The sequence below is a fragment of the Pseudomonas sp. VMV1 genome, assembly GCF_056790235.1.
This window is the reverse complement of record NZ_JBXGSE010000005.1, coordinates 113,835-170,273: the sequence shown is the minus strand read 5'-3', so window position 1 is coordinate 170,273 and position 56,439 is coordinate 113,835. Positions and strand designations below refer to the sequence as shown.

The following is a 56,439-nucleotide window of genomic DNA, read 5'->3' as shown; positions in this document are numbered from 1 at the left end:
CATGCACCTGCCCCTCCTGTTCCAGCCGTTCGCTGACACCTGCCTGGCGCAGCAGATCCACCGTACCCTGCTCGAGTACCCCGGCGCGGATGCGGCTGAGGACATGGTCCGCGGTCTGGCGCTCGACGATGACGTTATCGATCCCGGAGCGGGTGAGCAGCTGGCCGAGCAGCAGGCCCGATGGGCCGGCGCCGATGATGACGACTTGGGTATGCATGAAGCAGGTCCTCTTATCTGGCGTAATCGCCGTCTTCTTGTATGACTCCGGTATTTTTGAACGATTTTTTCGAGTATCGACAGGCGGTTCGTGCTGACTTTCTGGTACTTTCCAATGATTCGTGCGGCTATCGCCCAGGGGCTGACGGTGAACGACGCCTATCCACCCATTTTCAAGCTGTACGGCGAGGCTCAGGCCTGGCCGGCACCGGATCTGCTGCACTGCGAGACGATCGAGAGTCGAAGTCGGCTGCATGGCTGGTGCATCGAGAGCCATAGGCACGCGGATCTGGCCCAGTTGCTCTATGTACGCCGGGGCAGGGTGCGATTGCAGCTGGAGGATTGGCACGGCGAGCTGTCCGGGCCCTTGCTGGTGGTGCTACCCCTGCTGTGCGTGCACGCCTTCGCCTTCGATCCAGCGGTCGAAGGATTCGTGATCACCTTGCCGGTCCCGCAGCTGGAGCGCCTGAAGCAACGCTGCCAGAGAGCCGGACAGGGCCTGTTCGTCAAGGCAGAGCGCCTGGTGCTGGCCAAGGCCGACGCCCTGTGGATCGACCAGCTCGTCGGTCAGCTCGTCGCGGAATACGAAGGGCGCCGGCCTGGACGCGAAGTGCTGCTCGAAGCCCTGCTCGACAGCCTGGCGATCTGGCTCATTCGGCAACATCGACATGAGCAGGAGGTGGCCTTGCCACGCCGCGCCGAACAGCACCTGGGTCGCTTCCTGGCGCTGGTGGAGCAGCATTATCGCGAGCAGTGGAGTCTCGGCCGCTATGCGGCGGCGCTCGGTATCTCGGGCGTGCATCTGAACAGTCTGTGCCGGCAGCTGGCGGGTGCCTCGGCCCTGGCCATCGTGCACCAGCGCCTGTTGCTGGAAGCACGGCGCAGGCTGACCTATACCCAGGCATCGGTAGCGGAGGTAGCCGATCTGCTCGGCTTCGCCGACCCGGCCTATTTCTCGCGCTTCTTTCGCCGCGGCACCGGGCAGAGTCCGCTCAGCTATCGACGTCTTGCGGGCGAGGAATTGCGGCGCTGAGGCCGTCGCTGTCCGCGGCCAGGGTTTCGCCGACGCGAAGCGCCAGGGCATCCAGGTTGAAGGGCTTGGTGATCAGGGTCATGCCCGGGTCGAGATAGCCTTCCAGATGAGCGCCCTCGGCATACCCGGTGGCGAAGAGCACCCTGAGCCCGGGGCGGCGCTGGCGTGCGATCTCGGCCAACTGGCGCCCGTTCATGCCGGGCAGGCCGACATCGGAGAGCAAGAGGTCGATCGGACGCTGGCTTTCCAGCAGGGGCAGGGCGGCGCGGGCATCCTCGGCCTGCAGGGTGGCGTAGCCCAGTTCCCGTAGCAGATCCACGACCATCTGCCGCACGACGGGCTCGTCCTCCACCACCAGAACGGTCTTGCCGGCGCCGCTGGGGGTAGGGGCAGGGATGGCCACCTGGGGTGGCTCGACGTCGGCCCCCAGGTAGCGGGGCAGATACAGGCCTACGATCGTGCCCTTGCCGGGTACGGAATCAAGACGGACGTGCCCTTTGGACTGCTTGGCATAGCCGTAGATCATGGACAGGCCCAGGCCGGTGCCCTGGCCGATGGGTTTGGTGGTGAAGAAGGGATCGAAGGCGCGCGCCACGACCTCGGGCGGCATCCCGGTGCCGTCGTCGGTGACCAGCAGCGCCACGTAGTCACCGGCACTCACCGCATCCAGGCCATTGCCACTCTCGGCAAGGTAGACATTACGCGTTTCGATGCGGATGGTCCCGCCGTGGGGCAGGGCATCGCGAGCGTTGATGACCAGGTTGAGCAGGGCGCTCTCCAGCTGGTGCCCGTCCGTCAAGGCCTGCCAGAGATCCTCGTTCAGATCGAGCACCAGGACGATATCACCGCGCAGACTGCGCAGCAGCAGCTCCTCCATGGACCTGACGCTATCGTTCACGTGAATGGGCTGCAGATCGAGCGCCTGGCGCCGGGAGAAGGCGAGCAGGCGCTGGGTGAGAGCTGCCGCGCGCTGGGCGGAGCTCAACGCCGAGTGTAGGTATTGATCGAACTTGTCCTGGCGCCCGGCCTTGTGGTGGCGCTGCAGCATGTCGATGCTGCCCATGATGCCGGTCAACAGGTTGTTGAAATCATGGGCGATACCGCCGGTGAGCTGACCGACCGCTTCCATCTTTTGCGCCTGGCGCAGCTGCTCCTGCAGTTCCTGCTGCTCGGTGACATCCCGGCCCACGGCATAGATGAGGTCATCCTCGGCTGTGGCCGTCCAGTCGAGCACCCGGTAACTGCCGTCGCGCCCTCGCAGCCGTGCCCTCAGGCTCGCGGAGCCCTGCTGGCGCCCCAGGCAGCTCAGGGTATCGAACACCTGGCGCTGATCGTCGGGGTGAATCAATTCGGCCAACTGAACGCTGGCCAGGTCCGTCTCGCGTCGTCCCAATAGACGAGTGGCCGCGCTGTTGACGGTCTTCACCTCGCCGTCGGCCCGGCAGATCACCATGAGATCGTGGCTGATGCGCCACATCCGGTCGCGCTCGCGGGTCCGCAGTTCGATCTGGTGTTCGAGCTCCTTGCGCGAGCGGGTCAGGACCTCCCGCGCATCGACGATGCTCTGGATATCGGTGCAGGTGCCGAACCATTGCTCGATGCGGCCCTTGGCGTCACGTACGGGTTGCGCCCGGCCAAGTACCCAGCGGTAGCGACCCGAACGATGCCGCAGGCGGTATTCGATGTGGTAGGGCTCGCCCGTGCTGAGGCTGTGGTGCCACACCTTCCAGGTGCGCTCCTGGTCATCGGGATGGAAGACGTTGGCCCAGCCTTCGCCTTCCGTGGAGCCTTCGGGCACCCCGGTGAATTCATACCAGCGATCGTTGAAGTAGAAGTGATGGCCATCGGGCCGGGTGGCCCACACCATCTGGTCGATGGAGTTGATGATGGCGCGCAGCTGCGCCTCGTTGCGGGCCAGTTCCTGGGCTTGGCGGCGGTGGCCGCTGATGTCGATGAATAGCACCGCGAAGCGATCGCCCGGCAGCTTGTGGGCGCGTACTTCGTACCAGTGCTCGTGTTGCAGATGCAACAGGATGTCGAACTGGGTGAACTCGGCGTCGGAGTTCATGAAATCGATGTAGGCGGGCAGCAGATCGGCTTCCAGTTGCGGCAGCGACTGGCGCAGCGTCCTGCCCAGTACCTGGTCCAGCGGGATGCCGGTCAGGGTGGCGAAGATCGGATTGACCTCCAGGAAGCGGAAGTCTTCCATGAGGCCATTGGCATCCCGGATCGCCTGGGCGGTATAGAACCCCTCGCGCATGCCGTGGTAAAGCTCCTGCAGCCAGACATCCCGTTCGGTAATGGCCGCCTCATCGCGCTTGCGCTCGGTGATGTCGTAGCAGACGCCCAGGTAGCGCCCACCGCCCTGACTGTTCATCAACTGGCCACGGCGGCCCAGCCAGCGTTCCTCACCGGTATCGGCCCGACGAATACGGTATTCGAGATAGTCGAGGGCGTCGTCAGCGGGCGTCGCGGTCAGGGTACGCAGACTGCCGATGTCATTGGGATGCAACTGCCTGATCAACTCATCCAGGCCATAGCTGCGTCGCTCCGGCAGCCCCCACAGCTGGCAGAAGCCGGAAGACACGAGCAGGCGGGCTTCATCCGGCAGCAACTCGAAGGTGCCGACGCGCCCGACCTCCTGGGCCAGGCGCACGCGCTCCTCGGACACCAGCTGATCGGTTCGATCCTGCAGGACATGGGCGAAGCCGAGTACCGCGTCAGCGCTTCTCAGTGCCGTCGTGGCGACTTCCACCCAACGGGAGGCGCTGCCCTGAACGGCGATCCAGCCTGCACCGCGACCGTGGTCATCGACCAGCGACTGATGCTGGGCGGTCGCCAGGAAGGCGCTGTCCTGGCCAGCCGTCAGCAGTTCGAGCAGGAGCTGCCCCTGTGCCTGCGCAGCTGGCCAGCCGCACAGGAGCTCCGCTCCCCGGTTCCAACGCTCGATACGCCCATCGCGGTCGGTGATGACCAGGGCATGGGACGTCAGCTGCAAGAGTGCCTGCTGTTCGAGCGAAGTGATCGACATGCTGGGGTTCCGTTCAGCGAGCGCGCAATGCGGGTTATTAGGCTTCGATACCCTCGCTCAGCTGGACGTTCAGACTGCGTAGGGCATTCCAGTACTCAGGATAGGTCTTGCCCACGCATTCGGGATCCAGAATACGAATGCCCGCCACCTTGAGTCCGGCCAGGGCGAAGCACATGGCGATGCGGTGGTCGGCGTGGGTTTCGATCACGGCCTCGACCTGGCTGCCGGCCAAGGTGGGATCCGCGGCTACCAGCAAGTCATTACCTTCCACCTGGGCGAGACCGGGACGGATGGCGTTCAGGCCATCGTGCAGCGCGGCCACGCGATCGCACTCCTTGACGCGCAGGTTGGCCAGGCCCACGAAACGCACCGGGGTTTCGTTGAAAGCTGCTAGTACTGCCAGGGTAGGGATGGCGTCCTGCATCTGCGAACCGTCGATGACCGCTGGCAGCCGCGGGAAGGCCGCGATGTACTCGCGGGCCTTGGCGTCTGGCTGGGTAAAGGCAGCGTCGGCCACGCCCAGGTCGATGGTGCCACCGGTCAAGGCCTGCGCCGCCCATAGATAGGTAGCGGCAGAGGCGTCCGGCTCGATGAAATAATCCCGGGCGACGTAGCCGGTCGGTGCCACCCGCCAGGTCGCGGCGTTCAGTTGCTCGACCTCGGCACCAAAGGCGTGCATGGCCGCCACGGTGAGATCGATGTAGCCACGGGCGCCGATATCGCTGCCGAGCAGGGCAACCTCCACGGGCGCTTCACCCAGCGCTGCCAGCATCAGCAGCGCGGAGACGTATTGGCTGGAGAGGCCGGCATCCACCTCGAAGCGGCGCGCCGTGAGACGCCCTTGGCCAGTGACCGTCACGGGAGGGCAGCCCGTCGGGGCTGCCACCTGGATGCCGTTGGCACTCAAGGTGTCCAGCAGGGGCGCGAGAGGGCGCTTCTGCATGTAGGCGTCGCCCGTCAGGGTGACGGTGCCATCGATGGTGGCGACCGCCGCGGTCAGGAAGCGGACCGCGGTGCCAGCGTTACCCAGGAACAGGGGTTGCGTCGGCTGCTGCAGGCGCCCGCTACTGGTCACCACGAAGGTAGTGGCGTCCGGTTCATCGATGGTCACCCCCATCAATCGCAACGCCTCGGACATGTGCCGGGTATCGTCACTCTTGAGCGCGCCGGTCAGGCGGCTAGTGCCCTTGGCCAAGGCCGCCAGCAAGAGCGCCCGGTTGGTGATGGACTTGGAGCCGGGAGGGGCGATTCGTCCGTGCAGCGCGGATTTGGTAGGGGTGACAACGATGTAGGGTCTGGCGGACATGGGGGCTCCAAGCAACTTCGCGACAGCCATGGCGGCGGGCCGCAACAGGGGCGCCATGATGCCATTTCAGGGCATGCAACCCCAAGCATCTGATATTAATACCACCCCTATATGCAAACACCTATTATCCCTGAACCTTCCCTGTCACAAACAGGTAATCAAGGCAGGGTAGTGCTAGCAGCTTTCTACCAGAGGTTGCTGCCATGTCTCTTGTTCGTCCTGACCGTCGTCGTGTCCTGCAGGGACTAGGCGCTACGTTATTGCTACCTGCCTTCGGGGCTCGTACCTGGGCAGCGCCTGCAGGGCGACCAGCCATAACCGATGGGATTCAGGCCGGAGATGTCATGGACGGCCGTGCCCTCATCTGGAGTCGCACGGATCGGCCGGCACGGCTGCTGGTGGAGTGGGATACCCAGGCGAGCTTTCGCTCGGCGCACAAAGCGGCGGGGCCGGTCACCACGGCGGCCCAGGACTACACCGCCCGCGTCGATCTGGCGGGGCTGCCGGCTGATCAGCAGATCTTCTACCGCGTCCGCTTCGAGGATCTGGATACCGGTGCCCTCAGCGAGCCCATTGCCGGCCACCTACGTTCGGCACCCACTCAACGCCGCGATATTCGTTTCGTCTGGGGTGGCGACACCGTGGGGCAGGGCTTTGGCATCAACCCCGACATCGGCGGCATGCGTATCTATAGCGCCATGCGCGAGCGGCGTCCGGATTTCTTCCTGCACAGCGGCGACACCATCTATGCGGACGGCCCCGTACCAGCACAGCTGACGGTTGAAGAAGGGCGCATCTGGCGCAATATCACCACAGAAGCCAAGAGCAAGGTGGCGGAAACGCTGGACGAATTCCGCGGCAACTATCGCTATAACCTGATGGATACCCATCTGAAGCGATTCAATGCCGAAGTCCCGCAGGTGTGGCAATGGGACGATCACGAGACCACCAACAACTGGTCGCCAAGCAAGACGCTGGACGATCGCTACCAGGTCAAGGACATCAAGGTCCTGAGCGGTCGGGCACGTCAGGCGTTTCTGGAGTACGCGCCCATGCATGGCGTGTCGGCCGACGGGGCAGGGCGCATCTACCGCAAGATCGCCTACGGCCCGCTCTTGGACGTGTTCGTCCTGGATATGCGTAGCTATCGCGCGGGTAATGACAGCAACCTGGGCAGCGAGGAGGGCGGTCCTGGTGCTTTCCTAGGGGCTGAGCAACTGGAGTGGCTCAAGAAGGAGCTGCAAGGGTCCACCGCGACCTGGAAGATCATCGCCGCTGATATGCCCATCGGCCTGCAGGTCCCGGACGGCAAGGATGTGCAGGGTCAGGCGCGCTGGGAAGCCATCGCCAATGGCGATCCCGGTGCACCCAAGGGGCGGGAGCTGGAAATGGCTGACTTGCTCCGCTTCATCTCTCGCCAGAAGATCCGCAATACCGTCTGGCTGACCGCGGACGTGCATTACTGCGCCGCTCACCACTATCACCCCAACGGGGCTGCCTTCCAGGAATTCGAGCCTTTCTGGGAATTCGTGGCAGGACCGCTCAATGCGGGTAGCTTCGGCCCCAATCCACTGGATGCCACCTTCGGCCCCGAGGTCGTTTTCCAGAAAGCGCCGCCTCAGGCCAATACATCCCCCCTGGGAGGCTTTCAGTTCTTTGGCGAAGTGGAGATCGAGGGCGAATCCGCTGTTCTGACCGTCACCTTGCGTGATCAGGATGGACGCTCCCAATTCACCCAGCAGCTCCATCCCGTGCCAAGTAATACCACCCCTATATAAGCAATTTAGTTATCGAAACCCTACGCAGGGTAATCAAGGAAGAGGGTAAATTCGCGCAAATGCTACAATCTGGTAGTTATCAGGTTGGAGTCGGTTATGCACGAAGACATCAAGAGCGCGTTCGAAGATCTCAAGCGAAGTATCGAGACCTTCAATGAGCGGTGGCCCAGTAAAGTGATAGCCGCGCGGGCGTGGCGATTGCCCTTGCTGGCGCAGCAGCGTGTGCCTGACCACATCGCGGCGGAGTCTTTCGAGGGCGCCGCCGCCGTGGAACTCACCCGCGATGCCTTGCTGGCGTTCCATCTGCAACCGGGGCAGGCGCCGGGTACCGTCAGTCGTCTGCCAGGTTATATCGCCTTGGCCGAGCCCTTGATGGAAGAGATCCTGGCCATCAACACCTGCAAGGCTGCCTTTAGCGAGGCGATCGAGCAGACACGCCTGGAACTGGAACTGGCTCCTGAAGCGCGGCCGCGAATCATGCGCAAGGCCTTGGGTGGCGCTTTCAATACCAAGCAGCTGATCCGCAAGGTGCATGGCTTTCCCGACCCGGTGCGGCAGCTGACCTTTACCTGGGCCGGTCATACGGCGGGAGGAGAGCGGGTGAAGGTGGCCAAGGTACGGGAGCAGCTAAAGACCCTGGCCATGGCACGCGCCGACCGTGAGCGGATCGCCCTGGATCGCACGCCGGAATGGCAGGAACACCAGACGCTCAATCGCATGGCCGACGACGACATCCTGGTTCGGCACAAGAAAATCGCCCCGCATCCTCGGGCGATGCTTTGGTTCGGCGAGGAAAGCCGTTACGACGCCATGATCCACGCCAACCTGCCGGTCTTCGTGGTACCGGCCCAGGATGGCATGCAGGTCGTCGATCTGCGGGACTTCGACCGCACCCAGCGCGGGGCGCTGCGACCCGACATCAAGCCGCGTCGCGAAGTGCTGGCTACACGACTGTTGTACCTGCCGACCGATAATCCGGAGCGGCCATTGGCCCAGCGCAACAATGAAGCCACGCTCAAGCGATCGACCTACAGTCGCTGACCATTCCGGAAACCGATGGCGTTACCGGGCGGGTAGATGTCGTAACCAGATCCTTCATTTCCGAGTGAAAAGGTAACGAAATCCTATGGCCGGGCTAGCTTCGTTTTGGAGCTGAATTGATAAAAATCAGTAAATTCAGCAACTTACAAATGTTGGCACAGTGCCTGCTTTATTATTGGCACAAGAACAACAAGATGCGCCGCTAACAGCCCACAACAAAAACAAGATGGCCAAGGCTCGCGAACCGATCATTTTGGAACGCTCCAGAGCGACCAAAGTAATCTGTTCACTTCCCACCTCTGGTGGGGCGTACTAAAGATCGATGACGTTGACGTCCGACAACAAAAACAAGAGGACAGCAGACGTACTTGGATGAGGGAGCCCTAGGGCTCCCTTTTTTCATGCCTGCAAGAAAGCTTCGCGCCGATTTCAGTGGTGCTTACAGCGCACCGCAACCAGTCGGCTATGACTCCTATGGCGAAATCCCACGTTGCGCCTTTCAGAACAGTCCCTGGTCAAGGACCAGTGTCGCGCCTTGCTACCGGACCTTATCCGACACTCCGTACCTTGTTGACCTATGCTCCAGAAAGGGTGTCGCCAGGCCGCTGGTGGCAGATCTTGAATCGAGAGAGGACGGCTTCTGGTGAGTCTGAAGGTGATGGTAGTCGGCGCGTATGGGAATTTCGGTTCCATCATCAGCCGTCGCCTGGCGCGAGTGGACGGAATCGAGCTCACGCTGGCAGGGCGCGCGGCGCAGGTGGCTGTATTGGCTCAGGAGCTTGGCACCAGATTCTGGCAGGGTGATGCGTTGAGCCCCAACTTCGCTGAAGCCTTACGAACCTTTCAGATAGGTCTTGTCATTCATACAGCGGGGCCTTTCCAGGGACAGAGCTATGCGGTCGCCAGGGCTTGTATCAAAGAGGGTGCACACTATTGCGATCTGTCCGACGCTCGTGAATTCGTCGCGGGTATTACCCAGCTCGATGAGGCCGCTCGTGCCCGAGGGGTAGCGATTCTTAGCGGTTGCAGTTCCGTACCTACATTGTCTGCAGCCGTCATCGATGCCTACCTGGCCAGAACAGCTGGCGATTTTCGGCCAGAGGAGCTGTGCTACGGCATCACCTCATCAGCCAAAATGCCTGGGCTTTCCACGGTCCAGGGTGTGCTCAGCTACGCTGGGAGTCCCATTCCGCAGCAGCGAAATGGACGATTGGAGCAGGTACCAGGCTGGTATGGTCTGGAATGGGTACCTATAAGGGGTATTCGAGGTCGACGCCTCGTGGCGGATGTGGATGTACCCGACATGGCAGTCTTCCCGGAACGTTATGGCCTGCGGGACATCCGCTTCAAAGCTGGTCCCGGTCTGGCACTGGGTACGCTGGCCAACCACCTGTTGGCACGGGCTGTCCGGAGCGGACTGGTAAGCAGACCGAGGGAGATTGCCGGTCAGTTGCACCGCCTTGGGCAACGGTTCGAAACGTTCGGCACTGGCAAGAGCGCCTTCTTTCTGGAATTGGGCGGTTTGCTTGGCAATCAGCCGGCGAGTTACCGTTGGGAGTTGCTGGCCACCCACAACAAGGGACCCGAAATTCCATGCTGTGCAGCCATTGCTCTGGCTCGCAAGATGGCCGCAGGCTACCAGCCCACATCAGGGGCTCGGGTCTGTGTGGGAGAAATAGGCCTGCAAGAATACCTTGAGGCGATAGGGCCTTCGTTCATCACGATCACGGAGTGGTCGCGATGACCTACCTGTTGTTGAAGTACCTGCATATCCTGGCCGCGGTGTTTTTATTTGGCTTCGGCATGGGTTCCTATCTCTATTTGATCGCAGCTACACGCAGCCGCACACCGCAGGTCATCACCCATGTCGCGCGTATGGTGGTGTTCTTCGATACCTGGATCACCACGCCGGCTGGCTTCCTGCAGCTGGGTACAGGTATTGCGCTGGTTACCCTGATGGGGTTGTCACCATTCGCCAGCTGGGTATTCGCCTCGCTCGTGTTGTTTTTCGCGGTAGGAGCTCTCTGGTTACCGGTGCTCTGGTTGCAGGGCCGAATGTTGAAGCTGGCCCGGCAGGCTACTGAGCGTGGTGAATTGCTGGGCGCCGATTTCCAGCGAGCTTATGCCTGGTGGTTCTGGATGGGTATAGCCGGCTTTCTGGGGATGTTCATCATCCTGCTTATGATGGTCACCAAGCTCTATCCTCATCAGTTGCTGACCTTGTAGCGTCACCCATTTGGGACCGGCTTTGGCGCATCGCCCATCCTTGATCTATCGTGTTCGCAGCCCATCAGCTGCGGATGCCTCCCCATGAGCCCAACGAAGACCCTGCCTGCCCAATGGCTCAACGAGCCGACGCATTGGTCCGACACGGATGGCCTGCTGCACATAAGAACCGATAGCGGGACCGACTTCTGGCAGAAGACCCAATACGGCTTCGAGCGTGACAGTGGGCATTTCCGCGGCTTCACGGCCGGTGAGGATTTCACGGCGCAGGTACGGATCACCGGGACCTTTACCGAGCTGTACGACCAGGCCGGCCTGATGGTAAGGCAGGGGAGCGAGCGCTGGTGCAAGACGGGGCTCGAGATCAACGACGGCATCGCGCATCTGGGTAGCGTCCTGACCTTGGGGCATTCCGACTGGGCGCTCGGGCCGATGCCCGATGCCGTCCGGGGTTTCTGGCTGCGGATGACGCTGCATGAGCAAGTGCTGCGCATCCAGTATTCCCTGGACGGGGTGGCCTGGCCGCTGTTGCGGCTGTGCCGGTTCGCGAGCGGAGAGGGCGCGGCCCTGGAAGTCGGCCCCTATTGCTGCTCGCCGCAGCGTGAAGGTCTGGAGGTCAGCTTTGCCGACCTCCAGATCGGGCCAGCGATCGTCAAGGAACTGCACGACCTGAGCTGACCGCATGGCGATCAGCTCATCCAGTTGCCACCGTCGACGTTATAGGTCTGGGAGACTATGAAGTCGCTGTCACTGGAGGCCAGGAATACCGCCATGCCGACCAGGTCTTCCGCGGTTCCCATGCGGCCATAGGGTACGGCTTCGCCGACCAGACGTTTCTTCTCGCCCAGCGGACGCTGTTCGTAATGGGCGAAGAGGGCGTCTACGCCTTCCCAATGTTCGCCATCGACCACCCCTGGAGCGATGGCATTGACGTTGATGCGGTGCTTGATGAGATCGAGCCCAGCCGATTGGGTAAGGCTGATCACCGCGGCTTTGGTCGCGCAATAGATGGCGACCAGGGGTTCGCCGCGGCGGCCCGCCTGGCTGGCCATGTTGATGATCTTGCCACCGTGGCCCTGGGCGATCATCTGGCGGGCCGCGGCCTGCAGGGTGAAGAGAGGACCAGCCACGTTGATGGAGAACAGCCGGTCATAGCTTTCCCGGGAGATCTCGACGATGGGGGCCAGATCGAACAGGGCAGCGTTGTTGACCAAGATGTCGAGCTTGCCCGCAGTGGCGACCACCTGGGTGATGGCGGTATCGATCGAGGCCTGGTCAGTGACATCCATGGCCAGGGCATAGGCACCTTCGCCCAGCTCTTCGGCGGTCTCGCGTGCTCTTTCGATATTGATATCGGCAATGGCTACCGTCGCGCCTTCCCTGAGGTAGGCCTGGGCGAAGGCCTTGCCGATTCCGCGGGCGGCCCCGGTGATGAGGGCGCTCTTTCCTTCCAGTCTGTTCATGATCTTGCTCCGATCAGCGAGGCCGGCCGCGCGAGTCATTAGTGCAGCGGGCGGCGGCCTCTTGGGTAGAGGGGCGTTACTTGAAGTAGCCCGCGCGTTTCATCTCGCGTGTCGTCGAAGTCTGGGCGGCATTGAGGGCCTGTTCGACGCTCATCTGGCCGGTGAGGGCCGCGGAGAACAGCTTGCCGACCGAGGTGCCGATGGCCTGGAATTCGGGGATGGTCACGTACTGGATGCCGACATAGGGCACCGGCTTGGCCGAGGGATGGGCCGGATCAGCGTGCTGCATCATGTCCAGGGTGATCTTGGCGAAAGGCGCAGCGGTCAGGTAAGCCTGGCTGTAGGTGGACTGCCGAGTGCCCGGCGGCACATTGGTGATGCCATCCTGCTCGGCCACCAGCTGGATGTATTCCTTGGAGGTCGCCCAGGTGATGAAGGTCTTGGCAGCCTCCTTGTGCTTGGCACTGGCAGGAATCGCGAGCGACCAGGCATACAGCCAGGAAGATCCCTTGTCTGTTACCTCCTGGGGCGAGGCGGCGAAGCCGACCTGGTCGGCTACCTTGCTCTGGGTCCTGTCGGTGGTGAAGGAGCCGGCCACGCTCGCATCCACCCAAAGAGCGCACTTGCCGCTGTTGAACAGCGCCAGGTTTTCATTGAAGCCATTACTGGACGCCCCGGGTGGGCCGTACTTCTTCATGTTTTCGACATAGAAATTGGCCGCCGCGGTCCATTCCGGACTGGTCAGCTCGGGGTGCCATTGCTCGTCGAACCAGCGCGCACCGAAGGCGTTACCCATCAGGCTGAGCAGGGCGACATTCTCACCCCAGCCGGCCTTGCCCCTCAGGCAGAGTCCGTACTGGTCCTTGTCTGGCTGGTTGAGCTTGCTGGCGAAGTCGGCGAGTTGCGACCAGGTCGGCTTGTCCGGCATCTGCAGCCCGGCCGCCTTGAAAAGGTCCTTGCGGTAATAGGTGACCGTGCTTTCACCATAGAATGGCAGGGCATAGAGGTGGTCCTTCACCGACAGACCCTGACGAACTGCGGGGAAGATATCCTCGACGTCGTAGCTGGCCGGTAGGTTGTCGAGCGGCTCCAGCCAGTTCTTGGCGCCCCACAGCGGTGTTTCGTAGGTGCCGATGGTCAGCACATCGAACTGGCCGCCGCCGGTGGTGATATCGGTCGTCAGCCGCTGCCGCAACACGTTCTCTTCGAGCACTACCCAATTGAGCTTGATGTCGGGATGCTGCTTTTCGAATACCTGTGACAGACGCTGCATGCGCACCATGTCGCTGTTGTTGACGGTGGCAACGGTTACGGATTCGACAGCCTGAGCGACACCGGTCAATCCGAGACCGGCCAACAGCAGCAATGCGCAGGGGCGCTTCATTGTTTTCTCTCCGTGACTGCCGCAACGGCAGCTTGTTGTTGTTATGCATCGTGGGTCGCCGATGGAAATTTGATTTCAACCTGGCGGCTGGAGATGATTACAACAGCAGCACCCAAGCCCTTGCTAACTGGCCATTGACCGGGTGCCGATACTTTTTTGACCGGCAGTGCCTAGGTGTCGCAGATCAAAAAAGCATCGATAGGCTCAGGCAGGGTAGAACGGCCCATAACAAGCAGAGGTGGCACCGTGAAGGCTTCCGCCTTCCTCGAAGCGCGGCCGGCAGAGCTGGAAGTGATCCTGTCCGCGCCCGACCAGAGCTTTCGCTGGTACGAGCACGACTATCCCTATGCCTTGGCGCGCTGGAATCACCATCCGGAATACGAGATCCATCTGATCCGCCAGGGTAGCGGACGGCTACTGGCCGGCGACTATGTTGGGCCGTTCGCGGCCGGCCACGTGGCCATGATCGGTCCTGACCTACCGCACGATTGGATTGGTGATCTGCCGCCCGGTGAGATATTGACCGGTCGTGACGTGGTCATCCAGTTCAACGGCGAGCTGTTGCGCTCGCTGAGCGCCTTGGCTCCCGAGCTTGGCGACTATCTACCTTTGCTGGAACAGGCCAGGCGCGGCCTGGAGTTCAGCGGTGACACGGCCCGGCAGGCCGCCGAACTGATCGAGGGGATCGGCCAGGTACAGGGCGCCGCGCGGCTGCTCAAGCTCTTCGCCTTGCTTGGCTTGCTGATCAAGGCGCCGACCAGCGAGATGTCGGTCTTGGCGAGTGCCTGTTATGCACCGGCCCTGGATGCCCGCAGTTCCGCACGTGTCCATCAGGCGTTCGACTATCTGCTGAGCGAACTCACCGAGGATATCCGGCTGCCGGTGATCGCCAAGCGCGTTGGCATGAGCGAGGCAGGCTTTTCGCGGTTTTTCAAGAAGGTCACGGGCCACGGCTTCATCGAACTGGCGCGCAAGCTGCGTATTCAGCGGGCCTGTCGTTTGCTGCTGCAGGCGGAGCTGTCCATCGCGACCATCTGCTTCGAGGTGGGTTACGCCAATCTGTCCAACTTCAACCGGCATTTCCGGAACGAGATGGGACAGACGCCGAGCCAGTATCGACGGGCACTGGTCGGGAGCAGACGCCAGCCGTGAGCCGAATGGGCGAGGGCGGGTGAGGGTGGTTGCGTCTCAAGCTGGACGCTGGCGTACCTGATCGTCGAACGGCCAGGTACGCCAGATAGCGGCTTATTCCGCGCTGGACGGCTTCGCCCAGAGGTTGATGTCGCCTTCGACCGCATGGGTATCGATCTCGGCCAGTTCCTCGGCGGTAAAGGCCAGGTTGTCCAAAGCCGCCACGTTTTCCACGATCTGCTCAGGCCGACTGGCACCGATCAGAGCACTGGTGACGCGCGGATCGCGCAGGGTCCAGGCCAGGGCCAGCTGCGCCAGGCTCTGGCCACGGCGCTTGGCGATGGCATCCAGGGCACGGACCCGGGCCAGGTTCTCGGCAGACAGATGACCTTGCTGCAGTGACTGGCCACCGGGCTGGTTGACCCGGGCTTCCGCTGGTACGCCGTTGAGGTACTTGTCGGTCAACAGCCCCTGGGCCAGCGGCGTGAAGGCGATTACGCCACTGCCGATTTCCTCGGTCGCATCCAGCAGATCCTTTTCGATCCAGCGATTGAGCAGGTTGTAGGCCGGCTGATGAATCAGCAGCGGGATCTTCCAGTCGGCCAGCAGCTTGGCCATTTCGCGGGTCTTGGTTCCCGAATAGGAGCTGATGCCGATATAGAGCGCCTTGCCTTGCTGGACCGCCGTGGCCAGGGCGCTGGCGGTTTCCTCCAGCGGCGTGTGCTCGTCGAAACGGTGGGAATAGAAGATGTCGACGTAATCCAGCCCCAGGCGCTTGAGGCTCTGGTCCAGACTGGCCAGGACGTATTTGCGCGAGCCGCCACCTTGGCCATAGGGGCCGGGCCACATGTCCCAGCCGGCCTTGCTGGAGATGATGAGCTCGTCGCGGTAGGTGGCGAAGTCTTCACGCAGCAGCCGACCGAAATTGATCTCGGCGCTGCCGTAAGGCGGACCGTAATTGTTGGCCAGGTCGAAGTGATTGATGCCCAGGTCGAAGGCGGTGCGCAGCAAGGCGCGTTGGCGATCCAGCGGCGTGGTGTCGCCAAAGTTGTGCCACAGACCCAGGGACAGCGCCGGCAGCACGAGACCGCTGCGGCCGACACGGCGGTAAGGAATACGGTCATAACGATCGGATGCGGCTTGATAAGCCATTTAAAACTCCTCGGGATGAAATAGTTGTTGGAAGCCCAGGACGTTCGCGCATGGTGACATAGCAGAGGCGCGACAACCGCAACGAGGTCCGGCAAAAAGACGCTATCCGATTAAAGCGGCCGACGACGTCTTGCACAAATGAGTGCTGCGGAATTTGCGGTGCAGGTGTGTGGCAAGCGGCGATCCGAATCCCTGGAGGCGCAATGTCAGGCAAAATGGCCGGATCGTAGGGAATGGAAGAAAGCAGCCAACGTGAAAAGGCCGACACTCGGTGCAGCGCTCCATAACCACAACTTCGCATAATGTATATTATGTTAAATTGGATATGGAACGGTGCTGGCCACTGCCCTTTGCCATCCATTAAGCCACTGCCTTTCTCCCTTACTGCCAGACCAGTCTCGGCTTTGGCTTCCCTACCCTCACGTTGTCGATCAACGTGATTTTTCATTGCGGCGATTGCTGCTTGTGACGAATCTTCGCTGTGCGAACAAAACCGTCTTTGGCTTGCGAGGTTGCCTTCGCTAGTCAGGCCGCTGAAGAATCGCTGGACCTCTACACAGCTGCAGAACAATTTCCCGCCGGCATCCAGTATCACCCGCACGCATCGCTGCTCAGCTTTTCTACTCAAGATCGTTCAGCGACGATCCTGAAGACGTGCCGGTTACCGACCGCGTCTTCTGGATCTTTCAGTTCACCGCTGAGCGTTCTGGCTGCTTGCCGCCAGTCATCCTGCCAAGGTCTGCTCCAGGCGCTGCAAACGTTCCTGGTAAACCCGACGCGCCGCTAATGCATCTTCCAGCGTTACGGCGACAAAGCGTGCCTTCTGATTCGGCTGCAGCTGGCCGATCAGGTCCAGGTCACTGCTGATGACCGTGCCAATCATGGCGTAGCCGCCACCCGACACGGCGTCTCGATGCAGGACGATGGGTTCGAGGCCCGCCGGTACCTGGATCGACCCAATGGGATAACAGCTGTCGACGATGTTGGACGGATCCGAGCCGGCCCCAAAGGGCTGCTCGCGTGGCGTGAATTCCAGCGGTCGGCCGCCCTTGAAGCGATAACCGATGCGGTCGGCTTCGGAGCCTACTGTCCAGGTATCGGCGAAAAAAGCTTCGGCCGCGTCCGCGGTCAGGCGGTGATGGTAGAGACCAGGCACGACACGCAGGATCACCTCGCCACCGCAAGCCGGCACCAGATCGCCTGGCAACCGGGCTCCAGGCTTGGCGCCTGTCGTCGGGGTTCCGACAGTCAGTTCGTCTCCTGCGGCGAGACGTCTACCCTGGAAGCCACCGAGCCCACCCAAGGTATAGGTCGAGCGACTGCCCAGCATCTCGGGCACGTCAAAGCCTCCGGCCACCGCCAGATAGCCACGGGCGCCGGCCTTGAGATAATCGAACTTGAGCACCTGACCCGCTCGCACGGTGAAGGCCTCATCCAAGGGCATCTCGGCGCCGTCCAGGCGTGGCGTCATACGCGCGCCGCTCAAGGCCACCAGGGCGTCTTCGGCGAATTGCAGCTCCGGTCCGAGCAAGGTGCATTCCAATGCCGCAGCGCCGGCGGCATTACCCACCAGCAGATTGGCGACGCGCAAGGCATAGCTGTCCATGGCACCAGACGGCGGGATGCCCAGGTGATAGTAGCCTTCGCGACCGAGATCCTGAATCGCGGTGGCCAGGCCGGGTTTGAGTACCTTGATCATGCCGGCTCCTCCATCAGGGTGCGCGGATAGCCACGGGGATCGTCGAGAAAGGCGTCCAGGGAAAAGTCCACCGGACGGATATTCAGGGTGAAGCTACCCTCCTCTACCTCGGCCAGCATCCGGTCGTATTCGGCCCGGTCGATGGCGCGGAAGCGGACGATGTCGCCGGGCCGGAAGAACACCATGTGCTCCTGCAGATAGTCGAGACGTTGGGCTGGATCGTAGATGGGCGCCGGCGTCACACCGAACATCTGGTAGCCACCAGCGCCGCGTACCGAATAGATGCAGCCGAAGCAGCCGCCGTGACCGAGGGTCTGCTTGGGTGTATCGGTACGTGGCCGCAGGTATTTGGGTACCTGCAGCTGGCGCTCGCGCTCCACCATCTGGAACATGAACGGCAGTCCGGCCACGAAGCCCACCATGGACACGAACCAGGGCGCGCCGCTGTGGGCCGCGATAAAGGCCTCGACATCGGCCAGGCCGTTGATGCGGGCGGCATATTCCAAGTCCGTGGCGGACGGATCCTGGTGGCGATCGCGAAAGCGCATCAGCGTGTCGTGGGTCCAGGGATCGTTGTAGAGCACCGGGATCTCGATCATGCGGGTGGCCAGTTGGCGCTCGGCTACTGCCAGGGCCTCTACACCCTGGACCGCCGCCAATAGCTGGTCGGGCGGCAGCACATCGGGATCGAAACGGATCTGAAAGGAGGCGTTGGCCAGGCAGATGTCGTGGATGCCTGGCAGCTGCAGCTCCTGCACCGCGCGGGTCATGGCCAGGCCGCGGAAAAAGGCTTCCAGGGACATGCTGTCGGACACTTCGACGAACAGGTGCTCGTCGCCGCCGAAGCTGTAGCGGATATCGGTCGTCATGCGGGAATCTCCTCGGCCAGCCAGTGTTCCAGGGTACCGGTATCGAAGCGGGCTTCAATCACCCAGGGCTCGTCCAGCAGGCGTCGATGCAAGGTTGCGGTGGTAGCCATGCCGGTGAGGCGCAGTTCGTCCAACGCCTGACGCGCACGGGCCAGCGCCTCGCGACGGTCGGCGCCATGGGCGATGAGCTTGGCCAGCAGCGAATCGTAGTACGGTGGTACCCGGTACCCTGCGTAGAGATGACTGTCGACGCGGATGCCCGCGCCACGCGGCCACTGGAGACGCTCGACCGTCCCGGGACTGGGAAAGAAATTGCGCGCCGGGTCCTCGGCGTTGAGTCTCAGCTCGATGGCGGCACCCTGCAGGTAGATATCCTCCTGGCGCAGCGCCAGAGGTTCGCCCGCGGCGATGCGCAGCATGGCCTGGACCAGGTCGATGCCGGTGACCATCTCGCTGATCGGGTGCTCCACCTGGATACGGGTGTTCATCTCGATGAAGTAGAACTCGCCACTGGCTTCATCGAACAGGTATTCCAGGGTGCCTGCGCCGCGATAGCCAAGGCTTTCGGTCAGCCGTACCGCACTGGCACAGAGGGTTTCGCGTTGCACGGCGGTCAGAACCGGTGACGGCGCCTCCTCCATGAGTTTCTGGCGACGGCGCTGCAGTGAACATTCGCGTTCGAACAGATGCACCGCGCGCTGACCATCACCCAGGATCTGTACCTCTATATGGCGGGCACGCTCGACGAAGCGTTCCAGATAGAGGGCGCCGCTGCCAAAGGCGCTCTGGGCCTCGCGCTGGGCGATGGGAAATTCCCGGGCCAGCTCGTTGGCATCCCGGGCCAGACGAATGCCCCGGCCTCCTCCGCCTGCCGAAGCCTTGATCAGCAAGGGGTAGCCCACGGCCTCGGCGGCGACCACAGCGGCGTCTATATCGACCGGCTCGGTTTCAGAGCCGGGTACCACGGGGACGCCAGCGGCCAAGGCGGTCCGTCGCGCCTCGGCCTTGTCGCCCATGCGGCGGATGATGTCGCCCGAAGGGCCGACGAAGATGGCACCCGCCTCCTCCACCGCGTCGGCGAAGGCGGCGTTCTCGGCAAGAAAACCGTAGCCGGGATGGACCGCATCGGCGCCACTGTCCCGCAGGGCAGCGAGCAGCGCCTCGATATTCAGGTAACTGCGATCCGCCCGCGCCGGGCCGATCACCACCACGGCGTCGGCCTGCCGAGCTGCCAGCGAATCCTGATCAGCCTCGCTGCAGGCCAGTACGGTTTCGATGTTCAGGGCCTTGGCGGCGCGCAGGATGCGCACGGCGATCTCGCCACGATTGGCGATCAGCAGACGGCGGATCCTCCCTGCCGCCGAGCTCACGAGGCCGCTCCGGTCAGAGTGGCCACCAGCTGACCCGGCTCGACCGGATCACCGTCCTCGACCGCGAAAGCCGTCAGGGTCCCATCGACTTCGGCATGGACCTCCGAGAATTGCTTCATCACTTCGACGAGACCGATCACGGTGCCGGCGGTGACGGTTTCGCCGACATCCACATAGGGCGCGGCATCGGGCGTGGGTTTGCGATAGAACGTCCCGGGCAGGGGTGAAAGCACCGAATGTTCGGCCATGACGATTCCTCTTCTAGGCGATGTTGTCGGAAAGGCAGGCGTAGCCAATGGATGAAGGACCCGGCGTCTCAGGCGCCGGTGTCGAACGCGGAACTAGCCGGCGCTGGGTGCGCGGACGGCGATGCCGGCCGCGTCCAGCCGCTGGCGAATGGCCTGGGCCAGGCCTAGCGCACCAGGGGTATCGCTGTGCAGGCAGATGGATTCGAAGGCCACCTCGACCTCGCCCCCTTCCACCGTGGCGACTCGGCCCTGCTGACAGGCACGCAGTACCCGGTCTGCCACCGCCTGGGGATCGAGAGCACCCATGCGCCGCACCAGGACGATGGAGCCGCTGGCGTCGTAGTCACGGTCGGCATAGAACTCGCGCACCAGCGGCTGCCCCAGTTCACGGCCGACCCGCCAGGTGGCTGAGTTGGGCAGGCAATAGAGCAGCAGCTCGGGCTCCAGCCGCTGCAGCGTCTCCACCAGCAGCCGGGCGGCCACTTCGTCCCGCGCAAGGTGCATGAACAGTGCGCCATGGGGCTTGAGGTGTTGTAGCCGCAGGCCATGCAGCCGGGCGAATTCACGCAGGGCGCCGAGCTGGTAGACGATGTCGGCCACCAACTCTTCGGCGGGCATCTGCAACGGACGACGACCGAAGCCCACCAGATCGCGATAGCCCGGATGGGCACCGATGGCCACCTGGCGCGTCTTGGCCTGTAGCACGGTGCGCTGCATGAGACTGGGATCACCGGCATGGAAGCCGGTGGCGATGTTGGCGGAGCTGACCAGGTCGAGCAGTTGGTCGTCCACCCCGTCGCCCAGCGTCCAGGCGCCGAAGCCCTCGCCCATGTCGGAATTGAAATCCACTTCGATCATTGCGGTATTCCCTGGCAGCGGTGCGTTGTCCTTGACCTTAGGACTGCCCTGCCCCCTTGGGAAGATTTATTATCCAAAGCCCAGCGTTCGGAAAAATCGATACCCAAGGACGATCGCCATGGCCCTTACCCTGCGTCAGCTGCGTTACTTCACCGCGACCGCCGAACTGGGGCAGATCTCCCAGGCGGCCATTCACCTGAACATTTCCCAGTCGGCTGTTACCAGCGCCATTCAGGAGCTGGAGGGACTGCTGGGCGCCAGTCTGTTCGTCCGCTCGGCCCAGGGCATGGCGCTGACCGATGCCGGCCGGCACTTCCTCAATCATGCCTACGGCATCCTGCGCGGGGTGGATGACGCCCTGAGCAGCGCCCTGCCCGACCACCGTGCCAGCGGCGAACTGCGTATCGCCGCCAGCTACACGGTGATCGGCTACTTCCTGCCCCACCACCTGCAACGCCTGGCGCAGCTCTATCCCGAAGTACGAGTGGCGGTCCATGAGCAGGAGCGTCAGGCCATCGAGGAAGCCCTGCTGGACAAGCGTATCGACATGGCGGTGGTGCTCACCGCCAACCTGACCCACGAGGACATCGTTTCCGAAACGTTGTTCAACTCCGAGCGCCGCCTCTGGCTACCCAGCGGCCATCCGCTACGGGACCATCCCAACGTCAGCCTGGCCGACGTCGCCCGCGAGCCTTATATCCTGCTTACCGTCGACGAGGCCGAACAGAGCGCGAGGCGCTATTGGCGCCAGGCGGGTCATGAGCCCCAGGTACTGCTGCGCACCAGTTCGGTAGAAGCGGTGCGCAGCATGGTGGCCAATGGCAGCGGCGTGGCCATCCTCTCCGACCTGGTCTATCGTCCTTGGTCGCTGGAAGGCAAGCGGCTGGAAACGCGTACGCTGGTGGAGCCCATCACGCCGATGAGCGTGGGCCTGGCTTGGCACCGTGAACGGCCGTTGACGCCAGCCATGCAGGCCTTTCGCAGCTACTTCCACAGCGCCTTTCTCGCGCCCCAGCAGATAGGGGCGCGGCGTTGATTCCGGGCCTGATTTGAGCGAGTCCGTCCAATCGGCGCTCTAATCGATAAGGTAACTGCGTCGAGCCTAAAAATCCTCACGGTCGAAAGGATTCTAGAGAATATCCTTATCGGTTTAGCAGAATCCTCATGATCGTAAGGATTGTGTGGAACCAACCTATGGCGGTAGGATAATCCTCACGATCGTGAGGATAAATAATGCAAGTGACACTCAAGAATGCCGCTGATCTGGGACCCCTCGTTCGCCAGGCGCGCAAGGCTCAGGCGCTACGTCAGGACGATGCCGCGGGTAGTCTTGGCGTCAGCGAAAACTTCCTTGGCAAGGTAGAACGCGGCGGTGAAAGCGTTCAGTGGGGCAAGCTGTTTCAGGTGCTCGAAGGCCTAGGCGTGCGCCTGATCGTGGATCTGCCCCCTGAGGTGGACCTCCTCTCAGATGCCCGCAAACCATGAGGCGTGAACTGCTGGCCTGGATCGACGACCGGTTGGTAGGTCGGTTACGGGACGAGAACGGTATCTGGTCCTTCCAGTATGAGCCCGATTGGCAGGCCTTCGCACTCTGCCCGCAGCTCCCCCTGCAGTCTGAGCCACTAATCGACGGCAGCTCGCAGCGTCCGGTGCAGTGGTACTTCGACAACCTGCTTCCCGAAGAAGGCCAGCGATACCTACTCGCCCAGGATGCCCGCCTCGATGCGGCCGATGCCTTCGCGCTCCTGAGCTGGTACGGTGCCGAATCCGCCGGCTCTCTCACCCTGCTCGCCGACGACCAGCACCTTCCACCCGGAGATCGTCGTCCCCTGAGCGATGCCGACCTCTCCCGGCGAATCCGCGCCATGCCGCAGTTGCCGCTGACCCATGAAGCGCACAAACGCATGTCGCTGGCCGGCGCCCAACACAAGCTGGCGGTGATCCTCGATGAGCAGGGGCTGCAGGAACCGGTGGGGGCCTGGCCCTCGACCCATATCCTCAAGCCGGATCACCCTCACGAGGCCTTCGCTCATTCGGTGATCAACGAGTGGTTCACCATGCGCCTGGCGGGTACCGTGGGACTGATCGTTCCTGCCGTCGAGCGGCGCTACGTACCCGAACCGGTCTATCTGATCGAGCGCTTCGACCGGGTCCATACCGCCCGGGGCTGGCAGCGGCAACATGGCATCGACGCCTGCCAGGTGCTGGGGCTGGACCGTCACTTCAAGTACCAGGCCGGTAGCCTGGAGCGTCTGGCCGAGTTGGCCCGGCTGTGCGTGGCACCTGCCGTGACCCGTACGCGGCTGTTCAATTGGCTGGCGTTCAACGTGCTGGTGGGCAATACCGATGCCCATCTGAAGAATCTGGGCTTCCTGGTCTCCCCCCGCGGCCTGACCCTGGCGCCCTGCTACGACCTGCTCTGCACCGCCGTCTATGAGAGCCGTGCGTTCGATCAGCAGCGCTGGCCGGATGCGACCACCCTCGCCTGGCCGATCCTGGGTGAAAGCCGCCTGGCTGCCATCGACCGCGAGCGGTTGCTGGATGCCGCCGAGGCCCTAGGTATCAAGCGCTCGCCAGCGGCTGCCCAGTTGCAGCGGCTGCGTCAGCGCCTGCCGCAACAAGCTCAACTCCTGCTGGAACGGACCGAGCAGGAGAACCAGGTCCTGGCCAGCGCGCGACCGGAGCTGCGGGCCATCTTTGCCGGCGAGTTGCGTTGCCTGCGCGCGATCAAGGCGCTGATTGTCGAACAGGTCGAACGACTGGCGTGACGGACAGGGTCAAAGCGGCAACACCGCTAGTAGGCGTTCACGCCTGAGTTGTCGCAGCCGCGCGATCAACTCGCTCGTGGGGGTAGCGGTCGAGAAATGCTGCAGCCGTTGACCCGCGACCGATCCCAGCCACTCCAGCTCGCTCGCGCCTTCCGGCTCGACGACCAGCAGCAGGCAATCGCTCCCCAGGCGGGACAGCAGCCCCACGATCCGGCTGTGCGGGCCACGCGCCAGCCAATCCTCATGCAGACGGGCAGCCTCCTCCAGTTGCAACACGGGCAGGTCGCTGCAACCCGGTAGGCCGGTACGTAATTCAACTGTCACCGCCGGTTCGAGACCGCCATGCAGGATGACCAGCGCCACGGCCGGTCGGAGGTCCTCTACCGCTGTCCAGGGCTGGATCGTCATGCCGGACCTCCTGGTGACCGGACGTCGCCTGGGTTCAGGCGAAGGCGTTGTGGTAGGCGTTGAGCGCTGGTGCTCCCCCGAGGTGAACATAGAGCACCCGGCTGCCCTTGGCGATCTCGCCGCTGCGCGCCATGGCGATCAGCCCAGCCATGGATTTGCCCTCGTAGACCGGGTCGGTGAGCATCCCCTCCATCTGCGCGGTGTAGCGGATCGCTTCTACCGTAGGTGCGTCCGGCAAGCCGTAGTCAGGACCGCAGAAGCGCGGATCAATGATGACGTCCTCGTCTCTGATCTCCTGCTTGAGACCGATCATCTCGGCGGTGTTGCGCGCGATCTTGGTCACGGCGGCGCGGGTCATCTCGGCGTCCGCCGCCGTGTCGATGCCGATCAGGCGGCGTTCCCGCTCCTGGGCGCGAAAGCCCACCACCATGCCGCCCTGGGTAGAACCGGTACAGGTGGCTGTCACCACGGTATCGAAAAAGAGGCCCTGCTCACGTTCCTGGGCAGCCAGTTCATCGGTGAAATGAGCATAGCCGAGGCCGCCCAGGGGATGGTCCGAGGCACCGGCGGGAATGGCATAGGGCTTGCCGCCTTCGCGACGTACCTCGTCCAGCGCGCGCTCCCAGGTCGCCTTCACCGCGGTGGAATAGCCCTCGCCTTCCAGCAGCGTCTGGGCGCCCATCAGGCGCGACAGCAGAATGTTGCCGACCTTGTCGTAGACCGGATCATCCCACTTGGTCCACTCCTCCTGGACCAACCGGCACTTGAGGCCGAGCACGGCGGCGACGGCCGCCACCTGGCGCGTGTGGTTGGACTGGATATTGCCGATGGAGACCAGGGTGTCACAGCCCTGCGCCAGGGCATCGGCGGCCAGCCATTCCAGCTTGCGCACCTTGTTGCCGCCATAGGCGAGACCGGAGGAAACGTCGTCACGCTTGGCCCAGAGTTCGATACCAAGGTCCTTCGACATGCGCTCCAGCTTGTGCAGGGGCGATGGGAAGTAACCGAGCTTGACGCGGGGAAAACGCTTTTCGAGATCCAGGGACATAGCAGCGACTCCAGTGGTGAGAGAACGCCTTCAATGCTAGGGAAAACCCTGAAAAAGGTGCTTTCGAATGAGCGGTACGAAATCTGCTTTCCTTTTGAAGGACTCCCAGAATCCGCATGGATGTTCCTCCAATAACCGCTTTCCAAGGAGAATCTTTCGATGAGCGAAGCTGCGGAACTGACCTCGGTAGAACGCAAGATCCTGCGCGCCCTGCAGCAGGACGGCCGGCTGAGCAATGCCGAGCTGGCCCGCCAGGTTGCCCTGAGCCCGAGCGCCTGCTGGAACCACACGCGCAGGCTGTTCGAGAGCGGCGTCATCACCAGCGTCAGGGCCCATGTGGACCCCAAGGCGGTGCAACGAGAAACCGCGGTACTGGTAGGCGTGGTGCTGGACAGATCGACCCCGGATTCCTTTCAGGCCTTCGAAGCGGCCGCCCGCGCCCTGCCCCCGGTGCTGGAGTGTTACCTAGTGGCCGGCGACGTCGACTACTTCATCAAGCTCAGGGTCAAGGACATCGCCGCCTTCAATCGCCTGCACAGCGAACGGCTGATCGCCCTGCCCGGCGTGCGCCAGGTGCGCACCTTTTTTGTGCTGAACGAAGTCAAGACCGAGGGGCTGTTGCCTATCTGAACAGGTGGGTGGCGCCTAGGGAGGGACGGGTGCCGAGCGGCGCCCGTTCAGATAAGGGGTTTCACAGAGGGCGGCGTCCTGATTTGACGCCGCCTCAGGCCATTACACGACCACGTTCAACAGCAACACCACGATCAAACCGACCACGGCGACGATCGATTGCACCACCGAAATAGTCTTGGTGGCTTCGCCCATCGTCATGCCGAAGGATTCCTTCACCATCCAGAAACCTGCATGGTTGGCGTAGTTGAAGAACAGCGAGCCGCAGCCAATGGACAAGGCCAGCAGCGGCAGGTTGAGGCTGGGATCGGCACCGGCAAGCGGCGCCAGCAAGCCGGCAGCCCCTACGATACCGACCGTGGCGGAACCGGTAGAGACCGAAAGCAACATGGCGATCAACCAGCCGAGGACCAGCGGAGGGAACGCCGACTGCTGAGTCAGGTGGACAATCGCATCGCCCACCTTGGCGCTGGTCAGCAGCTGCTGAAAGGCACCGCCGCCAGCGATGATCATGATGATCGAGGCGATTGGCTTGAGGCTCTTGCCCAGCGATTCGCGCAATTGCTCCGCATCGCCGCCGCGCGCGAGTACCAGACTCGCGCCGGCGAACAGCACGCCCAGCAGCATCGCTATCAGCGGATTGCCGAGGAAACCAGCCATTTTCAGCAGCGCATTGTCCTTGGCCAATACCATCTCGGCGACGGCATGGATCAGCATCAGGATCGCCGGCAGCAAGGCTGCCAGCACGCCAAGGTATACGCTGGGGCCTGGTTTATCGTCGGCTTTTTCAGCCAGGGTGAACTGATCCAGCAACACCTGATCGGGCCGAGTGCTCATGCGCGGGGAAATGAAAGCGCCATACAGTGGGCCGCCCAGGATCATCGCCGGGATAGCCGCCAGGAAACCATAGAGCATGGTCGGCCCGACCGAGGTTTTCAGCGCGGCGATGGCCGTCAACGGGCCAGGGTGCGGCGGGACCATACCGTGCATCGCGGCCAGTGCGGCAATCACCGGAACGCCCACATAGACATAGGCTGAACCCTTGAAGCGCGCCTGACTTTCCAGCTTGCGCGCCACGCTGAAGATCAGCGGCAGCATGATCACCAGGCCGACCTCGAAAAACATCGGAATGCCGATCACGAACGCGACCATCATCATCGCCCACGGAATCATCCGATCCGATGTGCGCCTGAGGATGACCGCGGCAATCTGCTCGGTGACGCCGGCGTCCGCAAGTATCTTGCCGAGCATCGCCCCCAGCGCGATGACCACCCCCACAGCCCCCAGTGTCTTGCCGGCGCCGGTGACCAGCTGGGAGACGATGCGATCTGGCTCCATACCGGTTGCAAAGCCTACGCCGACGGAAACCACCAGCAACGCCAACAGCGGGTGCATTTTGAGGCGCGAGACGATCAGCACTACCAGCACCACGACGCTGATCAATGCAGTCAGTAACAGATCTATATCTAAGGGAGTCATGAAAGGTTCTCGGTTGGGCTGGTGCCAAACTCTTGTAGGAGGGTGAAATGAATGGCCTCTGCAACGGCCAGGTTGCAGCGTTCGTCTTCCTAGAAACCAAATAACCTGCGAGGCGCGTTCACCAGCAGCGCGGCGCTGGCTTGCGCGGAGAGCTCCAGGGCTTGCAACTGGTCGACGACGGTGGCGAAGTCAACGCTTTGCTCATGCTGGGTATGCGGCCAGTCGCTGCCCCATACCAACTGATGCAGGCCAACGCTTTTTTCCAGCAACGGTAATGCCCTTCGAGCGAAATCAATGTTCTGTCGTGGCGTACCTCCCAGACGATAGATTCCCGATACCTTGATCCAGATCGAGCCTTTCGATCCGGCCTCAAGCAACTCGCCAAAACCGGGCTGATCGAGACCCGCATTCGCGTCCGGCCGCCCCAGGTGATCGATCACCAATTTCACCCCGAACGGCGTCAATTGCCGGATCAAGCCCGGCAGATCCCTGACTTCCCGGTGCAACTCGACATGCCAGTCGAGATCGGCGATATCGCTGAAAAACCCTTGCCAGGCACTGTCACGAAAATCAGGTAACGCCTTGCCGATCAGGTTCAGGCGCACGCCGACCACGCCCAGTTGCGCCATGTCGTTCAAGGTAGAACGACTGATGCCTGGCTCCAGCACGACCACACCACGCAACTGCTGAGGTGCTTGCTTCAACGCCGCCAACAGGTAGCTGTTGTCGGTGCCAAGGAAACTTGGTTGCACCAGGACACCGTGACTCAGACCTTGGGTTTGCAAATGCGCAAGGTACTGGTCGAGCGTGGCGTCGTACTCAGGACTATAGCGGCGTGCACCGATCAGCTGCAGATCACGGCTGAACACATGGGCATGGGCGTCAATGCCGGTGATCGACTTGGAGCGGGGAGCTGACATGGGTTTTATCTACTGAAGGTTGGGACCATCACGCCCGAGCGCGCTGATTGCCGTTGATAGTGGCCGGAACGGCGGTGGCATTGGCTTCAAGATCCCTGCCCCGGGTTTCAGGCAGGCAAAGTGCGGCAAGCACCCCCACGCCGTAGGCGATTCCGGCATCGATACCGATCGCCGAACCCAGGGACATGGAATCACTCATGTGCCCGACCAGGAATGGAAATACAGCGGACAGCACCCGGCCAAAGTTGTAGCAAAAGCCAACGCCGGCGCCGCGTACATCGGCCGGGTAAAGTTCGTTGAAGAACGCTCCCAGACTGGCCGGAATACCGGCGGCGAAGAACCCTAGCGGGAACCCCAGGAACAGCATCTGCGTATTGGTCAGCGGCAAAAACACGTAGCACTGCACCGTGACCACGCAGCACAAGGCAAAGAGCACGATGTTTTTTCGACGGCCAATGCGATCGATCAAATAACCGCTGGCCACACAACCACACCAGAAGGCGAGGATGATCACCGCCAGATAGCCGCCCGAGTTCAGCACAGACAGATTGCGCTCGGTCTTGAGGAAAGTCGGTAACCAGGTCATTACCGCGTGATAGCCACCGTGCGCGCCCAGTCCCAGCAGCCCGCCAAACAGCGTCACGCGAAGCAGTTCCGGGCGAAAAATGCCCGCGAGCGACGTGAAGAAACCCTGCGGAATGGCGTTGCCTTCTTGCAGACGCCGGAAGCTGTCCGGCTCCTCAACGTTACGGCGTACCCAGAAGATCAGGAACGACGGCAGCAACCCGACAAGGAACATCACACGCCAGGCCATGTCCTGCGGCACAGAGGTATAGATCAGCGTGAACACCCCGACCGCCAGGCCCCAACCCACCGCCCAGGCACTTTGTACAGTGCCCATGACCTTGCCGCGATAGCGCGGATTGATCGTCTCGGCCATCAGCACCGCGCCGGCCGCCCACTCCCCGCCAAGCCCGAAACCCTGCAGCGCCTTGACCACCAACAGCTGATTGAAGCCCGTGACGAAAGCCGAGAGAAAGGTGAAGAACGAGAACCACAAAATCATCGACTGCAAGGTGCGTACACGGCCGTAGCGGTCAGACAATGTCCCACCTACCCAGCCACCGAGTGCCGAGGTGACGAGGGTAACGCCGCTGATCAATCCGGCATCGCCCTTGGTCAGCGCGAAAGCGGCGATCAGCGCCGGAATCGCCAGACCGAACATCTGTACTTCCAAGGCGTCGAGTGACCATCCGCCGAAGCAGGCCCAAAATGTCTTGCGCTCACGAGGAGTGATTTGGCGATACCAGCTGAACATGAGTCTTATCCTTATAGGTGTTACGCAAGGCAGCCGACGGCCAACCCCACCGCGACAGGGTCGACGTTGGCAACCAAACAAGCACTCGGCTGGCGATCTAGCCGCCGCAGAACGCTTCGCTACGCAGACAGGCGTTAGCGAATATCCACGCTGTAGCGGAAATGCTCCGCGTGGCCGCGTGAACGACGCCACTCCAGCGGGCTACCCGCGTAATCGCGGGCCAAGCGCTCGATCACAATCACCGGACTGTTGACCGGTACCTGGAGCAGGCGGGCATGCACGTCATTCACCGATTCGGCGGTCAGCGTTTCTTCGGCCGAGGCAACAACCTGTCCGCACACCTCTTCGTAGATCGGATACAGCAGCGGCCCTTCGCGACTGAGGTCGATCTCCAGCAGCGCCTGGAACCGCTGGCGGGGCAGCCAGATTTCTTCGGCGAGCACCGGCTTAACATCGAGCAGACGCACGCGGACAATACGAATGACCAACGCATCGGCGGGCAACCCTAGCGCTTGCGCTACGGCCGAAGGTGCGGCAACGGGCTCGATCGAGAGGATGCGACTCTCCGGGACCTGGCGCTCACCGGAAACCGTCTGGAATCGGAAGAAACGAAACAAGGAGGATTGAAACTGCGCCCGTCGAATGAACGTCCCGCGCCCTTGCTGACGTTCCAGAATGCCCTCACTGACCAAGGCATCAATCGCCTTGCGCACCGTGCCGGTGGACAGCTGATATTCCGCAGAAAGCGCCGCTTCGGTAGGGATCGCCTCCCCCGGACGCCAGCGATTATTGGCGATCTGCTCAGCCAATTGGTCACGCAGGCGTTGGTACAGCGGCAGTCGGGCATCACTGGATAAAGAATTCATCGACTTTATTCACCTTGTTATCTAGTCATCTATATGAATCTTGCAGCGAGTATTTGCCCAGACAACTTCGCTGTCAAGGAAGGGCCTTTTCTCTCGCTGACGAATGGCTGCCCTACCGCCCTTGTCATCGACAGGCAGGTCTTCGCCAGCAATATCAGATCCTGGCCGATTGCTGCCCCGAACCAAGGGCAGCTATGAATCGATAGCTCGAGGATCTAAAGCCGCCAATTGTGGCCCTCCCCGACCAGGAGTCGCACCTGTTTCGGAAACCGGCGTGAGGGTCAGGCCTTTACGGCCAGGGCCAGGATGGTCGCCACCAGCGCCTGGGTGCGTGGAACCAGGGTATCGAGCACCAGGAATTCGGCGTCGGTGTGTACCTTGCCGCCCACGGGGCCCAGGCCACAGAGGGTGGGCACGCCCAGGCTGGCGGTGAACCCGGAGTCGGCGCAACCGCCGGTGAATTCGCCCTCGACGCTGAAGCCGAGGTCCTGGGCCTCGCGCTGGTAGAGAGCCAGCAGGTCGTGGCTCAGGTGCGCCTCCATCGGCAGGAACAGGCAGGTGGGTTCGACACGGGCGGCTGTCCCCGGCACCTCCACCTCGGCGATGATGGCCTCGATGCGCGCCTGCAGCGCGGGCCAGTCGGCCAAGGCGACGAAGCGCACATCCAGGCGCGCGGTGGCGCTGGGCGCCACGGTATTGCTGGAGGTGCCGCCCTCGATGAGGCCGACGTTGGTGGTGATGCCGCGCTCGTAGTCGGTCAGGGCGTGCAGCTTGGCCACCTTGAGCGCCAGGGCCTGGATGGCACTGGCGCCCTCGGCGTGGCTGACGCCGGCATGGGCGGCACGACCGCTCACGCTGATAGCCAGGGTGGCGCCGCCCTTGCGCGCCTTGACCACGTTGCCACTGACCCGCCCGGGCTCGCAGTTGAGCACGGCCCGGGCGCCGCGGGCCGCCGCTTCCAGGTGCGGGCGAGCCGTGCCGGAACCGATCTCTTCGTCGCCGGTGTAGAGCACCCGCACCGGAAACGGCAACTCGCCGGCGCGCTTCAGCGCGCGCAGCGCGAAGCAACTCGCCACCAGTCCACCCTTCATGTCCGCGACGCCGGGGCCATAGGCCCGGCTGGCATCGCGGGTGAAGCCGCGGCTGGCCACGGTGCCCGGCGGAAAGACGGTGTCGCAGTGGCCCAGCAGCAACACCGCAGCGCCGGTGGCGGGCCCCACCTGGGCGGCGAGGACGTCACCGAAGTCGGCGATCGGCGTCCGGGCAACCTCGATGCCGTCTTCGGCCAGGGCGGCGGTGAGCACTGCACCGACGGCATCGACGCCGGCCTTGTCGTAGCTGTTGGAATCGGTATCGACCAGGCGTTGCAGGAGAAGGGTCATCGGCTCGCGCTGGGTGGCGAGCCACTCCAGGGCGGCGGTCTCGGCAAGGGACATCAGCTGCGACTCCAGCGATCGCCCAGGTCCCAGAACAGCCCGGCCATGAGTTGCAGCCCCTGCCGCACGACCGGGGCCAGGAGATGCTCGTTGGGCGCGTGCTGGGAGCAGGCGGGATAGGAATGGGGTACCCACAGGGTAGGCAGTTCGAGAATGTCGGCAAAGATGTCATTGGGCAAGCCACCGCCGAAATTGGGCAGCAAGGCGGGCTTTTCGCCCAGGGTGTGGGTCAGGGACGTCAGGGCCCAGTCCACCCAGGGATTCTCCGGGTCCAGCCGCGAGGCGTGGAGGATCTCGTCCTTGGCACGGGTGACGCGCACGGCGGCGAAACCCCGTTCGGCCAGGTGCGCCTCGATCAGCGGAATGAAGGTCGTGCAGTCGCAGCCGGCGACGAAGCGGATCTGGCAGTGGGCACGGGCACTGCCGGGAATGGCATTCACCGGCGCCTTGGGATTGCCGGTGGTGAAGGCCAGCAATTCGAAGGTGTTCCAGCCGTAGACGCGTTCGGCCGGGGTCAGCCCGGGCTCGCCCCAGTGGGGATCGATGGCGGGATCGCCCGGCGCGCCGCCCACCTCGATGTCGACCAGAGCACGGCGCACCGGTGCGGGCAGCTCGGTGGGCTTGAGCCCCGCGACCTGGATCTGGCCCCTGGCATCCACCAGGCTGGCCAGGGCATGGGCGAGGATGATGCCGGGATTGGCCAGCAGCCCGCCCCAGTTGCCGGAGTGATGGCCGCCTTCGCGCAGGTCCAGGTGCAGGTCGAAATTGAAGGTGCCCCGGGCACCCAGGAACAGCGTGGGCCGGGATGCCGAGACTCGCGGACCGTCGGAGGCGAGGAACAGGTCGGCGGCCAGGGCCAGGCGCTGCTCCTGGCAGAAGGTGCGCAACCCGACCGAGCCGATCTCCTCGCCCATCTCCAGCAGCAGCTTGACGTTATAGCCCAGGCGCCCGCCGCGCGCGGCGATCACCTGCTCCAGCGCCGCCAGGTTGAGCAGGTGCTGGCCCTTGTTGTCGGCGGTACCGCGGCCGTACCAGCGCTCGCCCTGCTCCACCAGCGTCCAGGGCGCAAGGCCCTCGCGCCAGCGACTGGCGTCGCCGCGTACCACGTCGCCGTGGCCATAGCTGAGCAGGGTCGGCAGCGTCGGATCCTCGATCCGCTCGGCGATCAGCAAGGGCCCCTTGCCGGCGACCGGGTTATCCAGCTGCCGGCTGCTGAAGCCGAGACTGGCGACATAGGGGGCGATGAATTCATCCAGGTAGCGCTGCAGCTCCGCCTGGCGCTCGGGTTCCTGGCTTTCGGTGGGATGGGCCACCGCGGAGGCGAGGCGCGTACGGAAGGCGCCGCTGTCGAAGTGCGCGGCGGCAAGCTCAAGGGCATGGGTACGGCTGGTCATGGCGGACTCCGGGGTCAGGCGGGTTCGGGCAGGTGGCAGCGCTTGCTGCCGCCGGGGATGGTTTCGCGTTCCGGATAGCGCTCGGCGCAGGGGCCGAAGCAGCGCGGGCAGCGGGGATGGAAGGCGCAGCCGCTGGGCGGCGAGATGGGATTGGGAAAGCTGCCACCCAGGCCCAGCGCCGGGAGCCCCAGCGCCGGATCGGGGGTGAGCACCGCGTCCAGCAGCGCCCGGGTATAGGGATGCGCCGGCTGGGCGAACAGCGCCGCCCGCTCGCGCTCCTCGACGATCTTGCCGAGGTACATCACCGCCACCCGGTCGGCCAGGTGTTCCACCACCGCCAGGTTGTGGCTGATGAGCAGATAGGTCAGGCCGAATTCACGCTTGAGTTCCAGCAGCAGATTGAGGATCTGCGCCTGCACCGAGACGTCCAGCGCCGAGGTGGGTTCGTCGCAGATCAGCACGTCCGGGCGCATCACCAGGGCGCGGGCGATGGCCACCCGCTGGCGCTGGCCACCACTGAGCTGGCCGGGATGGCTGTCGGCGGCGCGCCGTGGCAAGCCCACCACATCGAGCATCTCCGCGACCCGCTGTTGCTGTTCGGCGGGCGTGCCCAGGCCATGCACCTTGAGCGGCAGCGCCACGATCTCGCGCACCGTCTTGCGCGGATTGAGCGACGAATAAGGGTCCTGGAAGATCGGCTGGATGTGCCGGGCCATGCGCTTGCGATCCACCCCGCGCAGGTGCTCGCCACCCACCAGGATGTCGCCGCTGGTGGGCGCCAGCAGCCCCAGCAGCAGCTTGGCCAGGGTGCTCTTGCCACACCCCGACTCCCCCACCAGCCCCAGGGTCTCGCCGCGATAGAGCCGCAGGGAGATGCCATCCACCGCCTTGAGGGTGGCAGGCGGGCGGAACAGGCCGCGACCCAGGGTGAATTCGCGGCGGATGTCACACAGCTCCAGGGCGATCTCGCGGCTCATCGCACACCTCCTACCCGGCGCAGGAATTCGCTGGGCAGGGCAAAGTGGCAACGCGCCAGGTGCGCGCCCTCCTCCAGCAAGGGCACGCTGTCGGCGCAGGCCGCCACCGCCTGCGGGCATCTATTGCGAAAGGCGCAGCCGTGCTGCTCGCCAACCAGGCTGGGCACCAGGCCGGGGATGGCGCCCAGCGGCTGGCCGGGACGGGTCCGGCCCGGTACCGGGATGCTCTCCAGCAGGCCACGGGTATAGGGGTGCCGCGGCGCGGCGAAGAGTTCGGCGGCCGGTGCCTGCTCGACGATCTGGCCGGCATACATCACCGCCACCCGGTCGGCGATGCGCGCCACCAGGCCCAGGTCGTGGGTGATGAAGACGATGGCTGTGCCGAATTCCCGCTGCAGGTCGCGCAACAGGTGCAGGATCTGCGCCTGGATGGTGACGTCCAGCGCCGTGGTGGGTTCATCGGCGATGATGAGGTCCGGCTCGCACAGCAGCGCCATGGCGATGACCACGCGCTGGCGCAATCCGCCGCTGAGCTGGTGCGGATACTGGCGCAGGCGCTCGCCGGCGTTGCTGATGCCGACCTTTTCCAGCATCGCCTCGGCCCGCGCCCAGGCAGCCTTGCGATCCAGCCTGCGGTGGCGCCGCAGCACCTCGGCGAGCTGGTCGCCGATGCTGTAGGCCGGATTGAGGGCGGTCATGGGTTCCTGGAAGATCATCGCCAGGCGATTGCCGCACAGGTCGCGCATGCCCCTTTCACCCAGGGTCAGCAGGTCGTGTTCGCCCAGCGTCAGCCGCGCCGCCTGGCGCCGGGCTTGGCGCGGCAGGAGATCCATCAGCGCCAGGGAGGTGAGCGACTTGCCGCAGCCGGATTCGCCCACCAGGCAGAGCATCTCGCCCCGCTCCACCTGCAGGTCGAGGCCGCGCACGGCGTGTAGGGTGTCATCACCCAGGGGGATATCGATGCGCAAGTCTTTGACGTCGAGCAGTGCCATGGTCAGTCCTCCGCTTTAGTTGCGCCCACTGGGCGCGGCCAGGTCCCGGATACCGTCACCCACCAGGTTGATGGCCAGCACCAGCAGCATCAGGGCGATGCCGGGAATGGCGATCACCCAGGGCGAAAAGAACATGTAGGGCTTGCCCTCGGCGATCATCAGCCCCCAGGACGGCAGCGGCGGCTGCACGCCCACGCCGAGAAAGGACAGGGTCGCCTCCAGCAGGATGGCGTGGGCCATCTCCAGGGTGATCACGACGATCAGCGCCCCCAGCACATTGGGCAGGATCTCGCCGACGATGACCCGCCAGGGCGAACAGCCCAGCGCCTGGGCGGCGGCGACGTATTCGGCATCGCGGATCTGCTGGACGGCGGCGCGCACCACCACGGCGAAGCGATCCCACAGCAGGCAGCCGAGCAGGATCACCACCACCTGCAGCGAGCCGCCCACCAGGGAAGCGGCGGCCAGGGCCACCATCACCACCGGCAGGGCCAGGCGGGTGGTCACCAGGTAGCTCACCAGGGCATCGACCTTGCCGCCGTAGTAGCCGGCGAGCACCCCGAGCAGGGTGCCGATGGCGCCGGAGATGAGCGCCGCGGCAAGGCCGATGAACAGCGAGATGCGCGCCCCATAGAGCAGGCGGGAGAGGTAGTCGCGGCCGAGCTTGTCGGTGCCCAGCGGATGGGCCCAGGTGCCCTTGGCCATCCATACCGGCGGTTTCATCCGCTGCATCACGTCTTGGGCGTAGGGATCGTGGGGCGCCAGCCAGGGCGCGGCCAGGGCGGCGAACACGATGACGACGAGCAGCACGGCGCCGAGGGCGAAGCCGCGGTGGCCGAACCAGCGGCGCAGCTGGCGGCCCAGGGTCGGGCGCGGCGGGAGATAGTCGTCGAGCACGAAGGGATTGGCGACGGTCATGGAGTCTCCTAGCGCACGCGAATGCGCGGGTCGAGCAAGGCGTTGAGCAGATCGGCCACCAGCGTCAGCACGATGTAGATCAACGCGATCAAGAGGACGATGGCCTGCACCACCGGGAAGTCGTTGCGGGCGATAGCGTCCCAGGCCAGCTGGCCGATGCCCTGCAGCGAGAACACTGCCTCGATCACCACCGAGCCACCCAGCATGAAGCCGAACTCCACCGCGGCCAGGGCCACCACCGGGATCAGCGCATTGCGCAGGGCGTGCTTGAACAGCACCCGCGCCGGACTCAGGCCCTTGGCCCGGGCGGTGCGGATGTAGTCGGCGCCCAGCACATCGAGCATCCCGGCACGGGTCAGGCGCATCAGCGAGGGGGAAGCGTAGTAGCCCAGGGCGATCGCCGGCAGGATGAAGTGCTGCCAGCTGGTATTGCCGGACACCGGCAGCCATTTCAGGGTGACGGCGAAGATGACGATCAGCACCAGGGCGAACCAGAAGCTGGGCATCGCCTGGCCAAAGGTCGCCAGGGTCAGCGCCAGGCGGTCGATCCAGGTGTCGCGCCGGACCGCGGCCAGCACCCCGAGCGGGATGGCGATGAGTAGCGCCACCAGCAGCGCGATGGCGCCCAGGGTCAGGGTGATGGGCAGGCGGCTGGCGATGAGATCCCGCACCGATTCCTGGAAGAAGAACGACTGCCCCAGGTCCAGCTGCAGCAACTGCCCGATCCACTCGACGTACTGCGCCGCCAGGGGTTTATCGAGTCCGTGCTGATGACGCACCACCTCGATTTGCTCGGCGGTGGCCTCGGGGCCGGCGATGGCGGTAGCCAGGTCGCCGGACAGGTGCAGCAGGAAGAAGCTGATGAGGGAAACGGTAAAGGCCACGGCCAGGGCGATACCCAGGCGGCGCAGGAGATAGGCGGACATGTTCGGCTCCTCGGCTGAGAACCTGTTCAAGCGCTGCTGCGCGCTGCGCGTCGGCCAAACGGCGTTGAAAAGGCCTTTGGAATGCTCATTTACCATTCGTAAACTCCGCTTCCTCAGGCCTTTTCGCCTTGTTTGGCTCTAGCTCGCGAGCGCTTGAACAGGTTCTGAAGGCGCCCCCGTGCGGGGCGCCGGGACGGATCAGTTCCAGTGGGCCAGGGCGAATCGCGGCAACTCGTCCGGATAGGGCTGGAAGGCCAGGTCCGAGGTGAAGGCGTAGTTGATGGAATAGTTGAACACCGGTGCCCAGTAGGCCTGCTCGGCGATCCGCTGCAGCGCCTTGCGGTAGTTGTCCTTGCGCACCGCCGGATCCATGGCGGTGTCGGCCACCTTGAGCCAGTCGATCACCTGGGGATCCTTGGCCACGTCGTCGGCATTACCCTTGAAATACACGCCGGTGGCCGCCGAGGCATCGGCGATGGAGAAGGAACCCCAGGCGAGAAAGGCCATGGGCACCTTGCCGGCGCGCTGCTGGTCACGCAGGGCGGCGTATTTCAGATAGCGCAGCTTGGCGTCGATGCCCACCGCACGCAGGTCGCCGATCAGCGCCTCCACCACGTCGCGATCGCGGTAGGCGAAGATCTCGGTGCTGAAGCCGTTGGGATAGCCGGCGGCCTTGAGCAGCGCCTTGGCCTTGGCCGGATCGTAGGGATAGCCCGGCACCGCCTTGGCATCGCAGCCGAATTGCTCCGGATAGCAGGCCACCTGCAGCGGCTGGCTGCCGCCTCCCATGAGCTGACTGGCGATGGCTTTGCGGTTGATCGCGTAGTTGACCGCCTGGCGCACCTCGGCCTTGGCAAAGGGCGAATCCGGGCTGGAGGCGCCCTGGGCGTCCATGCTGAGGAAGCCGATCCTCATGCTGGCGCCGCTCTCCACGGTGAGGCTGGGCGCGGCCTTGAGTTGCTCGGCCTGGTCCGGCGCCACGCGCCAGGCCCAGTCGATGCCACCGGTCATGAGCTCGGCGAGCCGGGTCTCGGCGTCGGGGATGACGCGGAACCTGATGTGGCCGATGCGCGGCTGCCCCTGGGGGCTGTCCTTGAAATAGTCCGGATTGCGCTCCAGCGTGACCCCCTGGCCGCTGTTGACCGCAACGATGCGATAAGGCCCGGTACCCACCGGCTTCTGCGCGAAGCCCGCCAGGCCCACCTGCTGGAAATACTTGCCGGGATAGATGGGCAAGGGATTGGCCAGGTACTCCAGCGCTGCCGGAAACGGCTGTTTGAGGTGCAGGCGGACCTTGTATTCGCCCAGCTTCTCGGCGCTCTTGATCCAGTTGACGTTCTGCTGGGTGACCACCTTGCCTTCGGGCGAGGCCACGTAGTTGAAGGTGAAGACCACGTCGTCGGCGGTGAAGGGATCGCCGTTGTGGAAGGTCACGCCCTGACGCAGATCGAAGTCGAGGGTCAGCGGATCGACCTGCTCCCAGCGCGTGGCCAGCATCGGCCGGTATTCACCGGTCTGGGGATCGCGGTAGATCAGGGTGTCCCAGGCCAGGTGGGCGAGGATCACCCCTTCCCGGGCATCGTTGTGGTAGGGACTGACGTTTTCGGGTTCGGTGTCGGAGGCGTAGACCAGGGTGTCGTCGGCCTTGCCGGCGAAGGCCTGGCTCTGGGCCAGAAGAGTGGAAAGCGCGATGCCACAAGCGAAACCTTTGAGTCCCATGCCGTCTGTCTCCGGGGCGGTGGTTGGTCAAAGGCAGATCCGCGAAACGCGGGAAAGGAGGAACAGCTGACACCTGTTATTTGGTCTCTTGGCCCGACTCTAGGTCTTGCTATCCCATGCCACAAGCAGAATATTTAGATACGAGCCATGCCTTTTCGGCAAAGGAGGCCCCATGCAGCCCTACGGAATCCAGTCCACCGCCCTGCGCTATTTCCTCGAGGTGGTGCGTTGCGGCTCCATCAGCGAAGCCTCTCAACGGCTCAATGTCGCGGCCAGTGCCGTGAGTCGCCAGATCGCCAAGCTGGAGCGCGAGCTGGAGACGCCGCTGCTCGAACGCCGCGCCCGTGGGGTGGTGCCCAGCGCCGCCGGCGAACGCCTGGCGGTGCACGCGCGCAAGGCACAGCTGGCCAGCGAGCAGGTGGCGGCGGAACTGCGCGGCCTGGCCGACCTGCGCCGCGGCCAGGTACGCCTGGCCACCACCGAAGGCTTTTCGCTGGACTTCCTGCCCGAGGTGATCGCCGCCTTTCGCCAGGGCTACGCCGGCATCCACTTTTCCCTGGAAGTCTGCGCCCCCGCCGTGGTGACCCGGCGGGTCCAGGAAGGCGATGCCGATCTGGGGCTGACCTTCAGCCTGAGGCCCGAGCCGGATATCCGCGTCGAGGCCACCCTGAGGGGCGCCATCGAAGCCGTGGTGGCGCCCGACCACCCGCTGGCCGGCCGTACCGGCCTGAGTCTGGCCGATCTGCAGCCCTATCCTCTGGCGCTACCGATGCCCGATACCACGGTGCGCCAACTGTTCGACATCTGCTGCGGCGTCCAGGGACTCTCCTTCGAGCCGGTGCTGGTAAGCAACAACATGCAGGCGCTCTACCGGTTCGCCGCCCTGGGCGGCGGTGTGGCGCTCTCCAGCGAACTGAGCCTGCGCAGCCGGCTACGCGAAGGTCAGCTGCTGGCCTTGCCGCTGCAGGATGAAGGCCTCGCGGCCCGGCGGATCGAACTGCAGAGCATGGCGGGTCGCGAATTGCCGCCGGCGGTCAATGCCTTCCGCCAGGCACTGATCGCGGCGCTGGTTCCTTAGCGCCGCAGCACGAAAGGAACCGTCCATCCGGAGTGGTTGGCGACATCTGTTGTTTTAGCCTCCTAGCTGCAGGTCGCTTCCGCGATGAAAAGAGGCTGGTGTTGCTCCCCAAGCAATACATGTCGCCTGCCTCCCGCAAAACGGGAGATTGCGTTCCCGTGCCCGGGATTTCAGCGCATTCGTATTTAACAGAATCATTACAGTGACCGGAGGCGAGAACGCACGCAGCGCGATCAGGGGATAACAAAGGTTCCGCCATTCTCAAGCTCTGCCACTACGGGAGATAGACCATGTCTCACCTAAGCAACCAGGTCACCTCGCTGGTCGTCGCCCTCGGGCTGACAAGTCTGGCGACCGCCAGCAGCGCTGAAGAGATCACCTTCGTTTCCCAGGGCGGTGCCTATCAGGAGGCCCAGGCCAAGGCCATTCTGGAGCCGGCGGCGCGGAACCTGGGGTTGACGCTGAAGCAGGACAGTTCACCCAAGGCCTATCCGATCATCAAGACCCAGGTCGAAAGCGGTCGCGTCAGCTGGGACGTGGTGGACCTGCCCACCGGTGACTGCGTACGGGGCCAGGCCGAGGGGCTGTTCGAAAAGCTGGATCCTCAGCTCATCCCCAACCTGGCCAAGCTGCCCGCCGAGTTGAAAGACGACTACATGGCCGGCTACATCAGCTATTCCACGGTCCTGGCCTACCGGACCGACGCCTTCGATGACGGGAGCGCGCCCAAGACCTGGGCCGATTTCTGGAACACCAAGAAATTTCCGGGTGCTCGCGCGCTACGCAATCTGCCGCGCCCCACCCTGGAAATCGCGCTGCGCGCCGACGGGGTGCCGGCCGACCAGCTCTACCCGCTGGATGTCGACCGCGCCTTCAAGAAGCTGGAAGCCATCAAGCCGGACATCACTACCTGGTGGACCTCGGGCGGCCAGTCCGCCCAGCTCATCAGCGACGGCGAGGTGGACATGGTGCAGATCTGGAACGGTCGCGCCTCCGCCGTGCAGGCCGCCGGGGCACCGGTGGCCTTCACCTACAACGATGGCATCCTGGAAACCAATTCCCTCTGTGTCCTGAAGGGCACCAGGCACCGTGAGGCGGCGATGAAGTTCGTCAACGAAGCCATCAGCGCCAAGCTGCAGGCGGCCTTGCCGATGATCATCGACTACGGCCCGCTCAATCCGGAGGCCTTCAGCCTCGGCACCATCCCGGCCGCACGGCGGGCGGTGCTGCCCTCCTCGCCGGAGAACCTGGCCAAGCAAGCGGTGCTGTCCGCCAAATGGTGGGCCTCGGCCGAGGGCGTCAAGGCAGAAGAGCGCTGGCTGTCCTTCGTCCAGGCCAAATGATCGGAGGCTTCTGCGCATGACCCAGTCGACAACGATCCAGACCTTGCCCGGAGGCGCCTTGCAAACGTCGGAACAGGGGCTGTTCACCAGTCCCGCCGTGCTCAAGGAGGAGCGCAGGGAGCATCTGACGATGGTGCTCCTGCTGACCCCTGCGCTGCTGATGGTCGCCCTATTGCTGGTGCTCCCGCTGCTCTGGCTGGGCCTGCAATCCGTGCAGGGCGAGGAAGGCCTGTCCCTCGCCAACTACACCCGCATCTTCACCGAAGCCATCTACTGGGACACCTTCAGCACGACCTTGCAGATCAGCGTGATCGTGACGGTCCTGTCCATCCTGCTGGGCTTTCCCATCGCCTATGCCGCGGCCCGCACCCGCGGCTTGCTGTCGAGCCTCATCCTGCTTTGCGTGATCCTGCCGTTCTGGACCAGCGTGCTGGTCCGCTCCTATGCCTGGCTGGTGCTCCTGCAGCGCCGCGGCGTCATCAACCAGACACTCCTCGACCTGGGCATCATCAGCCGTCCCCTGGAGCTGGTGCACAATGCGACGGGTACCGTGATCGGTACGCTGCACGTCATGCTGCCCTTCATGGTGCTACCGCTGTATTCGGTGATGAAGAAGATCCCCAACGATCTGCTGCTGGCGTCCGACAGCCTGGGCGCCCGGCCCTTCTATACCTTTCGCCGCGTCTTCCTGCCGATGGCCGCACCCGGGGTGATGGCCGGCTCGATCCTGGTCTTCGTCATCTGCCTCGGCTTCTTCATTACCCCGGAACTGCTCGGCGGCGGACGCACCGTGCTGGTGTCCATGCTGGTCCAGCGCAACGTCGAGCTCTACCACGCCTGGGGCGCGGCCAGTGCGGTCGGCCTGACATTGCTGGCCGCGGTGTTCCTGATCTTCTGGGCGGTGAACAAGGTGATTCCCATCGAACGTGTACTGGGGGTGCGCTGATGAACATCCGGCAAGGGCTCAAACCGTCGCGCCTCCTGTTCACCCTGCTGGTCGGGCTGATCCTGCTGTATCTGGTGCTGCCGATCCTGATCGTGGTGCCGATGTCCTTCTCCGAGGCGCGCTTCCTGCAGTTTCCGCCGAAGGCCTACTCGCTGACCTGGTACCAGGCCTTCTTCGACAGCATCGAATGGATGTCCGCTACCAAGGTGAGCTTCATCACCGCGGTGGCCACCACCCTGATCAGCCTGCCGATGGGCATCGCAGCGGCCTATGCGATCAGCAATTCGTCACTCCGGGTCATGCGGACGCTGCAACTGGTCCTGCTGCTGCCCATGATGGTGCCCATCATCCTGATCGCCGCCGGGGTCTTCTTCGTCTACGCGCGGGTCGGCATCATCAGTACGCTGTCTGGCCTGGTCCTGGCGCACATCATGCTGGCGCTGCCCTATGTGATCATCGCCGTGCTGGCGGGGCTGCGCAATTTCGACATGACCCAGGAAATGGTCGCCCGCAGCCTGGGCATGAATCGCTTCCGTGCCTTCATGGCGGTGACGCTGCCGCAGATCAAGCCCAGTGTGGTCTCGGCCGCGCTGTTCGCCTTCATCACCTCCCTCGATGAAACCGTGGTGGCCCTGTTCATCTCCGGTGGCAACAACGAGACCATCACCAAGCGGATGTTCACGGCCCTGCGTGATGAAATCGATCCGACCATCGCCGCCATCAGCACCATGCTGGTCGCCATCACCCTGCTGATGGTGTTGATCGCCGGTCGCGGCGGCAAAGAGCACGCCTGACGGGAAGGCGTGCAGCGGCGCAACTGTCTTATCGCGGCCCATGGCAGCGATAAGATCTGGACGGTAAGCGCCAAGTGGTCTATGAAAAAGCCGGCATTGGCTCAGTGCCAATGCCGCTGGGCCCAGCCTTTGTCAGGCTGCGCGGGGCACCACGATGGTGTCTTCCGGATGCAGTCGCAAGGACAGCGACGCCCCTACCTGGGGCAGCTGCAGATTGCCTTCGTGATGACTGGACTGGCGGAAGCTGATCCGCTGCTTGTTTTCCAGCTCGACGAAGATCTTCAGGCTTTCGCCCTGGAAGACGATGTCGATCACCTGGCCGCGCAGGCGATTCCAGTCGCCGCCGGCGATCTCGCTGTCCAGCAGCAGCTTCTCCGCCTGGACGGCGAGGAAGAGCTCGCCGGAAAGCGGTACGGGCCGAGCCGTGCGCAGGGGCGTCTGGCCCAGCAGCAACTCGCCGCCGACACCCCGGGAAAGGGGTACCAGGGTGCTCTCACCGATGAAGCTGGCGACGAAATCATCGCTCGGGTGATCGTGCAGGCGACGCGGGGTATCCACCTGCACCAGCTTGCCACCCTTCATCACCGCGATACGGTCGCTCATGGTCAGGGCTTCGCGCTGGTCGTGAGTGACATAGACCATGGTGGCGCCGAGGCGCCGATGCAGGGCGCGCAGCTCGATCTGCATGACGTCCCGCAGCTGCTTGTCCAGCGCCGACAGGGGTTCGTCCATGAGGATCAGCCTGGGCTCGAAGACGATGGCGCGGGCGAGCGCCACCCGCTGGCGCTGTCCACCCGATAGCGCGGCGATGTCGCGATCTTCATAGCCTTTCAGCTCGACCGTGGCCAGCGCCCGCAACGACCGTTCGCGGGCACTGGCCGCCTTCTCCCCGCGCGCCTTGAGCGGGAAGGCCACGTTTTCCAGCACGTTCATATGAGGGAAGAGCGCGTAGTTCTGGAACACGACGCCAATGTCGCGCTTGTGCGGTGGCATCAGGGTCACGTCGCGGTCGCCGAAGAAGATCCTGCCGGAACTCACGCGATTGAAGCCGCCAAGGATGCTGAGCAAGGTGGTCTTGCCCGACCCGGAGGGGCCGAGCAGGGACATGAACTCACCCGCCTCGACCTTGAGGTCGACATTGTCCAGCGCCTTGAGGGTGCCGTAGTGCTTGCACACCTTGTCGATGGTGACCGACTCGAAGCCTTCGTTGAAGCCCTGCATGGTTCCTCCTGCGGCGCGATGGCCGTGAGTCTGCGATGCAGCCATCTCACCATAGTACCCACTGGTGGAAATGCTCTTTTCAGCGCCGCCGGTATCGCTTCCTGCTGTTCTGGAAGAGTCGACGCACAGATTGTGTTTGGCGGGCCGCGCGGCCTGGGCTCAGCGCCCGACCGCGTCGAGGAACTGCTGCCAGCCGGCCGCCAGGCGGACACCGGGGGCGCGAAAGGCATGCAGCGGAATGGGGTTGAAGCCCTGGCTGACCATGAGGCCCAGTTCCGGCGTCTCCCCCAGGCTCAGGGCTGCGACCTGCTGGCCCAGATAGGTCGAGAGCGCCACGCCCCCGCCGTTGTAGCCAACGGCATAGAACTGGCCGTCGTCCAGCTGACCGGCGTGGGGCAGATAGTCCAGGGTCATGGCGACCAGCCCGGACCAGCGATAATCGATGCGTGCTTCTGCAAGCAGCGTAAACACCGTGCCCAGACTGCGCTGCAGATCGCGAAAGGCAGCGTCGGAGTCGGTGCTGCCAAAGGCGCCACGGCCGCCGAAGATCAGGCGATTCCCGACCAGGCGGAACCAGCGCAGCATCCTTTTGGTATCGCCGCAGACCTGTCCGCCCGGCAGGATCCGGGCAAGGACATCCGGCGCCAGTGGTTCAGTGGCGATGATCGCGCTGCGGAAGGGAATCAGCCGCCGATGCAAGGTGGCGGTCGCCGCCGTCTGGTTGGAGTAGCCGTTGGTGGCATAGATCACCTGTCGAGCCAGCAGGCTACCGGTTGGGGTACGCAGGCGAAAACCGCCCTGTTCTCGCTGTACCGACGCGACCGGACTGTGCTCGAAGAGCCCGACCTGGCGCTCGACCAGGGTCCGCGCCAGCCCCCGTGCGTAGTTGAGCGGATGGATGCCGCCGGCTTTGGGCGTCAGCAGGCCACCATGGTAGAGGTCCGATCCCGTCAGTTCACGGACCTGCTCGCGGGAGATGATGACCGAAGAGGCACCACCGGTCTCCCGACTGATCCACTCGGCGGTGCTCCGCAGGCCGGCCAGCGCGCGCTCGGTATGGGCAGCGGCGATGTGCCCGCAGAGCTTCAGCTCGGCCTCGTGCAGCCCCAGCCGTTCGATGTTTTCCGCCAGCGCATCGATGGCGGCATAGCCGAGATGGTACATCTGCAGGGCGGCCTCGCGACCGTGCCGGGCCATCATCCCGGCGAAGCTGAAGCGGAACTTGGGCGATACCACGCCACCGTTACGGCCGCTGGCGCCCCAGCCCAGGCTGTTCGCCTCCAGCACCACAGGCTCCTGGCCGGCCTGCACCAGGCGATGGGCCGCCGCCAGCCCGGTGAACCCTCCACCGACGATGGCCACATCGCAGCGGTGGTCGCCCTGGAGCGCGGTCAAGGTCGGCGCCGGTAGCGCAGTGGCGTTCCAGAGGGAATCGGGAGTCATCAGGGCGTCCGCCAGCGAGGGTTATGGCCGTGCTCAGGCCGACTGGCTGAGCAGCTCGGCGTCGACGGCGTCAGCCAGTTCCGCCAGCGAACGAAAATGATGGGTCGGCTCGGTGCGTTCGGACTCGAGGGTGCCACCGGAACCCTGCTTGTCGTAGCGCCGCTCGATCCAGCAGGTCGGATAGCCCAGGCGCATGGCGACACCGATGTCATGGTATTGGCTCTGGGCGGTGTGGATGATGTCCTCGAAGCGGATGCCGTCGGTCGACAACGCACCCCGCACGAAGGCGAAGTACTGCGGATCGGGCTTTTCGTAGCGCGAGTCATCGATGGTGAATTCGTGATCGAAGGGGTTTTCCAGGGTCTTGGCCATGAAGTCCAGCGCCCAGCGCTGGGCATTGGTCATGGCCACCAGCTTGAAATGCTTGCGCAGGCGCTTGAGGGCTTCGACCGAATCCGGGAACGCCGGCCAGTTCCTGACCGACTGCGCCAGTCCTCGGGCCTGATCCTCGCTGTCCGGCAGCCCGAGTTGCGCCGCCATGAGGTGATAGCAGCGCTCCAGGTCGTCCGGGAACCAGCCCGCATCCTTCTTGGCCCGGGCATAGCGGTATGCCTGAAGAATGTCGTCATCGCCGTGCGCCTTGCCGGCTTCTCCACTGACCTGCCGCACGTGATTGAGGATGCCGGCTTCGAAATCGATGAGCGTGCCGACGACGTCGAAGGTCATGGCTTTGAACGAGCGGAAGGACATGGGTGAAGGCTCCTGGGTCTGAAGTGTCTTCAGTATCCTCGCCCCTACTCGACAGAAGTTTCGTTTTGGCCCAGGGGTGAAACACAATCGGCCGTTTGCGGGCGCTTGCTCGTCTTAATATGGGGTGACACTAATCGTGCCCTGGCGCAGCGCGCGCGCCTTGAGTGACTTCCGCGCCTGACGCAGACAGATCCGTTCCCGACGATGAGACTCACTCATGTCACCTTGAGCGACGGGCGCTATCCAGCACCCGGCCTGGCTGCTATTCATGGCGCCTGACAGCGCGCCGGCGCCCGAGCCGCGGCACCCTTTCCCGGATGATAGACACACACGATGCCCACGCCTTATACCGACCGCTACGACCTGCCACTGTCCACCTCTTCCGCCCTCGCCGCCGACCGCTATCGGGATGGCGTCGATTTGCTGCTGTCGCTTTGGCCGGGGGCATCGGAAGCCTTGGACGAGGCCATCGCCGCTGACCCCGACTTCGCCCTGGCCCACGCCGCCCGGGCACGCCTGCAGTTGATCGACAACCAGGCGGGTGCAGCACGGGATGCCATCGCCCTGGCACAACGGTTGGTCGAGCGACGCGGCACACCGCGTGAGCGCAGCCATGTGCAGGTCCTGCAGCGGCTGATCGCCGGCGAATCCGCCCAGGCGCTGCAAGGCGCGCTGGCGCATGCCGACCGCTGGCCGCGGGACATCCTGATCCTGGGCCTGCCCCTGGGAGCCTTCGGCCTGCTGGCATTTTCCGGACGCGCCGATCATGACCAGGCGCGGGTCGACCTCTGTGAACGCCATGCCCGCCAGTTCGCCGCGGATGACTGGTGGTTCCTGACCTACCGCGGCTGGTCACTTGGCGAGAACGGTGACGTGGTGCGGGGCCGGCAGATGACCGAGCGGGCGCTGGAGCTACGCCGACACAACGTCAATGCAGTCCATGCCCTGACCCATGTCCTGCATGAATCCGGTGACAGCCAGGCGGCTGAAGCCCTGATCGCCGGCTGGCTGCCCGAGTATCCCCGGCACGGTACCCTGCATGGCCATATCGCCTGGCATGGTGCCCTGGTGGCGCTGGAACGGGGTGACAGCCAGGGCGCACTGGATCTCTATCAGCGGTTCGTAGCACCGGCGGCGTCCACTGCCGGCCCGCTCAATCGGGTCAGTGACAATGCCTCCTTTCTCTGGCGCCTCGGCCTCTATGGCCACGAGGTACCAGCGGGCCTCTGGCAGGCCACGGCCACCAGCGCGACCGGACTGTTCCAGCAGCCTGGCCTGGCTTTCGCCGACATCCATATGGCCCTGATCGCCGTGGCAACCGGTGATCGCCAGGCGGTGCAGGAGCGGGTCGCCGGACTCGAAACCCGTTTGCGCGCCGGCAACCTGCCAGCCGGTCCGGTCGCCCCCCTGCTCTGCCGCGCCCTGCTGGCCTTCGCCGACGAGGACTATGAGGGCTGCGCACGGCTGCTGGAGCCGTTGCGCACGGATGTCGCCCGCATCGGGGGCAGTGGCGCCCAGCGCGAAGTCATCGAAGACACCCTGCTGGTCTCCCTGCTACGTGGGGGCGATCACACCAGGGCCGGCGCGCTGCTGGACGAGCGCCTGCACCGACGGCCTTCACAGCGGGACTGGCGCTGGCAGGCCAACCTGGCGCTTTGAAGAAAACGCTCAGGCGTGGGTCAGATACCAGCGCCAGTCCTGCTCCCCTACCTCGGCCATGAACTGCAGGTATTCGGCACGCTTGATGGCGAGATACACCTCGATGAACCGGTCCCCCAGCGCCTCCTTGATCCATGCAGAGCGTTCCAGCGCCTGCAGCGCGGTGAGCCAGTCGGTGGGCAGGAAGGCGGTGGCCTGCTCGTAGCCGTTGCCGACGATGGCCGGTCCGGGGTGGCGTTCGTCACGGATGCCTTCGTGGATGGCCGCCAGGATGGCCGCGGCGGCCAGATAGGGATTGGCATCGGCGCCGCAGATGCGGTGCTCGATATGGCGGCTGCTGGCCGGACCACCCGGTACGCGCAGGGAGACGCTGCGATTGTTCACGCCCCAACTCTTGGCCAGGGGCGCGTAGCTGTTGGCCTGAAAGCGCCGGTAGGAATTCGCGTTGGGGCAGAAGATCGCCAGGGCATCCAGCATCCGGTGCAGCATGCCGCCGATGGAATGGCGCAGCAACGGCGTGCCTTGCGGGTCTTCGCTGGCATAGAGGTTGTTGCCCTCGGCGTCGGCCAGGCTGACGTGCAGGTGCAGACCGCTGCCGGCCTGGTCGCCGAAGGGCTTGGCCATGAAGCAGGCCTGCAGCCCATGGCGGTTGGCCACGCCCTTGACCAGGCGCTTGTAGCGAATGCCTTCGTCGATCGCCTGGAGGGCATCGGCCCGGTGCAGCAGGGTCAGTTCGAGCTGGCCGGGGGCGTATTCGGAGATGGCCGTACGCACCGGCAGCCCCTGCACTTCGCAGGCGGCATAGAGGTCGTCGAGAAAAGGCTGCAGCTGTTCCAGTTCATAGACGCCATAGACCTGGGGCGAACCCGGCCGCACGCCATTCATCTGCACGGCCGGTTGCGGACGGCCCTGGGCATCGCGGGCGCGGTCGAGCAGATAGAATTCCAGCTCCACCGCCATCACCGGCTGGTAGCCATCCGCCTGCAGCCGCTCGATCACCCGCACCAGCGCATGCCGGGGATCGGCGGGCGTGGCCGGCAACCCCTGGGTCGGGTGCATGCTCACCTGCACCTGACCGGTAGGGGTGCTGCGCCAGGGTTGCAGGGTCAGGCTGCCGGGTAGCGGATAGGTCCAGCAATCGACGTCGGCCACCTCCCAGACCAGGCCGGTGGCTTCGACGTCTTCGCCCTGCAGGGTCAGCGCCAGGATGGAGCTGGGCAGCGGCCGGCCCTGCTCGTAGATGGCCAGCAGTTCGTCGCGGTGCAGCAGCTTGCCGCGCGGCACACCATTGGCGTCGATCAGGATGAGTTCGATGCTGCGCACCTCGGGGTGCGCTGCGAGAAAGTCCCGGGCTTCCTGGGCGTCGGCGAATTTCATGGCTGCACCTTCCGGGCGCCCGGCAGCGCCAGCAGTTCGGCAAGCCCCTGGTCGAGGGTGGCGAGCAGCAGATCGACGTCTGCGGGCGCCAGGTCCGGGCAGCACAGGGTCATGTTGTGGAACGGCGTAATGAGGATGCCCCGGTTGATCAGGTAGAGATGCAGCGCCTGTTGCAGGCTGTCATGGAAGGCTGCCTCGGCCTCCGCACCGGTACGGGGCGGTGTGGCGCAAAACTGGAATTCGCAACGTGCGCCCAGTTCGGTGACCGACCAGGCAAGACCATGGCGGGCGATCACCGCGCGCAGGCCGGCGGCGAGTCGCGCCGCCAGCGGCAGCATCCGCGCATAGGCGGCCGGGGTCATCACCTCTTCGAGGCAGACACGCAGGCAGCGCATGGCCAGGGCATTGGCCGACAAGGTGGTCCCCATACCGCTGTGCCCATGGCCGTGGCTGGTCTCGCTGGCATGCTGCTGCGCCAGGCGCATCGCCTGGGCCATCTCGTGGCTGCAGCCATAGGCCGCACAGGGCACGCCCCCGGCGATGGGCTTGCCGAAGGTGATGAAATCCGGTTCCAGATTCCAGGCGCGGGTGCAGCCGCCAGGGCCGGTGGACAGGGTATGGGTTTCGTCGAGGATCAGCAGGGTGCCGTACTGGCGGGTCAGGGCCCGCACCCGATCCATGAAGCCCGGTTCGGGCAGCACCATGCCGATGTTGGTCATGGCCGGCTCGCACAGCAGCGCGGCAACGTCGCCCTTCGCCAGCGCTGCCTCCAGCGCCACGAGGTCGTTGAAGGGCACGGCCCGGCTGGTCTCGGCCAGGTTGTGCGCCTGCCCGATCAGGCCGCCACGGTGCACGGTGCGGCCATCCTGGTGGCGCACCATCACGTCGTCGACGGTGCCGTGGTAGCAGCCGTCGAACACCAGCAGCATCTTGCGATTGGTAATGGCGCGCGCCCAGCGGATGACATAGCGGTTGGCGTCGGTGGCCGTGGTCGCCACCTGCCAGAACGGCAGGCCGAAGCGCTCGGCGAGCAGTTCCCCGGCAACGACCGCATCCTCGCCCGGCAACATGGTCGTTAGGCCACGCGCCCCCTGCTCGGCCAGAGCGCGCGCGATGGGCTCGGGCGAGTGGCCGAACATGCTGCCGGTATCGCCCAGGCAGAAGTCGACGTAGTCGTGACCGTCGACGTCATGGAAACGCGAACCCTGGGCATGGCTGACGAACAACGCACTGGGCATCGACCAGTCGCTCATCCAGTGCATGGGTACGCCGCCGAACAGCGACTGCCTGGCCCGCTCGGCCAGCGCAAGGGATTGGGGGTTGCGCGCAAGAAAGCGTTCGCGCTCGCGCGCGGTGAAGGCCTCGACGGCCGCTTCGCTGATGCCACTGGTAGTCATGTCGGATTCCTCTTGAGGTGAAGGGCGGATCGGCCCGGGCTCAGTGCCCGGCCGAGACGCCGCAATCGATGGCCATGTCGGCGCCGGTGATGGAGCGGGCGGCGGGTTGGCAGAGAAAGAAGGCCAGCTCGGCGACTTCCTCGGGCTGGATGAAGCGCGCCTGCTCGCCTTGCGGATACTTGGCCAGGAGGTCCTGCAGGTAGCCGGCCGGATCGCCTTCGCCATAGCGCTCGGCCTGGAAGCTCAGCATGGGCGTCGCCACGTCCCCGGGCGAGACGCTGTTGCAGCGCACCCCGCTTGGCGCCAGGTCCAGCGCCAGGGCCTTGGTCATCAGGGTCACCGCGCCCTTGCTGGCGCAGTAGACGGCGGCATTGCGATTGCCCTGGCGACCGGCATCGCTGCTCAGGTTGACGATGGCGCCGCGGGTGTCGCGCAGCGCGGGAATGGCCGCGGCGCAGAGAAAGAAGCTGGCCTTGAGATTGACGTCCAGCACCAGGTCGAAGTCTTCCTCGCTGAAGGTTTCCGCCGGGCCTTCGCGCCAGACACCGGCGCAGTTGACCAGGGCGTCGAGGCGACCGAGGCGGTCCAGGACGCTGGCGACCACTTCCCGGCTCGCGCGGGCCTGGCGCAGGTCGGCGGCGTGCTGGCCGGCAAGGCGGCCGTCGGCCTGGAGCGCCGCCAGGGCTGCGCCGTCGAGATCGGTGCCGAAGACCTGCCAGCCCGCCTGCAGGAAATGCTCGCGCACCGCCCCCCCGATGCCACCCAGTACCCCACTGACCAGTACGACCGGCTGCATGTCAGGCCCCCTTGTTTTCGATGCGGCTGTTGCCGCCGTCCACCACCAGGTATTCCCCGGTGATGTAGCTCGCCTCGGGCGAGGCCAGGAAGGCCACCGCCGCGGCGACCTCGGCAGGACGACCGGCGCGGCCCACGGGGACCCGGGTCGCGGCCAGCAATTCTTCCGGCAGGCTGGAAGCGGTCTCGATCCAGCCGGGCGCCACGGCATTGACCGTGATGCCCTGCCCGGCCACTTCCAGCGCCAGGCTCATGTTCATGCCGACCATGGCGGCCTTGGCCGCGCTATAGCCTGCTTCCCCGGGATTGCCCGCCCGGGTGCCGGTGGCGGAACTGACATGGACGATGCGGCCATAGCCGCGCGCCTGCATGCCGGGCAATACGGCACGAGTCAGCAGGAAGGCCGTGGTCAGGTTGCGCGCCAGGGTCAGATTCCAGTCGGCCAGGGTCATCCGCGCCACCTCCACCAGGGGCTCGGGACTGCCCTGCATGGTCATGCCGGCGTTGTTGACCAGGATGTCGATCCGCCCCCAGCGGGCCTCGGCCCACTGACCGAAATCCCTGACCGCCGCCTCTTCGGTCAGGTCGAGTGCCCGCCCCTCCACCGTGAAACCGGCAGCGCGCAATTCCTCCACCCGTTCGGCGATCCGGGCACTACTGGCGGTGACGATCAGGTGTGCCCCCGCCGCGCCCAGGCGGCGGGCGATCGCCATGCCGATGCCGGATTCACTGCCGGCACCGCTGATCAGGGCCACCCGGCCCGCCATCGACTCGCTCATGTCGCTGTCTCCGTTATTGTCTGACTGGACTCTAAGCCTGTCTGGCTGATACAAAAAGACGATCGTTATCAGTGAAATTGACAACCATGGCCTTTACCAGCGAAACGCTTCGGGTCTTTCTCGCCGTGATCGACGAGGGCTCGTTTTCCGCGGCTGCCCGCGTCCTGGGGCGGGTGCCGTCAGCGGTGAACATGGCGATCTCCCAGCTGGAAGCCGAGCTGGACCTGGTGCTGTTCGACCGCGCCACCCGCAAGGCCCTGCCCACCGCTGCCGCCCGCGCCCTGGAACCCCAGGCGCGGCAGGTGGCCAGCCAACTCAATCTGCTCGACGCCCATGCCCTGCAGTTGCACGCAGGGCTGGAACGGCGCTTCGTGCTGGTGATGGCGCCCGAGCTGCAGACGGGCGCCTGGAGCCGGCCACTCGCCACCCTGGCCGAGGAGTTTCCGGCACTGGAGATCGAGATCCGCTCGGCGGCGCGCGCCGAGGCGATCCGGCTGCTGCACGAGGGTAGCGTCGACATGGCGCTGATCTTCGAGCGTCCGGGGATCGACGAGCACGAGGGCTTCGCCGAGGCGGGCAGCCAGTTGCTCACGGCGGTCGCAGCGCCCGGCTATCCCTCGACTCGCGCGGGCCGACCACTGGGTGAGACGCTCATGGCCGATACCCGCCAGATCGTGGTTGCCGGCGGCGACCGCAACGCCTCGGACCCGCAGATCGTGCTATCGCAGCGGGTCTGGCTGACCGACAGCTACCTGGCCACCCTCGACTTGGTCCAGGCCGGCCTGGGCTGGGCCTATCTGCCCCATCCGCTGGTACGCCCCCTGATTGCCGCCGGCCTGCTCGAACCAGTCGGGTTCGATAACATGGCCAGCCAGATCCGCCGCTGGATCGACGTCATCTGGATCAAGAACCGCCCCCAGGGCCTGGGAGCACGGCGCTATCTGCAGCTGTTGCGCGAGCAGATCGGGACCAAGCCGGAGTAGCCTGCCCCGCTGCCTAGGCCTCCCGGGGCCTGATCAGCGGGCAGTTGGAGCAGTATTCCGCCGGCGTCGTCGCCTGGTAGTAGAAGCAGCAGGTACGCCGAAAGCGAACCGCGCGGCCCACGCTATTGGCGGTCGCGGGGCGGCGGAACTGCGCCAGCGGATTGGTCTCCAGCCCCAGCTCGCTCGGCGAGGCGGCCAGCAGCCAGGCGAAGTCCTCGGCGCAACGGGCGCGGATCGCGGGATCGGCCAGCTCGGTGAGGCGGCGGTCGTACAGCGCGTAGAGCCGCACCGCGGCATTCTCCCAAAGGATGCGTGGCGAGACGCGGCCGACCCGCGCCAGGGTTTCCCAAAGCGGTCGCAGCAGATCGCCGAACAGGGTGCGGGCCAGCAACGCCCGTGCGGTGGCGTGATCGTTCGGCCTATGCGTCTGAAGGGGTGAATGCCGTCGAATACGCCGCCCGCCTGATCGTCGAACTCGGCCGACTGGGCGAGGCGCTCAAAGCGCCGGAATGCCGGGATGCGCGCTTCGATCCGCCCTTTTCCACGGTCCAGACCGGACTCATTGGCGGCGGCCAGGCGCTGAACATCGTGCCCCAGGACTGCACCTTCGATTTCGAGATCCGCGCCCTGCCCGCCCAGGATCCGTACCAGGTGATCCATCAGCTGCAGGCCTATGCCGAAGCGACGCTGCTACCCGCCATGCGTGCCATCAGCGGTCAGAGCACGGTGAGTTTTGCCGAACTCTCCAGCTACCCTGGCCTGGATACCGACGTCGAAAGCGAGGCGGCCAGTTGGGTCGCACAGTTCTGTGGCTCCCGTGAGTTCGGTACGGTGGCCTTCGGTACCGAAGGGGGTCTGTTCGCTGCGGCCGGCATCCCCACGGTAGTCTGTGGGCCCGGCAGCATGGCCCAGGGTCACAAGCCGGACGAATTCATCACCCAGGCGCAGCTGGATGGCTGCGATGCCATGCTGGCGCGGGTGCTCGCCTTTGCCCGTCGATAGCGCCATCATTCCATTTTGCGGAATGCTGAACTGACCAGAAGGCCCATTCCCTCGCAAAGGTTCTGATTCCAAGCTGGTAGCACCTATCGGGACCGCCCTCGGCCCCGAGGCCTGCCAGGAGTTGGATCATGAAGCTCTATCACACCCCGTTGTCCGGTCATGCCCATCGCGCCGAGCTCTTCGCTTCGCTGCTGGGGTTCGAGGTCGAGCTGATCGATGTCGATATCCCGGGCGGTGCCAATCGCACGCCCGAATTTCTCGCCCTCAACCCCTTTGGCCAGGTACCGGTACTGCAGGACGGCGAAACGGTGGTCGCCGACTCCAGCGCCATCCTCGTCTACCTGGCGAAAAAGGCCGGGCGTACCGATTGGCTACCGGAAGACCCCGCTGGCGCGGCCGCGGTGCAGCGCTGGCTATCGGTGGCTGCAGGCGAACTGGCCTATGGCCCGGCATCGGCGCGACTGATCACGGTGTTCGGTGCCCGCCTGAATCCGGAAGAAGTCATCGCCCGCGCCCATGTCCTGCTCGAACGCCTGGAGGCGCACCTGACCACGCGCGAGTGGTTGGCTGCCGATCACCCGACCATCGCCGACATCGCCCTCTACAGCTACCTGGCTGGAGCGCCGGAAGGCAATGTGGAGCTGGCGCCCTATACGGCGGTGCGCGCCTTCCTGCAGCGGGTGGAGGCCCTGCCCGGCTTCGTGCCCTTTCCCGAGATCGTGGCCGGCCTCCGGGCCTGATCGAGCCCTCACCCTGCTGGAGGTCAAGGTCATGCATGAGCCCCTACCCACCTGGCACGCCGGGGAAACCTTCATCCAGGAACAGCTAGGCCTTCGTGAACGCCTGGAGGCCCTGGGGCCGCGGGTGATCCGGCCGTTCATGCCCGACCAGCATCGGCAGTTCTTCGCGCAGTTACCCTTTGTGGTACTGGGCAGCGTCGATGCCGAGGGCGCGGCCTGGGCGACCATCCTGGAAGGCCAGCCGGGCTTTCTTGCCTCGCCCACGCCTACCACCCTGGATATCGCGGCCCACCTTTCAGCTGAGGATCCGGCAACACCGGGACTGGGCGACGGCGCCGCCGTGGCGCTGCTCGGCATCGAGCTGCACTCGCGTCGGCGCAATCGTATGAACGGCATCCTCAACGCCACCGCCCAGGGTCTGCGCGTGACGGTGGACCAGAGCTTCGGCAACTGCCCGCGCTATATCCAGCTGCGCGATCCGATGTTCGCCCACGCGCCGGGCGCGACCCCGGTCGCGACGGTGGAGCACCTTGCCTGCCTGGACGCCGATGCCCGCGCGGTGATTGCTGGCGCCGATACCTTTTTTGTCGCCTCCTATACCGACCAGCAGGGCCAGCGGCGGGTCGATGTCTCCCACCGCGGCGGCAAGCCGGGTTTCGTCCGGGTCGACGCCGAGGGCTTGCTGACCATTCCCGACTTCAACGGCAACCTGTTCTTCAACACCCTGGGCAATGTCGTCGCCAACGGCCAGGCCGGCCTGCTGTTCGTGGACTACGAACACGGCGATCTGCTGCACCTCAGCGGCACCGCCGAGGTGCTATTCGACTCGCCGGAGATCGCGGCGTTCGAAGGGGCCGAGCGGCTCTGGACCTTCCGCCCGCGGCGGATCGTCCGCCGCCGTGCCACCCTGGCGCTGCGCTGGAAGACGCAGGCCGGAGGCGCATCGGACAGCAGTCAGCTGACCGGCAGCTGGCTGGAAGTCGAGCGGCGCCTAGAGGCTGGGGCCCGGGCGCGACACTGGCGACCGCTGCGCGTTACCCGGATCGTCCAGGAAAGCACCACCATCCGCTCCTTCCATCTGGAGCCGGTGGACGGCGCAGCGCTGTCTCCCTATCAGGCCGGCCAGTTCCTACCGATTCGGATGATACCCAGGGAAGGCCAGCCATCCTTGGTGCGGACCTATACCCTGACCTCCCTTCCCGCAGATGGCCGCTACCGCATCAGCGTCAAGCGCGAGGGTACGGTCTCGCGGCTGCTGCACGACCAGTTGCGCGAAGGCGATCTGATCGAAGCGCGGGCGCCCGCTGGTGACTTCACCTTGACCTGCCGGCACCCGTCCGCTGGTGCTGCTTGCCGCCGGAATCGGCATCACCCCGCTGCTGGCCATGTTGCGGCAGCTGGTCCATGAAGGTCAGCGAACCGTCACGCTGTTCTATGGCGCCCGCACCAGGACGGAACGGGCCTTCGACAGGGAACTCGCCGAACTGACGGCCCTGGCCGCCGGCTCGGTGCAGGTAATCAGGGTACT

The 56,439-nt window shown here is 64.5% G+C and carries 50 protein-coding genes and 2 pseudogenes (2 of these 52 running past the window's edge); 20 read left to right on the top strand and 32 right to left on the bottom strand.

Going from position 1 to position 56,439, the window contains the following annotated elements; all coding sequences use genetic code 11:
- A protein-coding gene (gene pobA / locus ACUCV0_RS16990; protein WP_482213222.1) for a 4-hydroxybenzoate 3-monooxygenase crosses the window boundary here: on the bottom strand, positions 1–217 show its 5' portion. It extends 968 nt beyond the left edge of the window; only the first 217 of its 1,185 coding nucleotides appear in the window; its start codon is at positions 215–217; its stop codon lies off the left edge, out of view.
- 114 nt (positions 218–331) lie between these two features.
- Between pobA and ACUCV0_RS16985 the strand changes: the two genes are divergently transcribed.
- Complete coding sequence (locus tag ACUCV0_RS16985) at positions 332–1,249, top strand: helix-turn-helix domain-containing protein (protein WP_482213221.1); 918 nt, start codon at positions 332–334, stop codon at positions 1,247–1,249.
- Here the strand turns inward: ACUCV0_RS16985 and ACUCV0_RS16980 are convergent.
- Together ACUCV0_RS16980 and ACUCV0_RS16975 are read right to left on the bottom strand one after the other, a co-directional pair.
- On the bottom strand, positions 1,209–4,280 hold the full coding sequence (locus tag ACUCV0_RS16980; RefSeq protein ID WP_482213220.1) for a hybrid sensor histidine kinase/response regulator: 3,072 nt from the start codon (positions 4,278–4,280) through the stop codon (positions 1,209–1,211). The two genes, ACUCV0_RS16985 and ACUCV0_RS16980, sit on opposite strands and share 41 nt — an antisense overlap.
- Positions 4,281–4,317: 37 nt before the next feature.
- A complete protein-coding gene (locus tag ACUCV0_RS16975) occupies positions 4,318–5,586 on the bottom strand; it encodes a 3-phosphoshikimate 1-carboxyvinyltransferase (protein WP_482213219.1) in 1,269 nt (422 codons plus the stop codon).
- Positions 5,587–5,789: 203 nt separating this feature from the next.
- Here ACUCV0_RS16975 and ACUCV0_RS16970 point away from each other — a divergent pair, with 203 nt between their 5' ends.
- The 5 genes from ACUCV0_RS16970 to ACUCV0_RS16950 all read left to right on the top strand — a co-directional run bounded on the left by ACUCV0_RS16970 (position 5,790) and on the right by ACUCV0_RS16950 (position 11,309).
- Positions 5,790–7,364: an alkaline phosphatase D family protein gene (locus tag ACUCV0_RS16970; protein WP_482213218.1), complete on the top strand. Its 1,575-nt coding sequence runs from the start codon at positions 5,790–5,792 to the stop codon at positions 7,362–7,364.
- A gap of 96 nt (positions 7,365–7,460) precedes the next feature.
- The gene (locus tag ACUCV0_RS16965; protein ID WP_482213217.1) at positions 7,461–8,405 is read left to right on the top strand and encodes a DNA replication terminus site-binding protein; all 945 of its coding nucleotides are present in this window, start codon (positions 7,461–7,463) and stop codon (positions 8,403–8,405) included.
- Positions 8,406–9,048: 643 nt separating this feature from the next.
- Positions 9,049–10,149 (top strand): saccharopine dehydrogenase family protein, encoded by a 1,101-nt coding sequence (locus tag ACUCV0_RS16960; RefSeq protein WP_482213216.1) that lies wholly within the window; start codon positions 9,049–9,051, stop codon positions 10,147–10,149.
- A complete protein-coding gene (locus ACUCV0_RS16955) occupies positions 10,146–10,631 on the top strand; it encodes a DUF2269 family protein (protein WP_271654827.1) in 486 nt (161 codons plus the stop codon). The genes ACUCV0_RS16960 and ACUCV0_RS16955 overlap by 4 nt, the downstream gene beginning before the upstream one ends.
- Before the next feature lie 84 nt (positions 10,632–10,715).
- Entirely contained in the window at positions 10,716–11,309 is a 594-nt protein-coding gene (locus tag ACUCV0_RS16950; protein WP_323148111.1) for a DUF1349 domain-containing protein, read from the top strand.
- An 11-nt stretch (positions 11,310–11,320) separates the two neighbouring features.
- Here the strand turns inward: ACUCV0_RS16950 and ACUCV0_RS16945 are convergent, their stop codons facing one another.
- Positions 11,321–12,094 (bottom strand): L-iditol 2-dehydrogenase, encoded by a 774-nt coding sequence (locus ACUCV0_RS16945; protein WP_323148112.1) that lies wholly within the window; start codon positions 12,092–12,094, stop codon positions 11,321–11,323.
- 76 nt (positions 12,095–12,170) lie between these two features.
- The gene (locus tag ACUCV0_RS16940; RefSeq protein WP_323148113.1) at positions 12,171–13,478 is read right to left on the bottom strand and encodes an ABC transporter substrate-binding protein; all 1,308 of its coding nucleotides are present in this window, start codon (positions 13,476–13,478) and stop codon (positions 12,171–12,173) included.
- 246 nt (positions 13,479–13,724) lie between these two features.
- Here ACUCV0_RS16940 and ACUCV0_RS16935 point away from each other — a divergent pair, with 246 nt between their 5' ends.
- Entirely contained in the window at positions 13,725–14,630 is a 906-nt protein-coding gene (locus tag ACUCV0_RS16935) for an AraC family transcriptional regulator (RefSeq protein ID WP_059314858.1), read from the top strand.
- Positions 14,631–14,723: 93 nt separating this feature from the next.
- Here the strand turns inward: ACUCV0_RS16935 and mgrA are convergent, their stop codons facing one another.
- The 6 genes from mgrA to ACUCV0_RS16905 all read right to left on the bottom strand — a co-directional run bounded on the left by mgrA (position 14,724) and on the right by ACUCV0_RS16905 (position 20,805).
- Positions 14,724–15,761 (bottom strand): L-glyceraldehyde 3-phosphate reductase, encoded by a 1,038-nt coding sequence (mgrA, locus tag ACUCV0_RS16930; RefSeq protein WP_059314857.1) that lies wholly within the window; start codon positions 15,759–15,761, stop codon positions 14,724–14,726.
- A gap of 724 nt (positions 15,762–16,485) precedes the next feature.
- Complete coding sequence (locus ACUCV0_RS16925) at positions 16,486–17,460, bottom strand: 5-oxoprolinase subunit C family protein (RefSeq protein WP_059314856.1); 975 nt, start codon at positions 17,458–17,460, stop codon at positions 16,486–16,488.
- The gene (locus ACUCV0_RS16920; protein WP_482213215.1) at positions 17,457–18,329 is read right to left on the bottom strand and encodes a 5-oxoprolinase subunit B family protein; all 873 of its coding nucleotides are present in this window, start codon (positions 18,327–18,329) and stop codon (positions 17,457–17,459) included. Before ACUCV0_RS16920 ends, ACUCV0_RS16925 begins: the two co-directional genes overlap by 4 nt.
- Positions 18,326–19,699, bottom strand: coding sequence for an acetyl-CoA carboxylase biotin carboxylase subunit (locus ACUCV0_RS16915; protein WP_482213214.1), 1,374 nt, complete (start codon positions 19,697–19,699; stop codon positions 18,326–18,328). Before ACUCV0_RS16915 ends, ACUCV0_RS16920 begins: the two co-directional genes overlap by 4 nt.
- Complete coding sequence (locus tag ACUCV0_RS16910) at positions 19,696–19,947, bottom strand: acetyl-CoA carboxylase (protein ID WP_482213213.1); 252 nt, start codon at positions 19,945–19,947, stop codon at positions 19,696–19,698. Before ACUCV0_RS16910 ends, ACUCV0_RS16915 begins: the two co-directional genes overlap by 4 nt.
- A gap of 93 nt (positions 19,948–20,040) precedes the next feature.
- Positions 20,041–20,805 carry a 5-oxoprolinase subunit PxpA gene (locus ACUCV0_RS16905; protein WP_482213212.1) on the bottom strand — a complete coding sequence of 255 codons (765 nt, stop codon included), beginning with the start codon at positions 20,803–20,805 and terminating at the stop codon, positions 20,041–20,043.
- 118 nt (positions 20,806–20,923) lie between these two features.
- Here ACUCV0_RS16905 and ACUCV0_RS16900 point away from each other — a divergent pair, with 118 nt between their 5' ends.
- The 3 genes from ACUCV0_RS16900 to ACUCV0_RS16890 all read left to right on the top strand — a co-directional run bounded on the left by ACUCV0_RS16900 (position 20,924) and on the right by ACUCV0_RS16890 (position 23,573).
- Entirely contained in the window at positions 20,924–21,841 is a 918-nt protein-coding gene (locus tag ACUCV0_RS16900; protein WP_059314851.1) for a LysR family transcriptional regulator, read from the top strand.
- A gap of 197 nt (positions 21,842–22,038) precedes the next feature.
- Positions 22,039–22,290: a helix-turn-helix domain-containing protein gene (locus ACUCV0_RS16895; protein WP_482213211.1), complete on the top strand. Its 252-nt coding sequence runs from the start codon at positions 22,039–22,041 to the stop codon at positions 22,288–22,290.
- Entirely contained in the window at positions 22,287–23,573 is a 1,287-nt protein-coding gene (locus tag ACUCV0_RS16890) for a HipA domain-containing protein (RefSeq protein ID WP_482213210.1), read from the top strand. The genes ACUCV0_RS16895 and ACUCV0_RS16890 overlap by 4 nt, the downstream gene beginning before the upstream one ends.
- Before the next feature lie 9 nt (positions 23,574–23,582).
- Here ACUCV0_RS16890 and ACUCV0_RS16885 read toward each other — a convergent pair whose 3' ends face one another.
- Together ACUCV0_RS16885 and ACUCV0_RS16880 are read right to left on the bottom strand one after the other, a co-directional pair.
- On the bottom strand, positions 23,583–23,981 hold the full coding sequence (locus ACUCV0_RS16885) for a hypothetical protein (RefSeq protein WP_271654813.1): 399 nt from the start codon (positions 23,979–23,981) through the stop codon (positions 23,583–23,585).
- 34 nt (positions 23,982–24,015) lie between these two features.
- Positions 24,016–25,029 (bottom strand): 1-aminocyclopropane-1-carboxylate deaminase, encoded by a 1,014-nt coding sequence (locus ACUCV0_RS16880; RefSeq protein ID WP_271654812.1) that lies wholly within the window; start codon positions 25,027–25,029, stop codon positions 24,016–24,018.
- A gap of 159 nt (positions 25,030–25,188) precedes the next feature.
- Here ACUCV0_RS16880 and ACUCV0_RS16875 point away from each other — a divergent pair, with 159 nt between their 5' ends.
- On the top strand, positions 25,189–25,659 hold the full coding sequence (locus tag ACUCV0_RS16875) for an Lrp/AsnC family transcriptional regulator (protein WP_271654811.1): 471 nt from the start codon (positions 25,189–25,191) through the stop codon (positions 25,657–25,659).
- Between the two features lie 102 nt (positions 25,660–25,761).
- Here the strand turns inward: ACUCV0_RS16875 and ACUCV0_RS16870 are convergent, their stop codons facing one another.
- The 11 genes from ACUCV0_RS16870 to ACUCV0_RS16820 all read right to left on the bottom strand — a co-directional run bounded on the left by ACUCV0_RS16870 (position 25,762) and on the right by ACUCV0_RS16820 (position 38,604).
- Positions 25,762–27,138 carry a GntP family permease gene (locus tag ACUCV0_RS16870; protein ID WP_133861701.1) on the bottom strand — a complete coding sequence of 459 codons (1,377 nt, stop codon included), beginning with the start codon at positions 27,136–27,138 and terminating at the stop codon, positions 25,762–25,764.
- Between the two features lie 89 nt (positions 27,139–27,227).
- Positions 27,228–28,058 (bottom strand): amidohydrolase family protein, encoded by an 831-nt coding sequence (locus ACUCV0_RS16865; protein ID WP_271654810.1) that lies wholly within the window; start codon positions 28,056–28,058, stop codon positions 27,228–27,230.
- A 28-nt stretch (positions 28,059–28,086) separates the two neighbouring features.
- Complete coding sequence (locus tag ACUCV0_RS16860; RefSeq protein WP_271654809.1) at positions 28,087–29,376, bottom strand: MFS transporter; 1,290 nt, start codon at positions 29,374–29,376, stop codon at positions 28,087–28,089.
- Positions 29,377–29,510: 134 nt separating this feature from the next.
- Positions 29,511–30,242, bottom strand: coding sequence for a GntR family transcriptional regulator (locus ACUCV0_RS16855; RefSeq protein ID WP_133861704.1), 732 nt, complete (start codon positions 30,240–30,242; stop codon positions 29,511–29,513).
- 281 nt (positions 30,243–30,523) lie between these two features.
- The gene (locus ACUCV0_RS16850; protein WP_482213209.1) at positions 30,524–31,678 is read right to left on the bottom strand and encodes a M20 family metallopeptidase; all 1,155 of its coding nucleotides are present in this window, start codon (positions 31,676–31,678) and stop codon (positions 30,524–30,526) included.
- Entirely contained in the window at positions 31,678–33,072 is a 1,395-nt protein-coding gene (locus tag ACUCV0_RS16845; protein ID WP_482213208.1) for a M20 family metallopeptidase, read from the bottom strand. Before ACUCV0_RS16845 ends, ACUCV0_RS16850 begins: the two co-directional genes overlap by 1 nt.
- A gap of 14 nt (positions 33,073–33,086) precedes the next feature.
- On the bottom strand, positions 33,087–34,049 hold the full coding sequence (locus ACUCV0_RS16840; RefSeq protein WP_271654806.1) for an ABC transporter ATP-binding protein: 963 nt from the start codon (positions 34,047–34,049) through the stop codon (positions 33,087–33,089).
- Positions 34,046–35,041 carry an ABC transporter ATP-binding protein gene (locus ACUCV0_RS16835; RefSeq protein ID WP_482213207.1) on the bottom strand — a complete coding sequence of 332 codons (996 nt, stop codon included), beginning with the start codon at positions 35,039–35,041 and terminating at the stop codon, positions 34,046–34,048. Before ACUCV0_RS16835 ends, ACUCV0_RS16840 begins: the two co-directional genes overlap by 4 nt.
- 15 nt (positions 35,042–35,056) lie before the next feature.
- Positions 35,057–35,959, bottom strand: coding sequence for an ABC transporter permease (locus ACUCV0_RS16830; protein WP_158895531.1), 903 nt, complete (start codon positions 35,957–35,959; stop codon positions 35,057–35,059).
- Between the two features lie 8 nt (positions 35,960–35,967).
- Positions 35,968–36,885: an ABC transporter permease gene (locus ACUCV0_RS16825; RefSeq protein WP_482213206.1), complete on the bottom strand. Its 918-nt coding sequence runs from the start codon at positions 36,883–36,885 to the stop codon at positions 35,968–35,970.
- Positions 36,886–37,083: 198 nt separating this feature from the next.
- Positions 37,084–38,604, bottom strand: coding sequence for an ABC transporter substrate-binding protein (locus ACUCV0_RS16820; RefSeq protein WP_271654802.1), 1,521 nt, complete (start codon positions 38,602–38,604; stop codon positions 37,084–37,086).
- A 172-nt stretch (positions 38,605–38,776) separates the two neighbouring features.
- Here ACUCV0_RS16820 and ACUCV0_RS16815 point away from each other — a divergent pair, with 172 nt between their 5' ends.
- The 4 genes from ACUCV0_RS16815 to ACUCV0_RS16800 all read left to right on the top strand — a co-directional run bounded on the left by ACUCV0_RS16815 (position 38,777) and on the right by ACUCV0_RS16800 (position 42,765).
- Positions 38,777–39,682 carry a LysR family transcriptional regulator gene (locus tag ACUCV0_RS16815; protein WP_271654801.1) on the top strand — a complete coding sequence of 302 codons (906 nt, stop codon included), beginning with the start codon at positions 38,777–38,779 and terminating at the stop codon, positions 39,680–39,682.
- Positions 39,683–39,972: 290 nt separating this feature from the next.
- A complete protein-coding gene (locus tag ACUCV0_RS16810) occupies positions 39,973–41,025 on the top strand; it encodes an ABC transporter substrate-binding protein (RefSeq protein ID WP_313648161.1) in 1,053 nt (350 codons plus the stop codon).
- A 58-nt stretch (positions 41,026–41,083) separates the two neighbouring features.
- Complete coding sequence (locus tag ACUCV0_RS16805; protein ID WP_482213205.1) at positions 41,084–41,971, top strand: ABC transporter permease; 888 nt, start codon at positions 41,084–41,086, stop codon at positions 41,969–41,971.
- The gene (locus ACUCV0_RS16800) at positions 41,971–42,765 is read left to right on the top strand and encodes an ABC transporter permease (RefSeq protein WP_271654798.1); all 795 of its coding nucleotides are present in this window, start codon (positions 41,971–41,973) and stop codon (positions 42,763–42,765) included. Before ACUCV0_RS16805 ends, ACUCV0_RS16800 begins: the two co-directional genes overlap by 1 nt.
- A gap of 132 nt (positions 42,766–42,897) precedes the next feature.
- On the opposite strand, the gene ACUCV0_RS16795 is transcribed toward ACUCV0_RS16800, so the two are convergent.
- From ACUCV0_RS16795 to ACUCV0_RS16785, 3 genes are all read right to left on the bottom strand, one after another.
- Positions 42,898–43,986 carry an ABC transporter ATP-binding protein gene (locus tag ACUCV0_RS16795; protein ID WP_059314842.1) on the bottom strand — a complete coding sequence of 363 codons (1,089 nt, stop codon included), beginning with the start codon at positions 43,984–43,986 and terminating at the stop codon, positions 42,898–42,900.
- 159 nt (positions 43,987–44,145) lie between these two features.
- A complete protein-coding gene (locus ACUCV0_RS16790; protein WP_482213204.1) occupies positions 44,146–45,429 on the bottom strand; it encodes an NAD(P)/FAD-dependent oxidoreductase in 1,284 nt (427 codons plus the stop codon).
- A 33-nt stretch (positions 45,430–45,462) separates the two neighbouring features.
- Complete coding sequence (locus ACUCV0_RS16785; protein WP_482213203.1) at positions 45,463–46,179, bottom strand: HAD-IA family hydrolase; 717 nt, start codon at positions 46,177–46,179, stop codon at positions 45,463–45,465.
- A gap of 333 nt (positions 46,180–46,512) precedes the next feature.
- On the opposite strand from ACUCV0_RS16785, the gene ACUCV0_RS16780 reads away from it, so the two are divergent.
- A complete protein-coding gene (locus ACUCV0_RS16780; RefSeq protein ID WP_482213202.1) occupies positions 46,513–47,838 on the top strand; it encodes a tetratricopeptide repeat protein in 1,326 nt (441 codons plus the stop codon).
- Between the two features lie 9 nt (positions 47,839–47,847).
- Here ACUCV0_RS16780 and ACUCV0_RS16775 read toward each other — a convergent pair whose 3' ends face one another.
- From ACUCV0_RS16775 to ACUCV0_RS16760, 4 genes are read right to left on the bottom strand one after another with little or no spacing between them, the layout of a single operon-like run.
- Positions 47,848–49,215 carry a glutamine synthetase family protein gene (locus tag ACUCV0_RS16775; protein WP_482213201.1) on the bottom strand — a complete coding sequence of 456 codons (1,368 nt, stop codon included), beginning with the start codon at positions 49,213–49,215 and terminating at the stop codon, positions 47,848–47,850.
- On the bottom strand, positions 49,212–50,612 hold the full coding sequence (locus ACUCV0_RS16770) for an aspartate aminotransferase family protein (RefSeq protein ID WP_482213200.1): 1,401 nt from the start codon (positions 50,610–50,612) through the stop codon (positions 49,212–49,214). Before ACUCV0_RS16770 ends, ACUCV0_RS16775 begins: the two co-directional genes overlap by 4 nt.
- 40 nt (positions 50,613–50,652) lie before the next feature.
- The gene (locus ACUCV0_RS16765; RefSeq protein ID WP_482213199.1) at positions 50,653–51,408 is read right to left on the bottom strand and encodes an SDR family NAD(P)-dependent oxidoreductase; all 756 of its coding nucleotides are present in this window, start codon (positions 51,406–51,408) and stop codon (positions 50,653–50,655) included.
- A 1-nt stretch (position 51,409) separates the two neighbouring features.
- Complete coding sequence (locus tag ACUCV0_RS16760) at positions 51,410–52,186, bottom strand: SDR family NAD(P)-dependent oxidoreductase (RefSeq protein WP_482213198.1); 777 nt, start codon at positions 52,184–52,186, stop codon at positions 51,410–51,412.
- A gap of 86 nt (positions 52,187–52,272) precedes the next feature.
- Here ACUCV0_RS16760 and ACUCV0_RS16755 point away from each other — a divergent pair, with 86 nt between their 5' ends.
- Positions 52,273–53,169: a LysR family transcriptional regulator gene (locus tag ACUCV0_RS16755; protein WP_059314834.1), complete on the top strand. Its 897-nt coding sequence runs from the start codon at positions 52,273–52,275 to the stop codon at positions 53,167–53,169.
- Positions 53,170–53,182: 13 nt separating this feature from the next.
- On the opposite strand, the gene ACUCV0_RS16750 is transcribed toward ACUCV0_RS16755, so the two are convergent.
- The gene (locus ACUCV0_RS16750; protein WP_482213197.1) at positions 53,183–53,560 is read right to left on the bottom strand and encodes an IucA/IucC family C-terminal-domain containing protein; all 378 of its coding nucleotides are present in this window, start codon (positions 53,558–53,560) and stop codon (positions 53,183–53,185) included.
- A gap of 23 nt (positions 53,561–53,583) precedes the next feature.
- On the opposite strand from ACUCV0_RS16750, the pseudogene ACUCV0_RS16745 reads away from it, so the two are divergent.
- The 3 genes and pseudogenes from ACUCV0_RS16745 to ACUCV0_RS16735 all read left to right on the top strand — a co-directional run.
- Positions 53,584–54,171, top strand: a pseudogene (locus ACUCV0_RS16745) (M20/M25/M40 family metallo-hydrolase); the annotation flags it as partial.
- 128 nt (positions 54,172–54,299) lie between these two features.
- Positions 54,300–54,911 carry a glutathione S-transferase family protein gene (locus ACUCV0_RS16740; protein WP_482213196.1) on the top strand — a complete coding sequence of 204 codons (612 nt, stop codon included), beginning with the start codon at positions 54,300–54,302 and terminating at the stop codon, positions 54,909–54,911.
- Between the two features lie 31 nt (positions 54,912–54,942).
- Positions 54,943–56,439, top strand: a pseudogene (locus ACUCV0_RS16735) (2Fe-2S iron-sulfur cluster-binding protein); it runs 529 nt beyond the window's last position.

Coding starts and splice junctions, on each gene's coding strand:
- ACUCV0_RS16795 (WP_059314842.1), bottom strand. CDS start 43,986: ATGCAGGGCTTCAACGAAGGCTTCGAGTCGGTCACCATCGACAAGGTG.
- ACUCV0_RS16955 (WP_271654827.1), top strand. CDS start 10,146: ATGACCTACCTGTTGTTGAAGTACCTGCATATCCTGGCCGCGGTGTTT.
- ACUCV0_RS16780 (WP_482213202.1), top strand. CDS start 46,513: ATGCCCACGCCTTATACCGACCGCTACGACCTGCCACTGTCCACCTCT.
- ACUCV0_RS16970 (WP_482213218.1), top strand. CDS start 5,790: ATGTCTCTTGTTCGTCCTGACCGTCGTCGTGTCCTGCAGGGACTAGGC.
- ACUCV0_RS16885 (WP_271654813.1), bottom strand. CDS start 23,981: ATGACGATCCAGCCCTGGACAGCGGTAGAGGACCTCCGACCGGCCGTG.
- ACUCV0_RS16965 (WP_482213217.1), top strand. CDS start 7,461: ATGCACGAAGACATCAAGAGCGCGTTCGAAGATCTCAAGCGAAGTATC.
- ACUCV0_RS16850 (WP_482213209.1), bottom strand. CDS start 31,678: ATGTCCCTTGCCGAGACCGCCGCCCTGGAGTGGCTCGCCACCCAGCGC.
- ACUCV0_RS16945 (WP_323148112.1), bottom strand. CDS start 12,094: ATGAACAGACTGGAAGGAAAGAGCGCCCTCATCACCGGGGCCGCCCGC.
- ACUCV0_RS16845 (WP_482213208.1), bottom strand. CDS start 33,072: ATGACCAGCCGTACCCATGCCCTTGAGCTTGCCGCCGCGCACTTCGAC.
- ACUCV0_RS16835 (WP_482213207.1), bottom strand. CDS start 35,041: ATGGCACTGCTCGACGTCAAAGACTTGCGCATCGATATCCCCCTGGGT.
- ACUCV0_RS16920 (WP_482213215.1), bottom strand. CDS start 18,329: ATGACGACCGATATCCGCTACAGCTTCGGCGGCGACGAGCACCTGTTC.
- ACUCV0_RS16980 (WP_482213220.1), bottom strand. CDS start 4,280: ATGTCGATCACTTCGCTCGAACAGCAGGCACTCTTGCAGCTGACGTCC.
- ACUCV0_RS16985 (WP_482213221.1), top strand. CDS start 332: ATGATTCGTGCGGCTATCGCCCAGGGGCTGACGGTGAACGACGCCTAT.
- ACUCV0_RS16800 (WP_271654798.1), top strand. CDS start 41,971: ATGAACATCCGGCAAGGGCTCAAACCGTCGCGCCTCCTGTTCACCCTG.
- ACUCV0_RS16940 (WP_323148113.1), bottom strand. CDS start 13,478: ATGAAGCGCCCCTGCGCATTGCTGCTGTTGGCCGGTCTCGGATTGACC.
- ACUCV0_RS16820 (WP_271654802.1), bottom strand. CDS start 38,604: ATGGGACTCAAAGGTTTCGCTTGTGGCATCGCGCTTTCCACTCTTCTG.
- ACUCV0_RS16830 (WP_158895531.1), bottom strand. CDS start 35,959: ATGACCGTCGCCAATCCCTTCGTGCTCGACGACTATCTCCCGCCGCGC.
- ACUCV0_RS16910 (WP_482213213.1), bottom strand. CDS start 19,947: ATGGCCGAACATTCGGTGCTTTCACCCCTGCCCGGGACGTTCTATCGC.
- ACUCV0_RS16840 (WP_271654806.1), bottom strand. CDS start 34,049: ATGAGCCGCGAGATCGCCCTGGAGCTGTGTGACATCCGCCGCGAATTC.
- ACUCV0_RS16975 (WP_482213219.1), bottom strand. CDS start 5,586: ATGTCCGCCAGACCCTACATCGTTGTCACCCCTACCAAATCCGCGCTG.
- ACUCV0_RS16755 (WP_059314834.1), top strand. CDS start 52,273: ATGGCCTTTACCAGCGAAACGCTTCGGGTCTTTCTCGCCGTGATCGAC.
- ACUCV0_RS16770 (WP_482213200.1), bottom strand. CDS start 50,612: ATGACTACCAGTGGCATCAGCGAAGCGGCCGTCGAGGCCTTCACCGCG.
- ACUCV0_RS16865 (WP_271654810.1), bottom strand. CDS start 28,058: ATGTCAGCTCCCCGCTCCAAGTCGATCACCGGCATTGACGCCCATGCC.
- ACUCV0_RS16925 (WP_059314856.1), bottom strand. CDS start 17,460: ATGATCAAGGTACTCAAACCCGGCCTGGCCACCGCGATTCAGGATCTC.
- ACUCV0_RS16900 (WP_059314851.1), top strand. CDS start 20,924: ATGGCCCTTACCCTGCGTCAGCTGCGTTACTTCACCGCGACCGCCGAA.
- ACUCV0_RS16870 (WP_133861701.1), bottom strand. CDS start 27,138: ATGACTCCCTTAGATATAGATCTGTTACTGACTGCATTGATCAGCGTC.
- ACUCV0_RS16740 (WP_482213196.1), top strand. CDS start 54,300: ATGAAGCTCTATCACACCCCGTTGTCCGGTCATGCCCATCGCGCCGAG.
- ACUCV0_RS16790 (WP_482213204.1), bottom strand. CDS start 45,429: ATGACTCCCGATTCCCTCTGGAACGCCACTGCGCTACCGGCGCCGACC.
- ACUCV0_RS16875 (WP_271654811.1), top strand. CDS start 25,189: ATGAGCGAAGCTGCGGAACTGACCTCGGTAGAACGCAAGATCCTGCGC.
- ACUCV0_RS16810 (WP_313648161.1), top strand. CDS start 39,973: ATGTCTCACCTAAGCAACCAGGTCACCTCGCTGGTCGTCGCCCTCGGG.
- ACUCV0_RS16765 (WP_482213199.1), bottom strand. CDS start 51,408: ATGCAGCCGGTCGTACTGGTCAGTGGGGTACTGGGTGGCATCGGGGGG.
- ACUCV0_RS16950 (WP_323148111.1), top strand. CDS start 10,716: ATGAGCCCAACGAAGACCCTGCCTGCCCAATGGCTCAACGAGCCGACG.
- ACUCV0_RS16905 (WP_482213212.1), bottom strand. CDS start 20,805: ATGATCGAAGTGGATTTCAATTCCGACATGGGCGAGGGCTTCGGCGCC.
- mgrA (WP_059314857.1), bottom strand. CDS start 15,761: ATGGCTTATCAAGCCGCATCCGATCGTTATGACCGTATTCCTTACCGC.
- ACUCV0_RS16760 (WP_482213198.1), bottom strand. CDS start 52,186: ATGAGCGAGTCGATGGCGGGCCGGGTGGCCCTGATCAGCGGTGCCGGC.
- ACUCV0_RS16815 (WP_271654801.1), top strand. CDS start 38,777: ATGCAGCCCTACGGAATCCAGTCCACCGCCCTGCGCTATTTCCTCGAG.
- ACUCV0_RS16880 (WP_271654812.1), bottom strand. CDS start 25,029: ATGTCCCTGGATCTCGAAAAGCGTTTTCCCCGCGTCAAGCTCGGTTAC.
- ACUCV0_RS16825 (WP_482213206.1), bottom strand. CDS start 36,885: ATGTCCGCCTATCTCCTGCGCCGCCTGGGTATCGCCCTGGCCGTGGCC.
- ACUCV0_RS16775 (WP_482213201.1), bottom strand. CDS start 49,215: ATGAAATTCGCCGACGCCCAGGAAGCCCGGGACTTTCTCGCAGCGCAC.
- ACUCV0_RS16855 (WP_133861704.1), bottom strand. CDS start 30,242: ATGAATTCTTTATCCAGTGATGCCCGACTGCCGCTGTACCAACGCCTG.
- ACUCV0_RS16895 (WP_482213211.1), top strand. CDS start 22,039: ATGCAAGTGACACTCAAGAATGCCGCTGATCTGGGACCCCTCGTTCGC.
- ACUCV0_RS16860 (WP_271654809.1), bottom strand. CDS start 29,376: ATGTTCAGCTGGTATCGCCAAATCACTCCTCGTGAGCGCAAGACATTT.
- ACUCV0_RS16785 (WP_482213203.1), bottom strand. CDS start 46,179: ATGTCCTTCCGCTCGTTCAAAGCCATGACCTTCGACGTCGTCGGCACG.
- ACUCV0_RS16890 (WP_482213210.1), top strand. CDS start 22,287: ATGAGGCGTGAACTGCTGGCCTGGATCGACGACCGGTTGGTAGGTCGG.